Origin of the sequence: Rufibacter ruber (assembly GCF_001647275.1) — a bacterium.
Classification (GTDB): Bacteria; Bacteroidota; Bacteroidia; order Cytophagales; family Hymenobacteraceae; genus Nibribacter; species Nibribacter ruber_C.
In genome coordinates this window covers 1-49967 of sequence record NZ_LRMM01000034.1, presented here as the reverse complement: position 1 = coordinate 49967, position 49967 = coordinate 1, and the positions used below count along the sequence as shown (strand labels likewise).

At 52.9% G+C, this 49967-nt stretch carries 44 protein-coding genes; 25 read left to right on the top strand and 19 right to left on the bottom strand.

Features of this window, described 5'->3' with window-relative positions:
- Positions 1-375: 375 nt before the first annotated feature.
- The 7 genes from A8O25_RS13690 to A8O25_RS13655 form a co-directional block, all read right to left on the bottom strand.
- Entirely contained in the window at positions 376-1014 is a 639-nt protein-coding gene (locus A8O25_RS13690) for a hypothetical protein (RefSeq protein WP_153042749.1), read from the bottom strand.
- A gap of 401 nt (positions 1015-1415) precedes the next feature.
- Complete coding sequence (locus A8O25_RS13680) at positions 1416-2381, bottom strand: YihY/virulence factor BrkB family protein (protein ID WP_066835803.1); 966 nt, start codon at positions 2379-2381, stop codon at positions 1416-1418.
- A 113-nt stretch (positions 2382-2494) separates the two neighbouring features.
- Positions 2495-3937, bottom strand: coding sequence for a DUF4403 family protein (locus A8O25_RS13675; RefSeq protein ID WP_066835801.1), 1443 nt, complete (start codon positions 3935-3937; stop codon positions 2495-2497).
- 188 nt (positions 3938-4125) lie between these two features.
- The gene (locus tag A8O25_RS13670; protein ID WP_066835799.1) at positions 4126-4455 is read right to left on the bottom strand and encodes a thioredoxin family protein; all 330 of its coding nucleotides are present in this window, start codon (positions 4453-4455) and stop codon (positions 4126-4128) included.
- 574 nt (positions 4456-5029) lie between these two features.
- Complete coding sequence (locus A8O25_RS13665) at positions 5030-5374, bottom strand: hypothetical protein (protein ID WP_066835797.1); 345 nt, start codon at positions 5372-5374, stop codon at positions 5030-5032.
- Positions 5375-5452: 78 nt separating this feature from the next.
- Positions 5453-6181: a DUF3891 family protein gene (locus tag A8O25_RS13660; protein ID WP_066835796.1), complete on the bottom strand. Its 729-nt coding sequence runs from the start codon at positions 6179-6181 to the stop codon at positions 5453-5455.
- Positions 6182-6489: 308 nt separating this feature from the next.
- Entirely contained in the window at positions 6490-7452 is a 963-nt protein-coding gene (locus A8O25_RS13655; RefSeq protein WP_066835794.1) for an NAD-dependent epimerase/dehydratase family protein, read from the bottom strand.
- A gap of 270 nt (positions 7453-7722) precedes the next feature.
- On the opposite strand from A8O25_RS13655, the gene kbl reads away from it, so the two are divergent.
- From kbl to A8O25_RS13640, 3 genes are all read left to right on the top strand, one after another.
- On the top strand, positions 7723-8916 hold the full coding sequence (kbl, locus tag A8O25_RS13650; RefSeq protein ID WP_066835792.1) for a glycine C-acetyltransferase: 1194 nt from the start codon (positions 7723-7725) through the stop codon (positions 8914-8916).
- A gap of 288 nt (positions 8917-9204) precedes the next feature.
- Positions 9205-9522: a hypothetical protein gene (locus A8O25_RS13645; RefSeq protein ID WP_153042748.1), complete on the top strand. Its 318-nt coding sequence runs from the start codon at positions 9205-9207 to the stop codon at positions 9520-9522.
- Positions 9523-10016: 494 nt separating this feature from the next.
- Positions 10017-10940 carry an NYN domain-containing protein gene (locus A8O25_RS13640; RefSeq protein ID WP_066835788.1) on the top strand — a complete coding sequence of 308 codons (924 nt, stop codon included), beginning with the start codon at positions 10017-10019 and terminating at the stop codon, positions 10938-10940.
- Between the two features lie 428 nt (positions 10941-11368).
- On the opposite strand, the gene A8O25_RS13630 is transcribed toward A8O25_RS13640, so the two are convergent.
- The 4 genes from A8O25_RS13630 to A8O25_RS13615 all read right to left on the bottom strand — a co-directional run bounded on the left by A8O25_RS13630 (position 11369) and on the right by A8O25_RS13615 (position 15526).
- The gene (locus A8O25_RS13630; RefSeq protein ID WP_082893637.1) at positions 11369-12697 is read right to left on the bottom strand and encodes an erythromycin esterase family protein; all 1329 of its coding nucleotides are present in this window, start codon (positions 12695-12697) and stop codon (positions 11369-11371) included.
- Between the two features lie 267 nt (positions 12698-12964).
- Positions 12965-13639 carry a 3'-5' exonuclease gene (locus tag A8O25_RS13625; RefSeq protein WP_082893636.1) on the bottom strand — a complete coding sequence of 225 codons (675 nt, stop codon included), beginning with the start codon at positions 13637-13639 and terminating at the stop codon, positions 12965-12967.
- A 109-nt stretch (positions 13640-13748) separates the two neighbouring features.
- A complete protein-coding gene (locus tag A8O25_RS13620) occupies positions 13749-14459 on the bottom strand; it encodes a LytR/AlgR family response regulator transcription factor (protein WP_066835784.1) in 711 nt (236 codons plus the stop codon).
- A 2-nt stretch (positions 14460-14461) separates the two neighbouring features.
- A complete protein-coding gene (locus A8O25_RS13615; RefSeq protein ID WP_153042747.1) occupies positions 14462-15526 on the bottom strand; it encodes a sensor histidine kinase in 1065 nt (354 codons plus the stop codon).
- Between the two features lie 211 nt (positions 15527-15737).
- Between A8O25_RS13615 and A8O25_RS13610 the strand changes: the two genes are divergently transcribed.
- On the top strand, positions 15738-17195 hold the full coding sequence (locus A8O25_RS13610) for a serine hydrolase domain-containing protein (protein WP_161947749.1): 1458 nt from the start codon (positions 15738-15740) through the stop codon (positions 17193-17195).
- A gap of 157 nt (positions 17196-17352) precedes the next feature.
- Here A8O25_RS13610 and A8O25_RS13605 read toward each other — a convergent pair whose 3' ends face one another.
- The 3 genes from A8O25_RS13605 to folP all read right to left on the bottom strand — a co-directional run bounded on the left by A8O25_RS13605 (position 17353) and on the right by folP (position 21224).
- Complete coding sequence (locus A8O25_RS13605; protein ID WP_066835778.1) at positions 17353-18276, bottom strand: serine hydrolase; 924 nt, start codon at positions 18274-18276, stop codon at positions 17353-17355.
- A gap of 1281 nt (positions 18277-19557) precedes the next feature.
- The gene (gene cdaA, locus A8O25_RS13600; protein WP_066835776.1) at positions 19558-20388 is read right to left on the bottom strand and encodes a diadenylate cyclase CdaA; all 831 of its coding nucleotides are present in this window, start codon (positions 20386-20388) and stop codon (positions 19558-19560) included.
- Positions 20385-21224, bottom strand: coding sequence for a dihydropteroate synthase (gene folP / locus A8O25_RS13595; RefSeq protein WP_241499027.1), 840 nt, complete (start codon positions 21222-21224; stop codon positions 20385-20387). Before folP ends, cdaA begins: the two co-directional genes overlap by 4 nt.
- A gap of 101 nt (positions 21225-21325) precedes the next feature.
- On the opposite strand from folP, the gene A8O25_RS13590 reads away from it, so the two are divergent.
- From A8O25_RS13590 to A8O25_RS13575, 4 genes are all read left to right on the top strand, one after another.
- Positions 21326-21862 (top strand): DUF1599 domain-containing protein, encoded by a 537-nt coding sequence (locus A8O25_RS13590; protein ID WP_420911790.1) that lies wholly within the window; start codon positions 21326-21328, stop codon positions 21860-21862.
- Entirely contained in the window at positions 21840-22952 is a 1113-nt protein-coding gene (locus tag A8O25_RS13585) for a BT_3928 family protein (RefSeq protein WP_066835772.1), read from the top strand. Before A8O25_RS13590 ends, A8O25_RS13585 begins: the two co-directional genes overlap by 23 nt.
- Before the next feature lie 158 nt (positions 22953-23110).
- Positions 23111-23641, top strand: coding sequence for a shikimate kinase (locus A8O25_RS13580; protein WP_066835770.1), 531 nt, complete (start codon positions 23111-23113; stop codon positions 23639-23641).
- Between the two features lie 81 nt (positions 23642-23722).
- Positions 23723-24331, top strand: a complete 609-nt coding sequence (locus A8O25_RS13575) for a sterol desaturase family protein (protein WP_066835768.1) — start codon at positions 23723-23725, stop codon at positions 24329-24331.
- 1259 nt (positions 24332-25590) lie between these two features.
- Here A8O25_RS13575 and A8O25_RS13565 read toward each other — a convergent pair.
- Both A8O25_RS13565 and A8O25_RS13560 read right to left on the bottom strand, forming a co-directional pair.
- Positions 25591-25809, bottom strand: a complete 219-nt coding sequence (locus tag A8O25_RS13565; protein ID WP_066835764.1) for a hypothetical protein — start codon at positions 25807-25809, stop codon at positions 25591-25593.
- Positions 25810-26155: 346 nt separating this feature from the next.
- Positions 26156-27088: an isoaspartyl peptidase/L-asparaginase family protein gene (locus A8O25_RS13560; protein WP_066835763.1), complete on the bottom strand. Its 933-nt coding sequence runs from the start codon at positions 27086-27088 to the stop codon at positions 26156-26158.
- 488 nt (positions 27089-27576) lie between these two features.
- Between A8O25_RS13560 and A8O25_RS13555 the strand changes: the two genes are divergently transcribed.
- Both A8O25_RS13555 and A8O25_RS13550 read left to right on the top strand, forming a co-directional pair.
- Positions 27577-27921, top strand: a complete 345-nt coding sequence (locus A8O25_RS13555) for a hypothetical protein (protein ID WP_066835761.1) — start codon at positions 27577-27579, stop codon at positions 27919-27921.
- 28 nt (positions 27922-27949) lie between these two features.
- The gene (locus A8O25_RS13550) at positions 27950-28279 is read left to right on the top strand and encodes a hypothetical protein (protein WP_066835759.1); all 330 of its coding nucleotides are present in this window, start codon (positions 27950-27952) and stop codon (positions 28277-28279) included.
- 316 nt (positions 28280-28595) lie between these two features.
- On the opposite strand, the gene A8O25_RS13545 is transcribed toward A8O25_RS13550, so the two are convergent.
- Both A8O25_RS13545 and A8O25_RS13540 read right to left on the bottom strand, forming a co-directional pair.
- The gene (locus tag A8O25_RS13545) at positions 28596-29075 is read right to left on the bottom strand and encodes a phospholipase D-like domain-containing protein (RefSeq protein WP_066835757.1); all 480 of its coding nucleotides are present in this window, start codon (positions 29073-29075) and stop codon (positions 28596-28598) included.
- A 329-nt stretch (positions 29076-29404) separates the two neighbouring features.
- On the bottom strand, positions 29405-30181 hold the full coding sequence (locus A8O25_RS13540) for a LexA family transcriptional regulator (protein ID WP_066835755.1): 777 nt from the start codon (positions 30179-30181) through the stop codon (positions 29405-29407).
- A gap of 292 nt (positions 30182-30473) precedes the next feature.
- On the opposite strand from A8O25_RS13540, the gene A8O25_RS13530 reads away from it, so the two are divergent.
- From A8O25_RS13530 to A8O25_RS13480, 12 genes are all read left to right on the top strand, one after another.
- The gene (locus A8O25_RS13530; protein WP_066835751.1) at positions 30474-30839 is read left to right on the top strand and encodes a hypothetical protein; all 366 of its coding nucleotides are present in this window, start codon (positions 30474-30476) and stop codon (positions 30837-30839) included.
- 63 nt (positions 30840-30902) lie between these two features.
- Positions 30903-31133: a hypothetical protein gene (locus tag A8O25_RS13525; protein WP_066835749.1), complete on the top strand. Its 231-nt coding sequence runs from the start codon at positions 30903-30905 to the stop codon at positions 31131-31133.
- Between the two features lie 34 nt (positions 31134-31167).
- Entirely contained in the window at positions 31168-31566 is a 399-nt protein-coding gene (locus A8O25_RS13520) for a YbjN domain-containing protein (protein WP_066835747.1), read from the top strand.
- 12 nt (positions 31567-31578) lie between these two features.
- Positions 31579-32343, top strand: a complete 765-nt coding sequence (locus tag A8O25_RS13515; RefSeq protein ID WP_066835745.1) for a PspA/IM30 family protein — start codon at positions 31579-31581, stop codon at positions 32341-32343.
- 427 nt (positions 32344-32770) lie between these two features.
- Positions 32771-32962 carry a hypothetical protein gene (locus tag A8O25_RS22985; RefSeq protein WP_153042746.1) on the top strand — a complete coding sequence of 64 codons (192 nt, stop codon included), beginning with the start codon at positions 32771-32773 and terminating at the stop codon, positions 32960-32962.
- A 102-nt stretch (positions 32963-33064) separates the two neighbouring features.
- Entirely contained in the window at positions 33065-33691 is a 627-nt protein-coding gene (locus A8O25_RS13510) for a DUF1449 family protein (RefSeq protein WP_066835743.1), read from the top strand.
- A 12-nt stretch (positions 33692-33703) separates the two neighbouring features.
- Positions 33704-35875: a flotillin family protein gene (locus A8O25_RS13505; protein ID WP_066835737.1), complete on the top strand. Its 2172-nt coding sequence runs from the start codon at positions 33704-33706 to the stop codon at positions 35873-35875.
- Positions 35876-36702: 827 nt separating this feature from the next.
- On the top strand, positions 36703-37389 hold the full coding sequence (locus tag A8O25_RS13500) for a hypothetical protein (protein WP_153042745.1): 687 nt from the start codon (positions 36703-36705) through the stop codon (positions 37387-37389).
- A 146-nt stretch (positions 37390-37535) separates the two neighbouring features.
- Positions 37536-37925: a hypothetical protein gene (locus A8O25_RS13495; protein WP_066835732.1), complete on the top strand. Its 390-nt coding sequence runs from the start codon at positions 37536-37538 to the stop codon at positions 37923-37925.
- 245 nt (positions 37926-38170) lie between these two features.
- Positions 38171-43156 (top strand): DNA repair ATPase, encoded by a 4986-nt coding sequence (locus A8O25_RS13490; protein ID WP_066835730.1) that lies wholly within the window; start codon positions 38171-38173, stop codon positions 43154-43156.
- A gap of 148 nt (positions 43157-43304) precedes the next feature.
- Entirely contained in the window at positions 43305-44231 is a 927-nt protein-coding gene (locus A8O25_RS13485) for a PD-(D/E)XK nuclease family protein (protein ID WP_066835728.1), read from the top strand.
- Between the two features lie 337 nt (positions 44232-44568).
- Positions 44569-45129 (top strand): hypothetical protein, encoded by a 561-nt coding sequence (locus A8O25_RS13480; protein ID WP_153042744.1) that lies wholly within the window; start codon positions 44569-44571, stop codon positions 45127-45129.
- 118 nt (positions 45130-45247) lie between these two features.
- On the opposite strand, the gene A8O25_RS13475 is transcribed toward A8O25_RS13480, so the two are convergent.
- A complete protein-coding gene (locus A8O25_RS13475) occupies positions 45248-46345 on the bottom strand; it encodes an FUSC family protein (protein WP_066835724.1) in 1098 nt (365 codons plus the stop codon).
- A gap of 406 nt (positions 46346-46751) precedes the next feature.
- On the opposite strand from A8O25_RS13475, the gene A8O25_RS13470 reads away from it, so the two are divergent.
- The 3 genes from A8O25_RS13470 to A8O25_RS13460 all read left to right on the top strand — a co-directional run bounded on the left by A8O25_RS13470 (position 46752) and on the right by A8O25_RS13460 (position 49895).
- Complete coding sequence (locus A8O25_RS13470) at positions 46752-48245, top strand: peptide MFS transporter (RefSeq protein ID WP_066835722.1); 1494 nt, start codon at positions 46752-46754, stop codon at positions 48243-48245.
- 212 nt (positions 48246-48457) lie between these two features.
- A complete protein-coding gene (locus tag A8O25_RS13465) occupies positions 48458-48850 on the top strand; it encodes a DinB family protein (RefSeq protein WP_082893634.1) in 393 nt (130 codons plus the stop codon).
- Between the two features lie 97 nt (positions 48851-48947).
- On the top strand, positions 48948-49895 hold the full coding sequence (locus A8O25_RS13460; RefSeq protein ID WP_066835720.1) for an alpha/beta hydrolase: 948 nt from the start codon (positions 48948-48950) through the stop codon (positions 49893-49895).
- Positions 49896-49967: the final 72 nt, after the last annotated feature.

Here is a 49967-nt window from a genome sequence, read left to right as displayed (position 1 = left end):
TGTTTTTTCGTCTTTTGAAATCGAGGAATACCGTAGTAGCATACAAGGAGAAAGCCTCGACCAAACTTATAGTTCCTTATTCTATATAACCCCTAATACACCTAAAACAAAGCGTAAACCTGCAGGCGTAAATACCTGACTAACGGAGAAGCGCTGATTTTACGTAAGAGCGTGTTCTCATTTGTCTTTTACGCTATAAGCGGGCCGCCAAAGAACCTGAGATCGCTTTTGCCTTGGCCGTAGCGCTGGTATGCTGCTCAGAAAATGCTAGTGAAGAACCTGCGGCCTCCGTTTTCGCCTGCAAAATCAAAAGGGAAACCAGCGCTTATGGGCAATCGCGCCTTCCATTCTTAATTCGGAATTACCAATTCTTAATTAATCAATGTACCCCTCATACTGGATGCTGCTCACCCGGCCTTTGGTCATGTGAAACCGGAGCCAGGAGTTGCGTTCCCAGTCGCAGACCTCAATCAGGTTTTTCTGCTCTTTGATGAACAGCTTGTAGCCCTGTAGTTTCTGCAGCAGCTCTTCGCGGGGGGTGCCTACTTTTAGCCCGTTCCGGAGGGCCAGATTGGGGCTTTTGATGTCTGCGTAAGACAGCAGGAACCGTTTGGTGTACATGGGGTAATACAGCTCAACGGTGCTGGAGTCAAAGTTCAGCTGAAAAAGCGTGTCTGTGTAGCGCGGGTTGTGCACGTTGGAAATGGTGTCTTTCACCACCTGGTAGCGGGTCTTGAGTTGGGCCACATAGTGCTTCAAGGCCGGGTCTACCGCGGGCAGAAACGGGTTGGCAATGAAATCAGACGCTTTCCTTACCTCAGGGTTCTCCTCCATGGCCAGTTCTGTGCGCTCATAGAAGGCGGTCATGGTGGCAGTGTTGTTGTAGTTGCGCTGGAAGGCACTTTTAGGGGCTGTGCGGTTTGTCGGCCTGTAAGAGGCGGCCGTAACCCGCGGGGTATCTGGTTCCTGCCGGCTTTGGCAGCCACCGTAAGCCCAAACGGGTAGAAGAAACATAAGCACGATCAGCCGCCGCATACCAGTTACAGAGAAGATGAACAGAGGTTTTTAGTCAGATTGGTAATACGTATACGGAAAAAAGCGAAAAAAGCTGCGGAAGCTGCTGGAAATTTGCCTTTTACCTATGACAGATAACCTGCGCAAAACCCCTATGGCCGCTGCCTTTTTATAGTAACCTTTGTCACTTCTAAGCGGGCGCAATGTTAGTGAATCACGGTCATATTTCAAGTGCAGGCCCTGTATTCTGGTGAACTGGCCGGTATCCCGCAAGTTACCATCCTTTTGAGCATGCTTTTCCCCTGATCTTGGCCCGGTATGCTGGCGCTGCGAAAACAGAAAAGCCAGGGAGCGCCCAGTGTAAGGCGGGTTCCCTGGCTTCTGCCTATGAGGGGAGGTGGTTATTTCCGGAAACGGCCCTCTGCGGGCGGCCTGCCGGCTTTGTTGGCTTCCTCTGTTTCTTCATGCGGCAGCTCCCGCACCTCAATGCGCACTGAATTGTGGTTGGGCTTGACGGGGTGCCCGTACGTGTCTGCGTACTCCTGCGTGAGCTCAGCGCCGTAGAAGATGATGAGAGACGAGTAATATACCCAGGAGAGCAGAATGACCACAGAGCCGGCGGCCCCGTAGGTGCTGCTCATGTCACTCTGGCCCAGATACCAGCCAATCAGGTACTTGCCCAGAATGAAAAGCAGAGCCGTGACAAAGGCACCCACCCACACATCGCGCCAGCGAATAATGGCGTCTGGCAGGTACCGGTAAATGAGGGCGAACAGCAGCGTGATAAAACCCAGTGACACCACAATGTCCAGCAGGAAGATGAAAATGACTGCCACGCCCGGTAGTTGCTGCTTTAAAAAGTCAGTGAGTACCCCCAGCACCGCACTGATCACAAAGCTGACCAGCAGCAAGAAAGAGATGCTGAGAATGATCCCAAAGGAGAGCAGGCGGTCTATGACCAGTTTCATCACCCCGTTTTTAGCCTTGGTCTGCAGGTTCCAGACCTGGTTCAAGGACTCCTGCAACGTGACAAAGATGGTGGTGCTGGCAAAGATCAGGGTGCCAATTCCAATCCAGGTGGCCAGGGGGTTGGAGCCCTCCAGGTGCACGTTCTGGAGAATCTTCTGCACTTCTGAGGCGGCCTCAGTGCCTATAATGCCTTTGATCTGCGTGAACAGCTGGCCACTCACTGCGTCTTCCCCAAAGATGGCGCCCGCAGATTTCACCACTATGAAGAGAAGCGGCGGGAGCGAGAAAATGGTGTTATAAGACAATGCCGCCGCCAACCGGAGGGAGTTGTTCTTCATGAACTCCTTGCCGGAGTTGGCAATCAGCTGGAAAATACTTTTGGTAGAATAATTCGCCATAGGCCCGTGTGGTCGTTTTGTAAAATATCTGGAAATTCAGATACGCACAGCAGGGCCGAATAGTTGATTTAACCGGAAACAGGAATACCCTGGGGCAAGGGGAAGCCGGTTGCCTACTGCACAAAGAGCGCCATCTTGCCAGAGGCGACAAAGAGGGTGCGCACGCCAGAGGGCGTCAGAAAGAGCGTGTCTGGCTCAAAGGAGAGAACGGTGCCGCGCAGAAGCACCCGCTCGTGCAGCCGGTTTTCGGCCAGGCCGGTTTTCAGGGACTGCCGCATGGCGGAGAGCTGGTCTTTTACGGGTACGGCCATCTGCTGTTCCAGCTGGGTTTTCAACTTGTTCTGCAGAAGCCAGTTGGCGGTATTCACCAGCTGGTCCCGGGTCTTGACCTCATACTCCAGGTCTTTCACCTTCAGGCTTTGGGTGGCGGCGTCATAGTAGGGCGTACCCTGCAGGTAAACCTTGCCCTGAAATTTCTTGGTCAGGAAGCCGGTCTTGGCCATGCCGCTGGCATCTAGCGCCAGCAGCAACTGTCGGCCTGAGCCGCTCACCACCAGGTCATGCACGGTAAACTGGTGCTTGCCGCCCTCAAACGAGAAGGTCTGGTTGCGCAGCTCTTTCTGCAGCATGTCTGTGAGGTAAGGGTAAGAGAGGTCTGTGGCTACCTGAATCTGGGCCTCCTGCGGCAAGGTGCGTGCGGGCGTGAACGCCGGAAGCGGAACCAAGGCAGCCAATGCCGGTTTCTGCCCCATAGACACCGCCAGGAGTGCGTCAATGCCAATCTGTAGGCTCAGCTGGTTGTTCTGCAGGGCCAGCGGCGTAATGCGCACGGCTTTGGGTTCAACTGTGAGCCACGCTTTGTAGCCGTCATGCACAGAGAAAGGCTGTTGCACCTGCTGCCACGCCTCTGCCAGATACGCCTTCAGGTTCACCCGCTGCTGCAGCTCCTTGTCCAGCTGTTGCAGCATGGGGTTGAGCTGGGCTTTGAGCTGCGGTTCAATGAATTTTGCCAGGTTGATGGTCAGCGGCCCCAGTGACAGGGTGGGTTTGCGTTCGCCCCAGGCAAAGTCGCCGCTGGTGTAGCTCTTGAGCTGGTAGTTGGGGAGCACCTGCAGCCGGCTCTCGGTCTTGACCACCAGGTCAAACTCGGTCTCTTCGGTTTTCTGCAGCTTTTTGCAGAGTTCGCAGGCGTTCCACTGCCACCGGCCTTTGGCCTTGACACGCAGGGGCACCTCTACGTACAGTTTACTGAACTCGGCTTTCAGCCGAATGGGTGCCGCTTTGGTGACCTTTACGGCCAGGTCATCGTCTTCCAGGTTGTCATCCTGGTACAGAACGCCGGTTAACTGCTCATTCAGCACCTGCTCCAGTAATGTGACCGGGATGGTGATGGGTACGTTAATGGTAGAAAGGCGCCGCTCTGGCAACGGGTGCTGGGCTACCGCCGCACTGGGGGCGGTGGTAGAAAGCGAAGTGGATTTCTGGCAGGCAGCAGGCAGGAGCAAACTGACCAGCCCCACCCAAAAAACAACAGAGGAGAGTAACCGGTGACGCATACGGCAAAGGTACGGTTTCCCTGGGTAAGCCTAAAGAGCCGCTTATGCGTTTTTAGCCTGATTTTCAGAAAGTAGCCCTAAAACAGAGCCCCTTTTGGGGAGGTGGGACCAGCTTTGGGTGCTAACAAACATCTTGGGCGGGGCCGCCCGTTTCTGGCCTGTTTTTCTGAAAATAGCCTGAAAACAGGTTAGTCGCAGCAGTCTACCAACGTGTCTAGCAGCGCCTGTACCTCCCGCTCAGAAGAAAGCAGGCCGCAGTCTTTGAGGGTGCCTTTGAAATAGGTGGCAAAAAACGGAGTGCCTGAAAGCTTGACCTCTTTGCTGGACACGGGGTTTTCAGAGGCGTCCATTTTCAGGAAAGTGATGTCTTGGTATTTGGGGTCATCAGAGAATTTCTCTACAGACGGGGCCAGCTTCTTGCAGATGGTGCAGTTCTCATCAATGAATTTCACAATCACGCGCTCTTTGGCAAAGATGATAGAGCGTAGCTCTGCGTCTGAAGATGTCTGGATAGCCATGGTAGTTCTGGTTGTTCTAGCCCTGTATTAACGGGGATGAACGCCTGAGGTTGAGAAAAACACCTGCCAGTGAAGAAGCACACTGGCAGGTGCAGGAATTAAAACGCGTATCCTAGCCGAATGCCCGCAATGGTAGTAAGACCAAGAGAGAAGGAGCTATACCCGGTTGAGGTGCTTTTGAAGTTGCTGCTTTTAACAGTAACGCCTTTATACTTAGTGCTTGCCAGGCCTAAGCCAAACTCTATGCCTAAGTATAAATGGCGCGCCACATAGTAATCAGTTCCAGCCAACAGGTTTACCCCATAACTTGAGTAAGCTCTAGGGCCTGTGCTGTTGTTGTTAGAGCATGTTTAAATTTGCCTTTTGCGCTGCAAACGGGTATCAAAAGAACCTGACTTCGCGGTTGACTCGCACCATAGCGGGGCGTATGCTGCTCAAAAAACGCTTCGCCAGAACCTTTTGCTCCCCGTTTTCGCTTGCAAAATCAAAATTTAAACAAGCTCTTAGTACCCCAACCATTGGTTACCTCATAATCAGGTGCTTTCTCATCATAAGAAAAATTTGCAAAGAATGCTTAGGAGCCAATGTATGGCGACAGCCTCTCTGTACCGGTGAAGTGGTTTTCAATACCAGGCGGTATTCTGAAAGTGGAGGAGGTGCGCTCTACATCGTTTGCCAGGTCACTGTTGTTGATAGAGCCGCTGATCCCTAATCTAAAAGCTTTGGTAGGGCTGAGAAAGTAACGCCCTCTGATGCCGTTAAGGGTAATTGTGCTTCCGCTGGAATTGGTAAGGTTCAGCTGTACTTCTGCGGTTATCTCCCCGGCTTGAGGTTTGAACTCAGAGCCACTTTCTTGGGCAAAGACAGGTGCTGCCATGGCAAGCGCCACCCAGGAGACAAGAAGAAACTTCTTGAACATAAAAAAGGATCAAATTGAAAATAGATTTGTGCTGTAAATCTATCAACTGTTCCCTTGTCATGTGTTGTAGTCCTTCTCCTAACTCTTTTTAAGGACCCAGGATTTCTGTTGCACGGGTGCCTGCCAGATGGCCTGCGCCAACTCCTGGTCTGAGGTGAAGTGGAGCTGTTGCAGGTAGCGTACTTCCACACCCAGTGCCAAGGAGGGTTGTTCAAAGGGCCACGGCTGTACCACAATGGTAGCGTCACTCAGCTGCCTGACCTCATACTTCTGCCGGTCTGGGCCATCACTTATTTCCAGGGCGCGCTCCATTTCAGGCAGTTCATTGCGGCAGAGAATGAGGGAGAGGCGGTCACACCACTGCATGAAATCATAGGCATATTGCGCTTCGGCTTTTTTGACCTTTAGCTGCTGGCGCCATAGTTTCTGGCTGGCCAATTGCTCCTCTAAAAAATGGTCCCACTCGGTTTTCTGCCCCCGCAGGGTCTCATAGAGAAAGGAAAGGTGCATACTGGTGAGCAGGCTTCGCCACCGGCCTTGAAAACGGGCTTCTTTCATGACCTGCTGCGCCTGCGCCAGACTGAACGGAAGCTGGGTGAAATTGGCGGGAGCGCCCGCGGGCGTGAGGGTGTACTGGTTCCGGAGTTCTTTCTGCCCGTCATCATGCTGGGCAATGGCCGCCAAGGTCTGGACAAAGTGGAGAGGGCGCTTCTCAAGAAGCCAGGCAAACCCTATTTCAGCCGCCAACAGGGCATGTGCCTGCTGAAAAATTAGCTCCCATCCTTTCTCGTGGGGGTTTACAATCATGCCCGTAACGCTTAAATAACACCTGCTGAACTAATAACTGGCGAAAAACCGGAAAGGTTACTTTATTGATAGTCCTGAGTCTGTAGTTCTGAGTCTTGAGTTCGGTTCCTGTTTTCGGCCTGTTTTCAGGAAATCAGGCCAAAAACAGGCAATATTTCTGAGATGACTGGAAGCTGGCTAAAGAAAAACCCTCACTCGTTCCAAACGGGTGAGGGTTTTATCTATGCCTGCTTTGATCTAAGCGGGAAGAAAAGCTTTGTTTTGCATCCTAAACTCAGGACTCAGAACTCAAGACTCAGAACTCAACGTTAGTTGTTTATCCTTTTCAGGTGCAGCAGCATGTCATCAGTCATGGTGTCCAGGTCGTATTTCGGGCGCCAGCCCCAGTCCTGGCGGGCGGCGCGGTCATCAATGGTCTGCGGCCAGGAGTCAGCAATCTGCTGGCGGGCGTCTGGCTCATAGGTGATGCTGAAGTCTGGGTAGTGGCGCTGTATGCTGGTGGCTATCTCCTGTGGGGTAAAGCTCATGGCCGCCAGGTTGTAAGAAGACCGCACCTTCACTTTTTCCGCCGGAACGTGCATTAGGTCCAGGGTGGCCTTGATGGCGTCTGGCATGTACATCATGGGCAGGCGGGTGTGTTCGCTCAGGAAGCATTTGTAGGTGCCTTTGGCCAGCGCCTGGTGGTAAATATCAACAGCGTAGTCTGTGGTGCCGCCGCCAGGCAGGGCCTTGTAGCCAATGAGGCCCGGGTACCTCAGGCTGCGCACGTCCAGCCCGTATTTGTTGAAGTAGTAGTCACACCAGCGTTCACCGGCCTGTTTGCTGATGCCGTACACGGTGTTGGGGTCCATGATGGTGTCCTGCGGCGTGTTCTGGCGCGGCGTGCTGGGGCCAAAGACAGCGATAGAAGACGGCCAGTACACTTTCTGCACCTTCTGCTCCAGCGCAAAGTCCAGCACGTTGAACAGGCCGTCCATGTTCAGGCGCCAGGCAAACTTGGGGTTCTTCTCGCCGGTGGCGGAAAGGATGGCGGCCAAATGGTAAATCTGCGTGAACTGGTAGCGGGACGCCAGGTCAGAGAGGTGCTGCGGGGTGAGCACATCTACAATCTCAAACGGCCCGGACTCGCGCAGGTCGGCCTGTTTAGGGTACTGGATATCAGCGGCCACCACGTGGGCGCCGCCGTACATTTCCCTCAGTTCCAGGGTAAGTTCAGAGCCCAGCTGGCCGCAGGCGCCTATTACCAGAATTGTATCTTTTGCTTGTGTCATGCAGGTTTTGAATAGGAAAACAAATGTACGTTATTCTCTCGGGTCCTAAAAGTAGGGAAGGGTGGCCGCCTTTTGTATCTTTGGCAAAAGAAGGAGCCGCCCCGCCCTGACCTTCTGTTTATTTTTATTAATACGAAGGAAGCTGCCCCTGTTGCCTGTTTCGCAGTTCCTGCGGAAGTAAGGAGAAAGGAAAGGGCGTTTATGGGCTGTTTTTCGTAAAACAGGCCAAAACTGAGAATTATAACCAGAAACAAGCTAACAGACCATACCATGTACGAGACCTTAAAGCCAGATTTAGAGCAGCAGCTAGCTGAGATTCAAGCCAACGGCTTATACAAACGCGAGCGCATCATCACCACCCCGCAACACGCCGCCATTAAAACGCAGCAGACCGGTGAGGTGCTGAACTTCTGCGCGAACAACTACCTGGGCCTCTCTTCGCACCCGGCGGTGATTGAGGCGGCCAAACGCACCATTGACACCCACGGCTACGGCATGAGCTCAGTGCGCTTCATCTGCGGCACCCAGGACATTCACAAGCAACTGGAGCAGAAACTGGCCCAATTTCTGGGCACCGAAGACACCATTCTCTACGCGGCCGCCTTTGACGCCAACGGCGGGGTGTTTGAGCCTCTGTTTGACGAGCAGAGCGCCATCATCTCAGACGCCCTGAACCACGCCTCCATCATTGACGGCATCAGGCTGTGCAAGGCCCAGCGGTACCGCTACCTGCACAATGACATGGCAGACCTGGAGGCCAAACTGCAGGAAAGCCAGAACGCCAAGCACCGCATCATTGTCACAGACGGCTCCTTCTCTATGGACGGCACCATTGCCCAGCTAGACAAAATCTGTGACCTGGCAGATAAATACAGAGCTCTGGTCATGGTAGATGAGTCACACTCTACCGGGTTCATTGGCAAGACCGGCCGCGGCACCCACGAGTACCACAACGTGATGGACCGCGTGGACATCATCACCGGCACGCTAGGCAAAGCCCTGGGCGGCGCCATGGGCGGATTCACCACCGGGAAGAAAGAGATCATTGACATGCTGCGCCAGCGCTCACGGCCGTACCTGTTCTCCAACTCGCTGGCCCCGGCCATTGTGGGCGGTTCCCTGGCCGTGTTGGATCTGCTGAGTTCCACCACTGAGCTGCGCGATAAATTAGAGTGGAATACCAATTATTTCAGGGAGAACATGACCGCCGCAGGCTTTGATATACGGGCCGGGGTACACCCCATTGTGCCGGTAATGCTGTATGAGGCCACGCTGGCGCAGGAGTTTGCCGCTAAGATGCTGGAGAAAGGCATCTACGTGATTGGGTTCTACTACCCGGTAGTGGCCAAAGGCGCAGCCCGTATCAGAGTGCAGCTGTCAGCCGAACACACCAAAGAGCAGATTGACCGCGCCATTCAGGCGTTTACCGAGGTGGGGCGCGAGTTGGGAGTGCTGAAAGGGTAACGTAACTTCTAGGGAATCCATCTGGCGGCAAGTCTATCAGATAAATACTTGCCGCCAGATTAAAATATAACTAATCTTTTAGTTGTAAAGTTGAGTATAATCAGGTACGTTTAGTAAACTTCTATGGTGTTGCTGGCCAAGTGCCTGGCTGGCAGCGGGTAAGTTGCTTTATGTATTCATTATTTTATCAACGTAACTATGGTGTTCCCTATGAAAAAACAAAGTATCACTCATCTTATTCTGTGTCTGCTGCTTTTTGGGCAGACAGCTTTTACAGGCCCTGGCGCTGTGCAACCCATTGAAGGAGCAACTGCAAAGCTGCTGATCAACGGCAAAGTGATACCTATCACCAACTGCTACCCAATCAAAGAGTTAGCCGGTAAGGTTTCTTTTGAAACTAGTTTCCAGTTAGAGGAGGTACGGTTCTACATAGTCAGGAAAAACAGGCCGGTGAAAGCTGTCACGCTGGAAGGGGGCTCCAGCCTGGAAACTTTTGATCTGTCAAAATGGGCAGAAGGTACAGCAGAAGCTGGTGATAGAATAGCGATGCAGATCATGGGGGGGAACCAGGAGGCAAGCGCAAGTCTGAACCTCTGCGACAAATAGATGCAGCCATATTAAACATCAGGCGCGGGCTTTAACTAAACAAAAGCTAAAAAAAACTCTTTAACGGCACCTGGGGCAGGAAATAAACCTGCCCCAGGTGCCGTTATTTTTGTGGTTGCTAGACAAATATCCATTGCCTACTTTTGCAACGCTTTTCTGGGGACAGAAAAGGTTCTTTGACATGACGGGGAAATCATTTGGTCCGGTTTATTCTGGGCAGATGATACCATGGGCAGTTCCTGTAACGGGTGCTGCTTTCTGAATAATAAATGAATAATAAAAAGATTTGTGGCCCAGTAAAAAGGAACAGCCACAGGTGTTTACAAGACCAGCAGAAACAAACATAGATTAAAAAGTATATTGTAAAATAGATCACCGCTCCTGCTACTCCTCCAAAACTTGTCGGTGCCTTGCCACCTCTCTTTTTATTTTCCCCGCAAATCACTTTTAGGAGAGACAGACAATTGATTTATAGACAGACAAACGGAAGACAGATGCAAGACAAACTCGTTAGAATTGGCGTTTTCTATGACGGCAATTACTTCTTGCAGGTCAGTAACTATTATGCGTATGGGCACTCGCGCAAACGCAGAATTAGTATCTCTGGGCTGCATGAATTCATCAGAGACCAAGTGGCGGAAGAAGAGGGCCTGGACCCGCGCCTCTGCAAAATTGTTGATGCCCACTACTTCAGGGGCAGGCTGAACGCGTATGACGCCAGCCAGCGCGGTGACACCCTGTACTGGGACCGCGTGTTTGATGACATCCTCATGTCTGAGGGCGTGACTACCCATTACCTGCCGGTGCGGACTACACCAGACGGGTACAAGCAGGAGCGCGGCATAGACGTGTGGTTGGCCTTAGAGGCGTTTGAGCAGGCGTTCTACAAGCGGTTTGACGTGCTGGTGCTGATCTCTTCAGACGGAGATTATGTGCCGCTGGTGCGCAAGGTGAATACCCTGGGTACCCGCGTGATGGCCCTGACCTGGGAATTTGAATATACCACAGACAACGGGCAGCGCATGACTACGCGCCCGTCACAAGACCTGCTCGCGGAAGTGACGTACCCGCTGGCTATGCACGGGATCATTGACCAGCGCCTGGCCCGCCATGACGCCGCCATTCAACGCCTATTTGTACAGCCTGACCAGAAACGGACAACTACTTCTCAACCGGTTGAATATGATGATGACCAGGAAGACAACGTGGGCAACAGCAGCAGCCACGGCGAAGGCGAAATCATGAGCCTGAAAAACGGCTATGGCTTCATCAAGTTCCCGCCCAACAACCTGTTCTTCCACTTCACCAACGTAATTGACACAGACTTTAACGAGCTGCGCGTTGGGGACCGGGTAGAATTTGACATTGACCGTGATGACGAAGGCAATGACATTGCCAAGGCCGTAAAAGTGTTGTAGGGTAACTACCTTGCCTGCGGCAAAGGAGGTGACTGGCCTTTGCCCCGGGAATAAAAAAGAAGAAAAGGGAGTTGCGGCCATGCCGCGGCTCCCTTTTTTATGGACTTCTTCCGGCTTGCCGGCATGGGCGGGTACTCAAACCGCTTATGCTACTGCCTCACCCACTTCTGAAAACAGCCAATGAACGCCCGCTAGAAAGCTTTTTACCCAGTGGCAATGAAATGACCTGTGCCGAAAACAAAGTGGGTTTCTGTTTTAGGGCTGTTTTTCTGAAAACAGCCCTAAAACAGAAGGAACGGCCTTTGGGAAACCGCTCCTTTCTCCAAAACTAAACTTAAATGCTATGGGCTGTTGCTGTAACCGCATTGTGCCATTCCCTTTCGGGCGGGCACGCCAAGGGTAACCCTAACCGGGTGGGGCCTACCAGGTCAGAGGGAGCCAAGCGGGTGCAACGCGGTTGTCCGGTCCAGGAACAGAAACGCGTCATAGCGGTTGGGCAGAACGGTGGGCACATAGTTTCCCCGCTCAGCAGTGGGGCTGTAGGTCACGCCAATGGCACGGTGCCCCCGGCTGCGCAGGGCCTCCGGAGTATCCTGCAGTTCCCGCATCAGCAGAAGCTTGTAGTGTTGGCCCTGCCGGTGCAGAATGTCTTCCCAACTGTTGGTGATGGCGGCGGGTACGTTCATGTCCTGGGTAGGGCCGCCCCAGCGGTTAGAGGCAACCACCCGCCCCTGATACGTCCCGAAGCCCACCAGATACACCCCCGCGCCCGCGTGCTGCTCCCGCAGCAGCTGGCCAATGTTCACCATGCCGGCCTGTGCCATGTCAGTGAAGCGGGCGTCGCCCACGTGGGTGTTATGCGCCCAAATGATGATTTTGGCATGGCTGCCGCGTTGGGTGACCAGCCGGTTCACCGTCTCATGCATGTGGCGGTCACGCACGTTCCAGGACCCTGCATCGCTCCTGACCATCTGGTAGTAGTAGCGCTCAGCGTTCAGGGCGACCAATGCGTTCTGCTCGGCGTTGAAGGCAGCCTCGTCACCCGCGGGGCTGCTTGCCCTGTGCGCTTTCACGGCCTCGTACAGCTGTTGCAGCTGATCTGAGCACGTACTGCCCTGGGCGGTGGCCTGTGCGTACAACTGCTCATCACGGTGATAAGGGGCCAGACACGCCTGCGCATTTCTAGCCAGCTGGGCCGCCGGCAGATTATTGCTCTCCAGGTAATGCTGCAGGGCATCCAGTGATTCCCAGAGGCTGTACACGTCTAGTCCGTAGAAGCCCACCCGGTTGTTCTGCCCCGCGCCCGCGTTGTATTGGCGCAGCCATTCGCCCAGCGAAGCAATCTGCTGGTTTGCCCACATCCAGGTGGGCCAGCGCTGAAACGAAGACTGCAAAACCTGGCGCGCGCTGCCAGAACGCTGTCCCTGAATGTACTCGTTGAAGGCGTACGCCGCCGGCCAGTCGCCTTCAACGGCAATTAGATTAAAGCCTTTCTCCTGAAGGAGGCGTTTGGTAAGGGTGGCGCGCCATTCATAGAATTGGGCGGTGCCGTGACTGGCTTCCCCCAGTAGAACATAGGTGCTGTTGCCTATGTCCTGGATGACCACATCCAGATCAGAGGCGTTTTCTAAAGGGTAAACCCCTTTGGAGAGGAAATTCACCTCCTGCTCCACCTCTTGCAGGTTGTCATCTGTGTCAGAGCACGAGAGAAGCCCCCAGCACAGGCATACTGACCAAATCAACTGTATCTTTCTCATTCCTATCCTTTCCCGTTGTGTTGAACTGTTGATCCCTCCGGGATAATCACAATGTGCCTGGGGCTGACTGGTTCCGGTAATGGTTTTAACGGGAGGCTCTGCCAGAGGTGTATTGATTAAATACGGAATTTGAGTAGGGTAAAATACAAAAATGAGGGCCTGGCCGGAAGCGTGCGTAGGCAGGGGCTCCCTTGGAAATGTAGAAAGAAAGGGTGTGGGTGGCAGTTTCTGTTTTGGGGCTGGTTTCTGAAAAACAGGGCAGAAACGCTACGCAACGGGTGCTTGACCCCGCTCAGAAGCAGACGTGTCTGGCGGCAGCAGGATCTCTGCCAGGGGCGGGAGCCACTTGGGCCAGCCGTATTGAGGGTTGACTACAATCTTGTTCAGCAACGGGTCTACCGGGCTCTCTTCATGCAGCCGGTGCAGAAGTTTCCAGGTGGCGGTGGTGTCTGGTAGCGCCCGGTGCCAGCGGGTGTGCTCAATCCCGTACGCACGGCACATGTCTGGCAGGCTTCTGGGCGAAGGCTGCCGCAGGCGGCAAACCGAGAGCGTGTCCAGAAACGGATGCTGCACCGGGGGGAGGCTTAGCCGTTGGTACGCGCTGTAGAGAAAGGCCAGGTCATACGGGGCATTGTGCATCACTACCACGCTGTCACCAATCAACTCTTGCAAGATCAGGAAGGCGGTGCGCTCCTCCATGCCCTGCCGTACATCTTCTTGCCTGATGCCTGTGAGCTGCGTGGTCTTGGCCGGAATCTTCCCCTTCAGCTTTACCATGGTCTGAAACTGGGTGACCACTTTCCCGCCAGAACTTTTCAAGGCGGCCATCTCAATCACCCGCCCTTTGCTGGCACTCAACCCCGTGGTCTCAAAATCAAGTGCCGTCACATTGTCCAGCACCGGGGTGAGTTCAGGAAAAAGCGGAATGGTAGCAGCGGGCATGGTGATAATAAAGGGGTATGGGCAGCTTATACGCAGAATCAGCGTCTGGGCTGAGAACCTTGCTTGCTGTTTTTGCTGTTTTCATGAAAACAGGCCAAAAACAGCAACGTCAGACTCCCTGGTTGAGTAGCCGGAAGAAGGCCTCACCGTAGACTTTGCCAACTGGCAATGAGTAGCCGTGCACCATTACCTGGTGCCGTTCAATGACTTGCAGGTGCTGTAGCCCCACAATGTAAGACTTGTGTATTCTGAAGAATTGGCCGGCGGGGAGCAGCGCCTGTACATCTGTCAAGGGCATGAGCGAAAGAATCTTCTGGTGCGGCAACACAAAGGTGCTGTAGTTCTTGTCACTCTCAATGTAGAGGATATCACCCAGCATCACCTTCACCATCTGGTGTCCGCTTTTCAGGAAGAGGAACTCTTTGGCGGGGGCAGGCGCTGCCGGCAAAGAGACCGGGCCTTTGGCCTGCACCAGTTCTATGGCTTTGTTCACCGCTTTCAGGAAACGGTCAAACTCAATGGGCTTGAGCAGGTAGTCTACCGCGTCCAGCTCGTAGCTTTTCACGGCGTATTCTGAGTAGGCGGTGGTGAAAATGACCATGGGTGGGTGGCGCAGCGCCTTCAGTATCTGAATTCCAGACAAGTCTGGCATGTTGATGTCCAGAAAAAGTAAGTCAACCTTGTTGGTCTGCAGGTAGGCCAGGGCTTTCAGCCCGTCATCAAACGTATTGATCAGTTGCAGGTGCGGGGTCATGCGGGCGTAGTCACGCAGCACGTCCAGAGCCATGGGCTCATCATCAATGGCAAGGCAGGTGAGCATGGTTACGGGAGTAGCAGGGTGAGACGGGTTTCAAACTTGGTTTCGGTGGAAATAATCTCCAGGTCATGCTTGTGCGGGTACAGCAGCGCCAGCCGCCGGCGCACATTCTCCAGCCCCACGCCAGAGGCCGGCTCCTGGTATTCCTCTGTCTGGGCGTGAGGGTTCAGGCTGTTCTTGACAATGAAGGTGAGCAGGTCTGGCTGGGCCTGCAGCTGAAGGTGAATATAAGACGCCTGCCTGAAACTGATGCCATGCTTGAAGGCATTCTCCACAAACGGGATCAACAGAAGGGAAGGAACCTGCACCGCCTGCACATTGCCCAGCACTTCAAACTTAATGGAGATGTCATGGCTTTCAGAGAACCGGAGTTTCTGGAGGGTGATGAAATCCTGTATGTACCCCACCTCCTTTTCCAGCGGAACGGCAGGCGCGTTGCTGTCATAGAGCATGTAGCGCATGAGGTGCGCCAGCTTGGCCATGCCGGTGGAGGTGCCTTCCGCCTTCTCCCGCCGGGCTAATGAAAACAGGTTGTTCAGGGTGTTGAACAGGAAGTGGGGGTTTACCTGCGCCCTGAGAAACTGCAGCTCAGCAGACAGTTTTTCTTCAGTTAACTGCCGCTGCCTCTGGGTGTACTGAATAGAGTCTTTGATGTAGCTGTAGGTGTAAGAGAGCAGCAGCACACAGGCATTGTACAGGCCGTTCTGGAAGAACACGCCGCGGTCAAACCAGAACTCGCGGTCTTTGATGTACAGGTTCCAGAAAAACCGGTCTGAGTAGGCTTCAATGCTGCTGATGGCCGCTAGCAAAACCATTAGCAGGGCCACGTACAGAAGGGGTTTGCCTTTGCGCAGGAAGCCGGGCATGAGCCACAGGGCATTGGCATAGAAAAGAAGCATGTTGCAGACCGTCCAGAAGATGGAGGGCAGCCAGAGCGTGCCCAGTTTGGTTTTCAGGCTGTACACCCGCGCATCTAACAGCGGGCTGTTAAAAACCAGCCAGGCCAGGAGCCAGAAGGCCACGTGCAGCCATGCCTCGTGCGGCCACTTAAAAGCATTCGCCCTTTTCATGCCGCCAAGGTAAGCGCTTCCGGCCACATTGCACACACCGCTGGATAAAGTGTGTCTCTCTCAGGATGAACGGCTTGCCGCAATGGACCAACGGCTTCTGGCGCCGCAGAAGCCGTTGGTCTACAGAAACCTGCCGTTGGAGTATCTCTTTTGAAGCGCATGTGCAGGCGCCATAGGTTTGGAGCAAATTAGATGCAAACCTATGAATGCTATGAAAAAGTTATGTAACCTGTTGTTGCTGGCCTGGATGTCATTGTCTGCGGTTTCAGCGCAAACCACCGCTGCCCCTACCACTGCCCAAATTGAAGCTCTGCTGGAAGAGTACAACCGGCAGAACCTGCTGTCTGGCGTCTTCTTTGTGGCCAAAGACGGCAAACCTATCTTCCAAAAGGCTTTCGGCTACGCCGATGTGGAGAAAAACCAGAAAAACCTGCTGAACACCCGCTTTAACGTAGCCGGCATGGGCAAGCATTTTACGGCGCTGCTGGTACTGCAGCTTGTAGAGAAGCGCCAGTTGGAGCTGCATGCGCCCATTTCCCGCTATCTTCCCGCCTCCGGCATTCCCAACGCAGACCGCATTACCATTCACCACCTGCTGTCGCACACCTCGGGCCTGGGCAATTACATGGACCATCCAGCGTATGCCCAGCTGAGGCCCACCTTGACTACCCTGGCAGCGGTAATGAAACTGGTAGCAAGCCAGCCCCTGGTGTTTTCTGACCCTGGGCAGAACTTCTCATACTCTAACAGCGGGTACCTTGTGCTGGGCAGGGTCTTAGAGAAGGTGACGGGTATCTCCTACGCCAGCTATGTGAAGCAAACCCTGTTCAGGCGCTTAGGCATGGGGTACAGTACTGTGGGGGAGCAGGTTGCCCAAGCGGTGAGCGCCTCTGCGGTCCCCTACTTTGCAATGACCCCTAAAGACGTGTATTCTGCCGCCAGTTGGCAGTCTCCGGCGTTCTCAGACGGTGGCGTGTATACCACGGTTCTAGATCTATTCAAGTACAGCTTGGCACTCAACAGCAACAAACTGCTGTCAAAGAAAAGCAAGGCGCTCATGTTTGGCGTGTATCATCACTATGAGGGGAAATCTGCGGGGTACGGCTACGGTGCCGAAGTGGCTACTTTGAAAAACGGCAGTACAATGGTGGGGCATTCTGGCGGGGGGCACGGCTGGGGCGCTGATTTCAGGATACTGCCCAAAGAGGGCTACATCATCATTGGGCTGGGCAATCAGGAAGCCATGGCCAAACAGGTCACACACAACCTGGCCACCTTTGTGACTACAGGTACTTGGCATGCCCCTAAACCTTTGCTGACCCATTTGTTCATGCAGACGGTACAGGAGAAGGGGTGGGCGTATGCGCTTGACCATCTGGAGGAGCTGTATGTCAGCGCAGAAGTGCCTTTTACCGGCCCCGGTATTCTCACCCGCCACGCAAGTAAGCTGGTGAAGCTCCACCGTCAAACCGACGCCATACACCTGCTGCAGGCCCTAAGCAGTCGCTTCCCGACAGATGCCGCCACCGCCGCCCAACTGGCCGAGGCGTATTTGGCTAAAGGGGATCAGCTGACCGCCAGGCAATGGTATGAGAAGACCCTGAGTTTAGACAGACAACACCAACTGGCAAAGTTCCGGTTACAAGAGATGGCAGTGGCGGTGAATTGATGTATTCTGTTTTCATAAAGGGAAAGTCCACCGGAAGCACCCTGTGCGGAAGGTGGGCTTTTATGCATTTTCTGTTTTGGGGCTGTTTTTCAGAAAACAGCCCCAAAACAGAAATTTTTACGTTTATTTATTTCTGTAAAGCGGGAGTAAGATTTATTTAATATTTCTCCACCCCCGCCGCCGGTTCCCAGTAATATTTTGGCTCAAAGTGGTTCCAGATGGTGTTGGAGACCTTTCTGATCAGTACATAGCCCGCATTGTCATCTTGCCAGCGTTCGTCTTGCTGGTTTTTGGTGATGATGCAGAACACGTAGTCGCCGTGCGGGGCGTTGACCAGTACCACCTCTGATTTAGACTGGTTCACCGCGCCTGATTTAGAAGCCGTATGCACGTACGGCGGAATCTGGGAGAGTGCCTCACGGTCATAGTAAATGCGGCCCAGGTTGCGGTACATGCGCTCGCTGGCCGCCGGACTCACCACTTTTCCGTCCCGTATCATGGTCACCAAGGTAGCCATTTCGCGCGGAGTGGTCTGGCCCCAACCGTAATTGACCCAATTAGGCCGCCTGCCGGGCGTGCGGGAGTTCATGCGGGTATGTTGGAAGCCGTTCTTCTCCAGCCAGGCATTGATGGCCTCGCCGCCGCCCGCCAACTGTTGCAGCCAAAGACTACCCGTATTGTCTGAGGTGGTGATGCTCAACATCTGAACTTTGCTCAACGCCACCAGCGAACTGTCTTTGAAGTTGCCCACTATGTCTTCCCCGGCATAGTAAAGAGAGTCACGGTAGCGCAGAACGGTTTTAGGATCTATCTCCCCACGCTCCATTTTGTCAAACATGCCCACCATAATGGGGATTTTGATCATGCTGGCCGTGGGAAAGAGGGTGTCAGCGTTGATGGCCACCGTTTTGCCCGTCTTCAGGTGCCGCACATAGATACCCACATCCCCCTGGAAGCCATTGGCCAGTGCCTCCAGTTTTTGGGTCAGCTTTTTGTCTATGTCCTCTTTCCTGGTCTGCTGGGCCGAAGTAGTCAAGTGCAGCAGGAAACAAACGAGGAACGTTAGTAGGGGCAGGCGCATGTATCTTGGGTTTAGAGACCAAAAGATACAGATTAATTTGAGTTTTCTTACAGGTGATGGGGCATGTGCCTGGGGTAACGGCGTTCCGTTTTCGGTCTGTTTTTGAAAAAACAGGCCAGAAACGGCTTTTGGCGCAGACGCCCGCAGGTTCTCCGGGCGCTACGAGGCCTGGTGGTAGTTCTGAGTCTTGAGTTCTGAATTCTGAGTCAAGCATGTGATTGGGCTTCGGATGGGAAAACAACATGCCACGCGTGAGTCCCACCCCAACCCCTCCCGGGAGGGGAGTATCAGGAATGCGTGGGGCATAGGCCGTAGATATGGAACTCGTTGACCGGCAGGTGACGTGTGACCGAACATCTGGCATGCGTGCCCTCCTGTGTAAACATCCCCCTTCGCCCCCTTCAAAGGGGGAGTAACGAAGTGAGTTCTGAGTCCTGAGTCTTGAGTCCTGAGTCCTTTCTTTTCATCTTAGGGAATTCAGCCGGAATGAAGCAGCAATGCATGGTCTCGCAGCCGCACCGCGGGGGCAGCCAGAGACCGCCCGTCATCAGTAGGCACGAGTCTGGAGACTCGCGCCAGCGCTTGATGTGGGAAACCATTCGCAACAGGCAAGCAACAATGAACAATCAACGATTCCCCCGACTGATGTGCGCAGCACGGGCTCGCCTCAGGCTAGCTGATCAGAAACGGTTACCTGCAGAGGCAGACATAGCCAGACAAGCTGATCAGTGAAGGAACCTGAACCAGTCCTGGGGGTGAGCGCCTCTGTTACTACGGTGCCGAAGGCAACGCCAAAGGCGTAGTTTTAACAGCAGTGCTCACCGCCAGGACGGGGCCCCGCGGCCGTGAGCGCATAGCGGAAAAGATGAAACAACTCAGTGAGTGAGGCACTGGGTCAAGCGGTCCAGCCAAGGGAACAACAGAATTGGCATTCAGTCGCCAACCGCCACCGCCAAGGGATCAGCAGACTATGCATTTGCAATACAGCAGAGAACAGCGTACTGCGCATTGCCACTGTAGCCATTGGCAGTCACCCAGCTCAGCAGCCTCAGCCAAGGGAACAGCGAACTGTGTTTAGTTAAGGGAAACAGCAGACTTCCCATTCTACAAAACGTCATAGCCAAGGAGGCGTGTGAACCAAGTAGGGCTGCATCTGACAGCACCAAAGCCATGAAAACAGCAGACCTTGCATTCCCGCAGGGCATAAACAGCAAACAATAGGTCAGCGGGCTTACCCCTTGAAAACGCAGGATGGGAAACTTCTTAGGTAAAAGGAAAGAACTACGCCGCCGCTACCTTCTCCACTACCTTCGGTTCAATGTCAAACAGGAAGTGGTTGAGCTTAGAGCGCAGATCAGCCGCAGATAAGTTTCGGTAAACTTCGCCGTTGCGCACCAGGGCAATCTGCCCGGTTTCCTCAGACACCACCAGCACCACGCTGTCAGTGACTTCGGTGAGACCGATGGCGGCGCGGTGACGCAGACCCATAGAGGCGGGCACGTCATTGCTTTCGGTGACGGGCAAAATACAGCGGGCGGCTTTGATGCGGTTGCCCTGAATGATGACCGCGCCGTCATGCAAAGGGCTGTTCTTGTTGAAGATGGAAATGAGCAGGCGTTTGCTCACAATGGCATCTATGGCGTCACCTGACTCGGCAAAATAGCGTAACTCAGAGCTTCGGGCGAAGACAATCAGGGCGCCGGTATTCTTGCCCGCCAGCGATTTAGCGGCTTCTATGAATGGGGTGATGGACAGCTTATCCGGGTTTTCAGTGCGGCGCCAGGGGAAGCCTTTGAACAGGCGCTCATTGTTGAAGGCGGTAGTCTTGCCAATCATCAATAAAAAACGCCGTATCTCCGGTTGGAACACAATGATGGCGGCCAAAACCCCCACGCCCATGAACTGCCCCAAAATGACCGTGAGCAGCTCCATGCCTGCTGCCCGTACAATCAGGTAGAGCAGGTAGATAGAGAGCAGCCCGAAGAAGATTTTCAGCGCCACACTTCCCGTCAGGAGCTTGTAGAGTTGGTACAGCAGTACCGTCACCAGCAGCACATCAATGATGTCTAGCCAGTTTACCTCTAAGAACCCTATGGAAAACAAATATGTCACGCTGTTACTGTCTTTTTTACAATTTCTATAGTATGGACCGCCTCCTTTACGTCATGCACCCGCAAAATGTCGGCTCCGTTGAGTAACGCTAGGGTATTGGCTACAATTGTGCCGGTGAGCGCTTCCTCGGGGCCTACCTGTAGCGGTTTGTAGGTCATTGATTTCCGGGAAAGGCCTATTAACAGCGGTAACTCAAACAGTTGCAACTCCCGCAGGCGCCGCAATAATTCATAATTTTGTTCCACATTTTTGGCGAACCCAAACCCCGGATCCAGAAGGATATCCTTCACACCCGCCCCCCGTAGCTGCGTTATCCGCTCCGCGAAGAAGGAAACCAATTCTTCTACCAGTCCATTTCCGTACTCGGTGAGAGAGGTCATGGTCTGGGGGGTACCCCGCATATGCATGAGAATGTACGGCACGCCCAGCCTTCCCGCTGTCTCAAACATGGCTTCGTCCAGCGTTCCGCCAGAGACATCATTGATGAGATGTGCCCCGTGCTGAACCGCGGCCTCGGCCACCTTCGCCCTGAACGTATCAACAGAGAGTAGCGCCTCCGGAAACTCCTTCGCCAGCGCCTGTATAATAGGTAATACGCGATCCAGCTCTTCCTGTTCTGTAACCTCTGGGGCGTTGGGGCGCGTAGAATAACCGCCAACGTCTAAGAACGTAGCCCCATCAGCCAGCATTTTCCCGGCCTTTTGCAACGCCTCTTCTGTAGAGGAAAGCCTGCTGCCGGCGTAGAACGAATCTGGGGTGAGGTTCAGGATGCCCATGACCGCGGGCAGCTGCAGCAAGACCAACCGGCCACCGCAGTTGAGGGTGGTTTTTTGCAAAAAAGTGTATCTTTCGCGTTCAATTGGCCTATATTCTCATTTTCTATAAAAGTAAAACGAAAAACTTGATTCACCAAACCGCCCAAGAGTACCAGCGAGTGATGGAGGCGTGCCAGCGGCTGTTTCTGCAGAAGACCCAAGACTACGGCACCGCCTGGCGCATCCTGAGGCTGCCCAGCATCACTGACCAGATTTTCATCAAAGCCCAGCGTATACGGTCCATCCAGGAAAAAGGCACGCAGAAAATTCAGGATGACATCACCTCTGAGTTTGTGGCCATTGTGAACTATTGCGTGATTGCCCTGATCCAGGAACAGCTCATTGCGCAGGGCGAAGAGGAGCAGGCGCTGCCGGTGGAGCGGGTGCGGGAACTGTACCAGGAGGAGATCAGGAAGACGCAGGCCCTGCAGGAAGACAAGAACCATGACTACGGCGAGGCCTGGCGCAGCATGCGGGTAGAGTCTATGACCGACCTGATTCTGATGAAGATCTACCGAACCAAGCAGATTGAAGACAATGCCGGCAAGACGCTGGTGTCTGAAGGGGTAGAGGCCAATTACCGGGACATGCTCAACTACGCTGTCTTTTGTTTAATCAAACTTAATTACCCAGACCATGTTGCCGCGCCTGCTGAATAAGATTGCCTGGATAGTGGTGGGGGCGCTGTTCATCTTCTCAGGCCTCATCAAGCTGAACGACCCGGTGGGCACCGCCATTAAGCTGGAAGAGTATTTTGAAGTTTTCTCCAAGGACTTCTCTAATGTATTTCTGTCCCTGAAGCCGTTTGCGCTATACTTTTCTATTTTTCTGAGTTCGTTGGAGGTAGTGCTGGGCGTGGCGCTGCTGGTGCGGTGGCGTACCAAACTGGTGCTGTGGCTGCTGTTTGGGCTCACGCTGTTCTTCACGTTCCTGACCTTTTACTCAGCGTATTACAACAAAGTAACCGACTGCGGCTGCTTCGGTGACTTTATCAAGCTCACGCCGTGGCAGTCATTCAGCAAAGATGTGGTGCTGCTGGTGCTGATTGTGATCCTGCTGGTAACGCAGCCGTTTTTGCCCTCATTTGCCAGAAACGGCTCCAAAACGGCAGGCCTCTGGGTGGCGTTGGCCGTGGCGCTGTCGGTGGTCATTGGGGTGTACGCGTACCAGCACGAACCGTTTTTTGATTTCAGGGCCTATAAGGTAGGGGCGAATATTCCGCAGCTCATGAAACCCTCTGCGCCGCTCCGGTACCAGTACATCATGGCGAAGAACGGGCAGGAGTTCACGTTCAATGAGTACCCCGCAGACACCACCTACAAGTTCAAGCAGATGGTGCCGCAGAATCCGGAAGACGGTCCCAAAATCACCGACTTCAACGTGTGGAACGACCAAGGCGATTTTACCAAGGAGATGTTCCTGGGGAACCGGTTGCTGGTGGTGGTGCACAACGTAAGCAAGACAGATGCCGAAAGCTTTGCCGAGATCAATCGCCTGCTGGCCAGCCTGGAGCAGAACCAGAACCCTAAAGTGGTGCCGGTGGTGCTTACCTCCAGCAGCAGCCAGGAGTTTGATGTCTTCCGGCATGAGGTGAACCTGGCCGCCCCCTATTTCTTTGCAGATGCCACGGTGCTGAAGACGATCATCCGGTCAAACCCAGGCCTGCTGCTCTGGAAAAACGGGGTGGTGGTAGGCAAGTGGCACCATAATGATGTGCCCACGCTGCAAGAGGTGCAGGAGCTTTTATAAAAAGCGCCAGCCTGAAAAAGCCAGCTAAATCAGTAAAAGGCGTTTTGGCCTGTTTTCACGAAAACAGGCCAAAAACGCACCAGGTTCTGGTGCTGCGCCCCTCCAGCGTCTGTAGTCTTCCACTTTCGGGGTAACTAACGTCTCAATCAATTTATTCCATGACAACAAAGGTTTTTCTGGTGGGCATGCCCGGGTGTGGGAAATCAACGGTGGGGAAAGTGCTGGCTGGGCTGCTGGGATACGTTTTCTTAGATTTAGATACGCTGGTGGAGGAGCAGGAGGGGCTTACGGTGGCGCAGGTCTTTGAGCAGAAGGGGCAGGAGTATTTCAGGGAGGCGGAGGCGCGGGCCCTACAAACAGTTTCTGCGCGTTCTGGCGGAGTGGTGCTGGCAACCGGAGGCGGGGCTCCCTGCTTTCACGGGAACATGCAGGTGATGGGGCAGCAGGGGGCAGCGGTCTACCTGAGGGTGTCGCCGCAGGAGCTGGTGAACCGTTTAACGGCCTTAGACCTGCAGGTGCGGCCTCTGCTCAGAGACAAAACCCCGGCAGAACTTTTGCACTATCTTACCCAAACATTGCGCCAGCGGGAAGTGTTTTATAGCCAGGCGTCTGTTGTGCTAGACGTAGACCGTCTTTCGGCGGCAGAGGCCGCCGAGGCATTGGGGCAACAGTTTAGTGGTAATATCTAAGGTTCTTGGACGGTAGCCACGTATTTTTCGTTATTTTTGCATGTCACATGGAGCAAGCTGTTTCATTTTAATTTAAAACCTATGAAACCGAGTCATAAAGGATCTGCGACACTTTTCAAAAATCCGGTACTGGAGCGTATGACGCATACGCACATTGCCTTGCCTATTTCCATCTTCCTGGTGATTGCCACCGCCGCGTTGGTGTACGGCTTTTACTATGGCTTTTTAGGGCTGCTGTCGGCGGTGGGGCTGTTTCTGGCGGGTTGGCTCATGTTCTCGCTGGTGGAGTACATGGCACACCGGTTTATCTTTCACATGGCGCCCACCAATGAGTTCAAGCGCAAGGTGCAGTACACGTTCCATGGCAACCACCATGATTTCCCCAAAGACAAGACCCGCCTGGCCATGCCGCCCATTGTGAGTCTGTTTCTGGCCTCGTTTTTCTTTTTTGTGTTCAAACTGATCTTCGGGAGCATGGTGTTTGGCATAGTGGCGGGCTTTCTGTTTGGCTACGCCTTGTACCTGTTTGTGCACTACGCGGTTCATGCCTATGCGCCGCCTAAGAACTTCTTGAAAACCCTCTGGATCCACCACAGCATTCACCACTACAAAGACCCTGAGCGGGCGTACGGGGTTTCTACCCCGTTGTGGGACTGGGTGTTGGGAACTATGCCGGAGCGGAAGAGATAAGCACCAGAGCATGATTGAGTGAAGGGGCCTAGTGCCCCTTTTTTCTTTTGCTTCGGCCAAGGGCCGAAGGGGAGGCCGTTGGTCTCTTACCAGCTGTTTTTTGGCCTGTTTTTCTGAAAACAGGTCAAAAACGTGCTTATCGCCTTTCAACTAATTCAGTTAAAAGCTTGTGGGCAAGAACCAGAGAAGGCCACCTGTGCGGGTGGCCTTCTCTGGTTTGGGGCTGTTTTCAGAAAAACAGGTCAGAAACGCTTAACGTCTTATTTTTCTGAACAGCCACATGACCAGTACAATGATCAAGACAATGATGATGACGGCCGTCCACATGCCGGCTGCTTTAGCGGGGATGTAAAAAGGGTACGTACCGTAATCGGCCCTGGAGGGAACCCGCCTTGCGGTTGCCCTGACCTTCTATCTCTATTTAAGGCCCAAATGCCGGTCTGCCAGCGCCATGCTCGCAGGGTTTTTCGCCTACACAAACGTGAACCACGCTTTCAAAGGAGCATTCCCGGATAGTGCCGGGGCCTCTACCGGGAATGACCAGGCTGTGCTCCATTCTCTCCGTTTCTACTCCTTTCTATAAAGAATATACTAGCAGCTGCTTCTCAGCCAGGCCAGTGACGGCACCAAACCTCCCTCAGGAAAGCATACGTCCTGCCTAACATAGAGCCTGCCCTGTCAGCCTTGGGTGAAAGGGTGAAAATACATTCATCTCTAGTAAACCCCTTCTTTGGGGCCTGTGAATCTTTGCCGGCTCAGGGTGTATCTGTTTACTTGAATAAATACGGAGAAAACAAGGAAGTAAATACAACCAAATGCCGTAATGGTCGTTAAAAATGAGGTTGTTATAAAAAAGGAGGATAAAAATGAGGGCAGAAGAAAAGGTGCTGAGGGTTATTTATGGGCTGGTAAAGGGAGACGGTTCACCCGTGCATTTGCCGGTATCACCAGAAGGCATTTGCCAAATGGCAAATTTATCTCTGGAGCGGATACTGGCATGTTGTAAAGTGCTTGAGAACCATGGGTACGTTACCAGCAGCAGAGGCATCAACGGGCCCGTATATTATTATATTACCAAAGCCGGAATGGCAGAGGCGCAGAAGTCAAATCTCTCCCTGTACTTCTTTTCTCAGGCCAACCCTTCCAGGCGAAGGGCCTGAGAAAGCTTGTTCTGCGGGTAATGATCCTTGGGCGAGACGTCCGTTTTTGACCTGGTTTCTCAGAAACTGCTCAAAAAGGACGTCTCTTTTATTTAGGCTCTACCTGCGCGGGTGCTCTTTGCGCCAACCTACCACCAGTAGAATAACCCAAACTGGGAAGAAGGAGTTAAAGATAGCCGCAAAATATGGGTCTACCACAAAGGGCAGCACCAGCACCAGTAACAGGTTAAGTACCAGCCCTGTCACGCCAATACGGTAATAGTTGTTCCACTTCTTCATCATCTGGTAAACGTTCTGCGCCTTCCTTTCCTTCGGCATTAACGGGGAAGAGGTTGTGGTTTGGTGCGGAGGGCGGTAAAAAAAAGCTGCCCCTTCCCTGGCCGTTGAAGCAGGTTTAGCCTTGAGGATGCAGCATAGAAGACCCCTCTACCCAGTAAACCTGCTTCTAGATTTTATTGGGTAATTTCTCTGGCACCAGCGTCTGCCTGGGCCTCTGTTTCTGGGCTGTTTTTAGAAAAACAGCCCAGAAACAGAGGCTGCCTTACCGGTAAAGCACATCAAGACGTGCCGGCTACTGGGAGAAATAGAGCACTCCAGACAGCTTTCTGCCCTAGAGGCACATGGGTTTTGCTATCTCCTGCTGGTGGGCGGTTCAGCAGAACAATTATTCCTTCTCCCAAATAACCTGCTCATCTGGCCAGATAGCCACATAAACGGGTTCAGTGGCCCGTTTGCAGGCCCTGAACATGAGGCTGGTTTCAAAGGTGAACTCCACGTTGCCTTGGCTGTCCAGGGCAATGAAGTTGCGGTCTCCCTCAATGCGGTCTTTGTAGAGATGCAGGGCCTCCTGGCTGGCCTCTTTGAGAGACAGCCCTCTGTACTTCATGAGGGCATAGACCTCATGGGCGGTATTGGCGCGCATAATGCCTTCGCCGTCACCGGTGCAGGATACGGCGCAGACGTCATTGTTGGCGTACGTGCCAGCCCCAATGATAGGAGTGTCGCCCACGCGCCCCTGGTACTGGTTCACCAGCCCGCCGGTAGAGGTGGCGGCGGCTAAATTGCCCTGTTGGTCTAGCGCCACGGCGCCCACGGTGTCTTTGCCGTAGGTCGCTTCTTCCTTTTTGGCCTCTTTCAGTGCTTTTTCTTTTTCTGGGGTTTTAAAGTAAGCATCTGCTTTGAACTCCAGTTCCTGCTCATGCGCAAAATCCTCAGCACCGCTGCCGCAGAGCAGCACGTGCTTTGACTGTTGCATGATGGTCTTTGCCAGGCTGATGGGGTTCTTCACGCGCTTTACCCCGGCCACTGCCCCGGCCTGCATGGTCTTGCCGTCCATGATGCAGGCGTCAAACTCGTTGCTTTCGTCTTTGGAGAGGCTGCCCCCTTTGCCCGCGTTGAAGAGCGGGTTGTTTTCCATGCTTTTAACGGCGGCCTCTACCGCGTCTACCGCGCTTCCGCCTTCGTTCAGAATGTGCCAGCCCGCCATCAGCGCGTTCTCCAGCCCCTGCTCATAGGCCGCCTGCCTGGATTCACTGAGATCGTCTGGGCTTTGGTTTTCGGCGCCGCCGTGAATGGCAATCACCCATTTATTTTCCATAGTTGTAAGGTTAGGTCGGTTTAGCTGCCCTGCCAGCAGGAGAGCGCTCCTGTGTACGGCTGGGAGCGCCTGCTGTTGACCGGGTTTCTACGGGAAAGGGAGGGGGTTTTTACGGATGCTTTCTTTTTTTTGCCTTCCCAAAAATTCCAAAACAAGGACATATAGTCTGCCTTTATATGGATGTGAGGGCCGGTTGAACACCTGAAAAACCCGGGCAGCTGCTTAAAATCAGTGTTTCCCCTATGACATTTGCCGTGTTTGTTCCGGCACTTTCTATATAGGCAAAAGCGTATGAAGGTAAATGCTTTTATAACCCTATGGTAGCCTTTGTTCCCCCACTGAAAGAAAAAGAGATGATCCTGCACCCTAAATATTTGAAAAACTGGAAACCACAAAAGCCAAAAGCTCTGCTGGGGTGGCGTACCGGCAAGTGTAAGACTAAATAGATTCTATTTCAAAGTCCTTATTAGTTGTCAGAGAAAAGATATATGCAGAAGATCATCACAGAAAAAATTGGAGATAAGTTAATTGTACTGTTGCAGGGAGATGTAAACGCGGCCGATGTGCGCCTGAGCCGCCGTCTGCAGCCACCCCGCACCGCCCCGCTGGAGTGCCACCTCTGGATTGACTGCGCCAGCATACAGTGTGTCAAAACCCATGGCTTCTGCCATTTTATAAACCAGTTGCTGCTCCTGAAAAGCCCCCAGGTCAAGATCACCTTGCTGAACATGAGCCCTCTTCACCAAAAGCTGCTGCAGGCCATGCACCTGACTTCTTTTTTTTCGGTACTGCCAGATTTTGAAGAGGCGTACCATATGGTGCAGGCTTGTTGAGGAGGCGTTAACGGTAGATGTACCTGGTATGGAGAAGGTGATGGATAGAAAACTGGGCGGTTTCCAGGACCTGGAGGAGGCCCTGGATTATTTGCGGGCGCAACGGTACCGCCACACGTTTCAATGCGGGGGCCAGGGCTGGTACTGCCCTGAAACCGGGCACAGTTACCTGCCTGAAGAGCTGGTCATGCATGCCTGCCACCGCTTCAGCCAACGCGGCGGCACCAATACTGTCACGGTTCTGTACGCCGTAAGCACCCAAGACGGGCAGAAGGGGTTAATTCTGGACAATTGCAGCACCTACGGAAATCTGTTGTTTGGGGAGTATCTGGTCAGGATGAAACTGCAGCAGCTGTAGCCCACGCCAAGCCAGCCGGAAAACAAAAAACGAGCGTAAGGCAGCGGGGCCGGTTTCCTATAACTTCCTGACCCTGGCCAATTATTTGGGAAGGCCTACTGCCACTGCGTAGGAAAACCTGGGCAGGAAAAGGTGGGGCATCTCTGTGAAAGCCTACTACCTTTCTGTTTTGGGCCTGTTTTCTGAAAAACAGGCTCAAAACAGAAAGCGCTATGTACGTAACCTGAGCAACCAGTGGATAGGAGCGGTTTGCCTGCCCCGTGCCCACTGGGGAGGCACGGGGCAGACGAGCAGAAAAGACCGCAACAGGAGTTGGTTACCCAAACGGCACCATCTCGGCCCACAGCTGCTCAAACTGTTCACTATATGCCGCGGCCACATGTCTGTCTGCGGTGACCAGCACATTCTCATGGTTATACAGGGCGGCGCTCCTTGTCCAGTTGTAGGAGCCGGTAAGCACGTGGCTGTGATCAGCAATGGCAAACTTATGGTGCATGTGGTTAGAGGTGTTGTCTACCCTGATCTCTAAGCCTTGGTTTGCCAGTTCCCTAATGTCTGAGCCTTTGTCAAACAGCTTCTCATTGTCTGTGAGCAGCAGAATTTCCACACCATTTTGGTAGGCGTCTACAATGGCCCGGGTAATGCGGTCATCTGAGATGGTGAAGACACAGATATGCAATGACTGTTTGGCGGAGCGTATGAACTGCAGAATAGCGTTCAGGCAATCATCGCCGGGGCTGAAATACACGCCGCTCCTGATTGCGGAGGAACCGGAAAAAGAGGAAAAGAAGCTCATATTGGGCAGAGGAAATGGTTGTTTACGTTTTTCTATAAGCGCAGAAACTGCGCCGAAGTACCAGGGCGCACCTTCTTCATTTATTCATGGGCTCAGAAGCATGCTCTACTCCTATAAAGGGGTGCTTTTTCTGTTTTTCGCCTGTTTTCCAGAAAACAGGCCGAAAACAGAAAACTTCTTACCCTAAGCTACCCTGTAGAAGTTGGTGCATCTGTATTCCTGAAGGCCCCACCTTCCTAAGACGGAACCTTCGCCTGCCACCTTCGCAGGTACTTCCCTGTTGGGGAAGGGCAGAGTTCAAAGGGGGTGGTCAATTGCTTTCTGATTTCTTACTCCCCCATCAGTTTTTTCACCAGGCTCTCTAACTTGGTAAGCCGCTCCTCCAGGGAAGAGGGTGATTTGAGATACGTGCTGTAGAACCCGTCTACGTGCCAGAATTCCGTCACTTCCTCCAGCGGCTGAAGGAGGTGGTCATAGTCGGGGTTGTCGGCCTTGAGCAGGAGGGCGCCTTCATCAGTGAGGCCCTGAAAGCGGCGGGTGATGAGTTTGTTGGCGGTTACCACCACGTACACCTCATTGGGTTTGAGCTGAAGGGCGTCAACGGGCAGGGCGGTGCAATACAGGAGATCCCCGTGCCTGAGGCCGTGCTGCTGGTACTGCATCTCAGAGCCGGTGTGCTCAAACGCGCGGTGCAGCACCTGCTGCTGCCCTGGTAGCAGCAAAGTGGGCAGATTGTCTAAAAACTCCCGTTCCTGCCGCCGTACAAAGTAATTGTCCTGCTCACTGGCCATCACCAGCGCCGCCCGCAGAACGGGGGCTTCTTCTGCGTCTGCTACTTTTATGAGCAGCTGGTTCTGGTGAAGGTCCCGCTTGAAGATGTCGAACCCATACAAGTCATTGACGGTGAGTTCTTTGGTGATAAGCAGGTCAAGGCTTACCCCAAAATGCCTGGCAATCTGAATCAAGGTATCAATCTTAGGTTCAGACCTTCCTTCTTCATACGCCCCCACGCTAGGACGCGCCAGATCAAAGAGTTGCGCAAAGGCGGCTTGGCTCAAATTCTTAACCGTCCTGATCTTCTTGATGTTTTTCCCGATGCACGACATGTAAAAATATTTTTAAAAATAAACCTGCTACAATTTTGAGCGTATCTATTTTTTGTAGTATACTTGTGACGAATTCAGGGCAAGATAAGGAGAGATTCTTAAAGTTGTGCTACAAGCATGAGCAGCAGGAGCCAAATTCTTCTTATCTCGGCGCACTTGACAGAAATAAAAGAAGCAGGAGCAGTGGTCAGGATTATGAGCAGCGGTTATTTGTAAATGCTTTTAAAAAGAATACCCTTGCCCCGGCCGAAGGGACGGACAGGAAAAGTTTTAGAAACAACTCCATAGCACCATGAAAAATAAGAACCTTTACTACGCTTTGGCAGCCTTTGCCCTGATAGTGGCCGTTGTGTTGAACCTTTTGCATGTGGCCTCTTCATCTGTTCTGCTGGGAGGAGCTTATGTAACAGGCAGGCTGCTGATGCTGTGGCACGCCAGACAACTGGAAAAGCAGCTGCCGCAGACGGTAGTGGCGAGCAACAAAATGGGGGTTCAGCGTATGGCCGCCCTTTTAATACTGGGTGTAGCCGTGCTGCATTTAATGCATTGGCCATTTGCGAACCATCTGCTGTTGATCGCCTTAGGGTTTGATCTTTGGGCGCAAAGCCGTTATCTTAAGAAGCTGGAGCAGCAGCAACCTTTAGAAGACACACATTAAGTACACGCTGTTCAGAAACAACAAGACACACTTGGCTTGCCAGGCCGCTTATATAAAAAAAACATGAAAAGTAACACCGCACACCGTTTTATAGCACTCGCTGTCACCTATGTGGTGGTGAAGCTGCTCCAATACCTGGCCGGGTTTGAGTACAGCCCTTTTGAAGAAGGTGTGTTCACGTACAAATTTCTGGCAGATGTGGGGGCATGGGCCCTGGTGTATGTGCTGGTGTATTCGCTGTTGAAAAAAATCTATGCCCAAAAGAAAGAGGCCGCCCATAAAACAGAGATCTGAAATTCATAGCTTGTAGCTGCTTATTCAATAAACTATGGGAAACCACTACTTCCACAAAGTGAAAGAGTTTTTGCTGGAACTGGATTTCACCATCACCTTAGAAGACCCGCGCGACCGCGTGTTGGTGGTGGAGAAGGAAAGCCTGGGCATTAAGAATCTGGTGATTGGCTGCACAGACCCGCTCCTGATCATGGAGCAGTACCTGCTGGAACTGCCCAAGGTCACGGTGGAGATCTGCCAGAGCCTGCTCCAGAAAAACCGCGATATCATTCACGGCGCCTTTGTGCTGGATGAATCTGGCCGCCGGCTCATCTTTAGAGATACGCTGCAGATGGCCAAACTGGACCTCCATGAGCTTGAGGCGAGCCTCAACTCCCTCGCGCTTTTGCTGAGCGAATACTCAGACCAACTCATCACCTTCTCAAAAAACTAAAGCTTCAGAACTATGAATATCTTAAAACGCATTTTTAAAATCGGCCAGGCCGAAGCCCACTCGGCGGTAGACCAGCTGGAGAGCCCCATCAAGATGACCGAGCAGGGCATCAGGGACATGAAAGAAGACCTGGACAAGAGCCTGCGCGCGCTGGCCGAGGTTAAAGCCATGGCCATCAGGTCCCGCAACGATGTGGAGAACTACAAAGCCAAGTCGCAGGACTATGAGAACAAGGCGGTGCAGCTCCTGCAGCGCGCCCACCGCGGTGAACTGGCTTCAACGGAGGCCGATAGACTGGCCGGCGAGGCGCTGGTGAAGAAAGAGGAGAACATGGCCCTTTCTGCCAGTGCGCAGGAAGACCAGCTCAAGTTTGAGAAATCTGTGGCGCAGATGGAAGGCAACATCAAGACGCTCAAGTCCACCATCAGCAAATGGGAGAACGAGCTGCGGGTGCTCAAATCACGGGTCACGGTGAGCAACGCCACCAAAACCATCAACAAGCAGCTGGCGCAGATTGACTCCTCGGGCACGGTGGCCCTGCTGGAGCGCATGAAAGAAAAAGTGGCCGTTGAGGAAGCTCTGGCCGAATCTTACGGCGAGATAGCCAACGAAAGCCGCACCCTAGACCAGGAGATTGACAAGGCCCTTGAAACCAGCACGGCCCAAAAATCAGCCAAAGAAGTAGAGGCGCTCAAGGCAAAGCTGGGCATCAACGCGGGAGCCGCAGACGCAGCTGCCGCTCCAGGAACTCCCGCTTCGCCTGAGCAGGCAGGCTAATGCGTTTTTCGCTGTTTTCTGAAAAACAGGCCGAAAACGGAAACGTCCGCCGGAGGCGAGCAGAGGGGGCAGGCGAATTTGTCTTCTACGGTTTGCTCTCCGGGAATTATAGTCCCGAACCCTTCTGTCGGGGAGTTGTAATCCCCGTTGCTAGCCAGTAGCAAAAGCGCAGGCCTGGAGATTGATAAATCCTCGACAGAGGACTTTCAATACTGCTGTTCGGGATTTCTAATCCCCGACTGAAGAGCGATGGCCCCCTGCCCTTCCGGATTGCAAATCCGGAAGGGCTTACTTTCCTCTTGAAAGCGAACGGACAAACCACAGAACCACCACCTGTTTTAGGGCTACTTTTTCAAAAACAGCCCCAAAACACACGCTTGCATTGACTCAGAACTCAGGACTCAAGACTCAGAACTCCTTTAACAAGATGGGAAAGATTGGATTTATGTTTTTCGCGGCGGTTGGTATTTGGGTAGTGACAGCGGGGAGTGGGGGATACCAGCAGCCGGTGGCGGTGTGGCCAGATTTTACGGAAGCCAAGGCAACGGTGGCCGCCGCCAGTGCAGAGGTGTGGCAGACGGTACTGCTGGAGCTGCTTCCGGCCAAGCTGCTTCCATAACAGGAACACCGCCGGCCGAGCCTGAAATTGTCCAAAAAAATCAGGAAAGCCCTAGGAAGTGCCTGGGAATTTGTAGATTTAGAAAGTGAAATACAACGGTGTATGGTAGAACTTGTACAAGCCTCTTTTGCGCCCGCCAACGTGCTGGCCACCGGTTTGCTCATTTTTGTGATGCTTTACTGGGTCATTGTGATTGTGGGGCTGCTGGACATGAGTTCCCTGGACGTGGAGGTTGAAACAGACATTGACGGAGAAGGCATTGGCGCAGTGGCGTGGCTCAACTCGGCACTGGCGTTTTTCAACCTGGGCCGCATCCCGCTCATGTTCTTCCTGTCGTTCTTCGCGCTGCCGTTCTGGTTTCTGAGTCTGGGCGTGAATGAGCTGCTGGGCACCCATGACAGCTGGCTGGGCTACACGTTTCTGCTGCCTATTGCCCTTGTCTGCCTTTTTGTAGCCAAGCTGCTCACCTGGCCGTTTGTGAAACTGTTTGCCGCCATGGAAAAAGAGCAGGCGCCAAAAACCACCGTCATTGGCCAGGTGTGCACCATCATGCTGCCCGCCAACGCCACCCAGATTGGGCAGGCCGCCGTGCAGACCAACGGCTCGCCGCTTTTGCTCAACGTGAAAACCACGCAAGGCCACCTTGTGAAAAAAGGCGAAACCGCGCTGGTGATTGATTACCTCCCAGAAAACCAATTGTATTTAATAGAACCATACGAATCTCTTTAACCCTCCAGTTTTATGTTTGAATCTCTTACTCTAGCCACAACCGTGATGTTGGCGGTGGTGGTGTTCGGTATCTTCATTGTCATCATCAAGATGTACCGCAAGGCCATTCAGGGCGAAGCCATGGTGCGCACCGGCATGGGCGATACCAAAGTCTCGTTCTCCGGCATCTTTGTGGTGCCCATTATCCACAAGCTGGAAATGATGGACATCACCCTCAAAACCATTGTCATCTCCCGCACCGGCACCGAAGGCCTGATTTGCAAAGACAACCTGCGCGCCGATATCAAGGTGAACTTCTTTGTGCGCGTAAACAAGACCGCTGAAGATGTGGTGCAGGTGGCCCAGAGCATTGGCTGTAAGCGCGCCTCTGACCCTATGGCCCTGGAAAGCCTCTTTGACGCCAAGTTCTCTGAGGCCCTCAAAACCGTGGGCAAGCACTTTGACTTTGTGGAGCTCTACCAGAGCCGCGACGAGTTCAAACGCCAGATTCTACAGACCATTGGTACGGATTTGAACGGCTACGTGCTGGACGACTGCGCTATTGACTACCTGGAGCAAACCCCACTCAGCAGCCTGAACGAGAACAACATCCTGGACGCCGAGGGTATCAAGAAAATCATAGACCTTACCGCCAAACAGAAGGTACAGGCCAACCTCATTGAGCGCGAGCGTGAGAAAACCATCAAGAAACAGAACGTAGAGGCGCAGGAGACTATTCTGGAGCTGGAGAAACAATTAGCTGAGAATGAGGAAAAGCAACGCCGCGAAATTGCCACCATCAAGTCCAGAGAAGCCGCTGAGATTGAGAAAGTACGCCAGGAGCAACGCATGATTGCCGAACGCGCTCGCCTGGCCACCGATGAAGAGGTACAAATTGCCGAGCAGAACCTGGCCCGCCAGGTGTTGGTAGCTGAACGCAGCAAACAGCGCACCGATGCCGTGGAGACCGAGCGTGTAGAGCAGGCCCGCCTGTTGGAAGCCAACGAGAAAGAGCGCATTGTGGCATTGGCGCAGATTGAGAAAGAGAAGGCCATTGAAGAAGAGCGCAAGAACATTCAGGCCATCATCAAAGAGCGCGTGGTGGTGGAGAAAGCCGTGGTGGAAGAGGAAGAGAAAATCAAAGACACCAAAGCCTTCGCCGAGGCCGAGCGTCTGAAATCTGTGGCCATCACCACCGCCGAAATGGAGGCGCAGGAAGCATTGGTGAAAGAAATTAAAGGCGCTGAGGCCGCCCGTCAGGCCGCCGAGTTCAGAGCCGAGCAGTTACTGATTGACGCCGAGGCCGAGAAAACCTCCGCCGCGAACCGTGCCCAAGCCATCAAAGTAATGGCTGAAGCCGAAGCCACCCAGGCTGCCGCTGTCGGTTTGTCTGAAGCACAGGTGATGGAAGCCAAAGCCGCCGCCCGCCAGAAAGAAGGCGAAGCTGAAGCAGTGGTAACCGAGCGCCAAGCCCTGGCCACCGCCAAAGCCATCCGCGCCCAAGCAGAAGCCCAGGCCGAAGCCGACGAGAAAATTGGTTTAGTCGCCGCCAAAGTGACCCAGGAGAAAGGCTTGGCAGATGCGTCTATCATTGCCAACCTGGCTGCCGCCGAAGAGAAACGCGGTTTAGCCGAAGCCCGCGTGAGCGGGGAGAAGTTTGCCGTGGAAGCCAAAGGCATTGAAGAGAAAGCCGATGCCATGAAGAAACTGGACGGCGTGGGCAAAGAGCACGAAGAGTTCAAGCTTCGTCTGGAGAAAGACAAAGCCATTGAACTGGCCCACATTGACATCCAGAAAGAGATTGCCGCGTCACAGGCCAGCGTGATTGCCGAGGCCCTGAAAGCGGCCAAGATTGACATTGTGGGCGGCGAGACCATGTTCTTTGACCAGATTGTAGGCTCCATCACCAAAGGCAAACAGGTAGACCGTCTGGTCACTAACAGCGAAGTACTGGGCACCGTAAAGGAGGCTTTCTTCCAGAAAGACAGCAACGGTCACATTGACTTCAAAGCCAACCTGCAGCGCTTCATCACCCAATTCGGCATGGACACCGAGGACGTACGAAACTTGAGCGTTTCAGCGCTGCTCCTGAAAATGATGCAGCAGAAAACCCTGGATGACGCCACCGCCAACACCTTAAAAGAACTGACCTCCACGGCTACCGCCCTGGGGCTGGGAGATAAGCCAGTGTATACGCTGAATTAATTTCCATAAAGTTTCCTCTCTTCCGTTTAGGGGAGAGGAAGCAGGAAAGCGTTTTGGAGCTGTTTGGGGGAAAAGAGGCCAGAAACAGGAGTTCCTATTAATCCCGCGTCATCCCTCTCTTTGTCATCCTGAAAGGATCTTGTGGGCGAACGGTAATAGCATTTACTAGAACGCTTTTCCAGTTCGCCCAAGGTTCTTTCAGAATGACAATATAAAATGAGATAACAGGAAATAAGCAGAAGCGCAGTTTAGAAGTTACCCGCTGTACATGCTGACGAATTGACAAACTGTTCGGGAGCTTTCCACAAGCTGACACAAACAATCTGACAAGCTGTTCGGGAGTTCTACTCCCGAACCTACCTGCTGCGGAGTTCTACTCCGCCGGGAACCACGGGCAAAAGAAGGGGAGTAGAACTCCCCGGCAGATTGCTTCCGGAGTAGAACTCCGGAAGAGCGGGAAGAGAGCGGGAAGAGCGAAGGGGCAGAGAGGACGGGCAGAATTCCAGTGAGGCGAAGGAACAGAACGGATGGAAGTAGGGAAAGTAGTAAAGCTTGCCGAAACAAAAATTAACTGCCATGCAGAGGAAGTCTCCTCCTAGGAGGGGTAGGGATGGGTTTCTACAAGCTGAACATAATCTTCAGATATCTGGTGTTTTTGGCCTGTTTTCAGGAAAACAGCAAAAACAGCAGGGAAACAAGTTGAAATGGTACTGCCGCTGAAAAATGAGGGAATTCCCTCAAAAGAGAAGGTTTTGTCTTTCGCCCTTCGGCGGAAATCAGTAATTTTATTTTCACAGGTAACATTATTGACTCTTACTTATTCGCGAATGAAAGCCTTATCCCTCTCTTTGATTTTCAGTGCTGTTGTCATGTCTTCAGGCATGGCCCAAACGCAAACCGCCGCCGCACCCAAACCAAAAACAGCCTATACCATTGCCCAGCAGTTCAACTCCTTGAAGTACAGGTCCTCGCCGTACAAAGAGTTTGGGCATGACTATAGAGTGGTTCGGGAAAGCGGACTGGAGGCTTTGCTCAAAAGCGTGCAGGATACCCTGAAGGCCCGGGAGGTCAGCATTAAAAACGCCGGCAAGGAAACCGCCATCAAGCTGGAGAAAACACAGCAGGAATTGGCCGCCCAAAAAGCCCGAGCGCAGGCCCTACAGCAGGACAACGCCCGCAAAGAGCAGCAGCTCCGGCAGATTGACCATGACATTTCCCACCTTTCGGTGCTGGGGCTGGACATGGACAAGCAGCTGTATGTGGTGGTAAGCATTGCCATTATCTTGGGTTTGGGGGCATTGGCCGCCGTGTTCGCGTTCATGTACAAAAACAGCAACAGCGTGACCCAGGAGAAGATTAGGGCTTATGAAGAGATTGACCAGGAACTGAAAGACCACAAAGCCGCTGCCCGCGAGCGCGAAGTGAAACTGAAACGCGAAATGCAGTCTGAAGCCAACAAAGTAGAGGAACTGAAACAGGAGTTGGCAGAGCTGCGCAAGCGGATAACGGTGTAGGGGCAAGCCGTGGTCACTTGAAGAATTGTCCAGATCGAAAGCCGACTAAAAGCTGATGAAAAAGTACGCCTTCCCGATACTCCCCCTTTGAAGGGGGTAGGGGGATGTTTACACAGGAGTGTCCACGCATTTAGAAACAGAAGGAAATGCATGAGAGGCTAAGAGTACTCGCCAATTACGGAATAAAAGGATACGGGATTACCTTTCTGTTGATGCTGTTTTTATCTCCTTTGCCAATGTTTTTTGCCCCAGTTGTCTTCAATTTTTTCCTCTGGAGGAAGTTGCAGTCACTACAGCCTTGCATAGGGCATAAGTTGCTTTTCATCATAATTGCACTCTTTACCACCTTGCTCTTTTTTGTGCAATTAGGGTATAGGGAGTATTATGGCAGCCAAAGTTGTATACTTCGTATTTCTGATTGGGATGCGAATATCAGTTATGTATCTACCATGATTTTATTTTCTCTTTTAAGCTGGGGCTTCGGAACGGCTTATATGGATAAAAGAGAAGCAGCAATGCGTAACCTACAGATGTAACATCCCCCTACCCCCTTCAAAGGGGGAGTACCGGGTAGTGTTGCAAAAAGTGAATTTTAAATCGCTACAGGTAAATAAACAGAAGAAGTCCCTGACCTCGTAGCGTCCGGAGGACCTGCGAGCGTCTCCACCAAACCCGTTTTGAGCCTGTTTTCCCAAAAACAAGCCAAAAACACCCACTATACCACATCACCGCTTACACCCGCCAAAGCGCAAAAGCCCCTCTAGGCCCAACCAGTACTAACATGAATACAACCACCCCAACTCCCAATCCCCCAGAAACCACCGCCCCCGTGCAACTGGAAGGCGGTACTTACGAAATCCTGCGCAACCGCCTGAGCAAAAGCGGCGGAGAACTGCGCGGTTTGCTGGACCAGCTAAATAACGAGCGGAAAGAAGTCTTTGGGGCGATTGAGACGAAGTTGCTGGCCACGGAGCGGGTGACCACAGAGCACAACTGCGTGCCCTATGACATGGTGCCTGTTGGGGAGCAGCTGTTGTTTGGGTACAACGTGCATTTGGGGCTTAAGACCGAGGTAGAGCTGAGCGATGTGTTCAGTGTGTACACCTATGAGAACCACCAGTTCCACCACCAGTCGCTGGAACTCATCAATCACGCCACCTTTCAGGATGAGTTTCAGAAGCTGTACAAGTACTACAAGAACACGCAGTTTGTGAAGTTCGCGGTGCAGGGCGTGCACCTGTTCATGGTGTTCCGCATTGGCAAGGGTGTGAATGACATTAAAACCTTTAAGTGGGCGCTGCAGGCAGGCAAACTGACCTACCTGGACAACCGCTCCGACCACGAGTACACCTTCCCGAACCAGCACGATTTCGCCTGGAAGCGCGTCACCCGCGAGGCGCACCGCAAAGGCAAGCACCCGCACATCTCCATTGAGGACAAGGTGTTTGTGGAGACCATTGGTGGGGATTTGACCATCAAGGTAGAGGACAACACCGAGACAGGGCAGGGCATTTACGCGGAGCCCGTAGAGGACAAAGACCAGACGCTGGACGACTCGGAGCTGTACTACGCCTTTATCGGCAATCTGATTTTGCTCAAAATCAGGCCGTACCGCGAGAACAACTACCGCTATATTGTTTATAATGCTAAACTGAAGGAGGCGCGCCGAATAGACGCCATTCAGGATTGCTGCGTGTTCCTGCCCGAAGACCAGGGCATCATCTACGCCTACGGTTACTACCTGCAGACCGGCGAGTTCAAGAGTTTTGACAACGGCTTGCAAGACATGCTGTTTGAGAAGCGCATTGCCTCGCCCAACGGCGAAGATTTTCTGTACGTCTTCTATAACAAACTGAGTGGCGTGTATCTGTTGCTCAGTTACAACCTGATTACCCAGAAGATTGAGAGCCCCATCATCTGCCACGGCTATGCCATTTATGAGAACGGCGAGCTTTGTTATTTTAGAGGCGATGAGGAACCCAAAAAACACCACGCCCTTCAGATTTGGCAGACGCCGTACATTGGCTCCAACTACACCATTCCCGTCACCAAAGAGAGTTTCCTGTACAAAATAGGTAACAAGGAAATTGTGCGGGCCATGGCCGAGTGTACCGAGATTCTCACCTTGGTCAACAAGGAGGATTCCTATGACAACCTGTACCTGGACCTCATCAAACTTACCACCGATTTGCTCGATAGCTATCACTGGCTGGACAAAAAGGAGACGTTTGAGCTGGCGCAGCCCCTCTCGGCCATCCGCCAGACGGCCACCGCGGCGGTAGAGGAATTTGAGAAGGTCATCAGCATCAGGAAAAGTACGCAGGCGCAGGTAGACCAGGTGCTCGGCACCGCCGATGCCTTGCTTTCGCGCCTAAAATTGCAGAGCAACGGCCACATCAACGACTTCGTGAAAGCGCTGGCCGATTTGCGGTCGGTGCGGGGTGAGGTGATTTCGTTGAAGGAACTCCGCTATGCGGATGTGGCTCGCATTGAACAGTACGAGACGCAACTGCAGAGCTTCAGCCAGGACTTGGCGAACCAAACGGTAGACTTCTTGCTGAAGCCCGATGCACTGGTTCCCTACGAACAGCGCGTGGCGCATATCACGGCGGGCATAGACCAGATTGCCAAAGTAGTGGAGGCCGATGCCACCGAGAAGGAAATTTCGGGCGTGAGCGCCGAGCTGGAGATGCTGATTGAGATTGTAAGCAACCTCAAGATTGAAGACGCCACCCAAACTACGCGCATCGTAGACGCCATTTCCACCATTTACGCATCGTTCAACAAAACCAAGGCTACCCTCAAGCGCAAGCGGCAGGACTTGTTAAGCTCGGAAGGTCAGGCCGAATTCAACGCCCAAATCAAGCTCATCAGCCAGAGCGTCATCAACTTCCTGGACGTGTGCGATACGCCCCAGAAATGCGACGAATACCTCACCAAGCTCATGGTGCAGCTAGAGGAGTTGGAAGGCCGCTTCTCAGAGTTTGACGCGTTTTTAGAAATAATAGCCGATAAACGCGAAGAGATTTACTCTGCCTTTGAGAGCAAGAAAGTCGCGCTGCAGGAAGCCCGCAACAAACGCGCCACCACCCTACAACAGGCCGCCGACCGCATTCTTAAAGCCGTACAAAGTCGACTGAGCAAGCTGGACACCGTGGCCGAAATCAACGGCTACTTCGCCTCAGATTTGATGCTGGAAAAAGTGCGCACCACTGTGGACGAACTCCTGGCCATGGGCGACACCGTGAAAGCCGATGCCATCCAGAGTCGCCTGAAAACGCTGCGCGAAGATGCCGTGCGCCAACTTAAAGACAAAAGCGAACTGTTCGTGGACGGGCAGAACGTGCTCAAGTTCGGCACGCACCATTTCACCGTGAACACCCAGCCGCTGGAGCTCAGCATTGTGCACCGTGACGACGCCATGTACTACCACCTCACGGGCACCAGCTTCTTCGAGAAAATCACCGATGAGCGTTTTGTGAGTTACCGCCCCGTGTGGGAGCAATCGCTCATCTCAGAAAATAATCAAGTGTACCGCGCCGAGTACCTGGCCTTCCAGATTCTGCAAGCCGCGCAACAGGCGAAGACCACGCCTTCTACAGCCGAAGCCTCAGAAGGAAGCCTGCACCTGTTGACCCTGGATGAACTGCACAAGCTCCGCACCGAGGAACTGACCGCGTACGTGCAGAAGTTCATGGCTACCCGCTTCAGCGAAGGCTACCTCAAAGGTGTGCACGACCATGACGCGGCCCTGATTGTGAGCGCCCTGGTGCGCCTCTTCAAGACTGCCGATTTACTCAGATATAAGGCCGAGGACCGCGCCGCGGCCCGCCTTTTTTGGGCTGTTTTCGCGAAAGAAGGTCAAAAACAGCTGTTCCATCACCAACTCAAAGGCGTGGGCGCCATCTTGCAGGTCTTCCCCGAAACGCACCAGTTTGATGCCATTAAAACAGACTTGCAGCGCGAGCTCCAGGCCTTCCAGCAGCAGACTGGTTTGCTACCCGAGGCCAATGCCGAAGCCGCCGGGGAATACCTGTTCTATGAACTGACCCGCGGCGACCATTTCATTTCCAGCGCGCAGGCGGCGGAACTGGTGCAGAACTTCCACCAGTACCTCACCGAAAAGAAGGCCTGGAGCTTGTTTGAATCTTCGGCCAAGGCGTTAGAAGAAAGCCAGATAGAGCGGTTTGAGTTGATGCAGCATTGGCTCAAAGCATTCCTGACGCAGGCCAGCCGCTCGGAGGATTTAGAATACGTGCCCGAAGCCGCGGTGCTGTTGCTGTTAAAAGAACTGAAACCAGCCCACCTGGTGCACGCCAACCTGCGCGAAACGCTGGCAGGCATGCAGGGCAGCCACCCGCTGTTGCAGGAGCAGCAGTATCCCTTGCATTTTCACCAGTTCCAGCAGAAACTTAGTCATTATGAAACCCACGTGGTGAGCCAGTACAAAGCCTTCCACGCACTCAAGCACCAAATGACGGTGGAGTTTGAAGAGGAGCTGCGCCTACAGGAATTCAAACCGCGGGTCATGTCCTCTTTTGTGCGGAACAAGCTGATTGACCAGGTGTACCTGCCGCTCATCGGCGCGAACCTGGCTAAACAGATGGGCACGGCAGGGGAGACCAAACGTACCGATTTAATGGGCATGTTGCTCTTGCTGTCGCCGCCGGGCTACGGAAAGACCACGCTCATGGAGTACATCGCTAATCGCTTGGGCATCATCTTCATGAAAATCAACGGTCCCGCCATCGGGCACCAGGTCACGGCGCTGGACCCCACCGAGGCGCCCAACGCTGCCGCCCGTGAGGAACTGGAGAAGCTGAACCTGTCCTTCGAGATGGGCGACAATGTGATGATTTACCTGGACGACATCCAACACTGCAACCCTGAGTTCCTGCAGAAGTTTATCTCCCTTTGCGATGCCCAACGCAAGATTGAGGGCGTGTACAAAGGCCGCAGCCGCACCTATGATTTCCGAGGTAAAAAAGTGTGCGTGGTCATGGCCGGGAACCCCTACACCGAAACGGGCGACAAATTCCGCATCCCAGACATGCTCGCCAACCGCGCTGACATCTACAACTTGGGCGACATCATAGGTGACACCGAAGACGTCTTCAAACTGAGCTACCTGGAGAACTCCCTCACCTCCAACGCGGTGCTTGCCAAGCTTGCGGCCAAAAGCCAGAAAGACGTGTATGCCTTGGTAAAACTGGCCGAAACGGGCGGCAAAGAGGGCATGGAGCTGGAAGCCAACCACACCGCCGCTGAGATCAGCGAGTACGTGGCCGTGCTCAAAAAGCTCCTGGCCATCCGCGACGTGATTCTGAAAGTGAACCTGGAATATATCCGCTCCGCCGCCCAAGCCGACGAGTACCGCACCGAGCCACCGTTCAAACTGCAGGGCTCGTACCGCAACATGAACAAGCTGGCCGAGAAGGTGATGCCCATCATGAACGACCAGGAACTGCACACGCTCATTCTCTCGCACTACCAGTCAGAGTCCCAAACCTTAACCACGGGGGCTGAGGCCAACATGCTCAAGTTCAAACAGCTCATCGGCGCAGCCACCCCAGAAGAAAACCAGCGCTGGGAAGACATCAAAGCTGCCTTTGTGCGGAACAACAAGCTCAAAGGTTTTGGTGACGGCAACCAGGTAGGGCAGGTGCTGGCACAGATGGAGAATATTTCTGAGGGTTTGGCGGGGATTAAGCAGGTGTTGGGGGAGAAGAAGGCAGAGCAAGTTCTGCCTAGCCCGCTCTCTAACTAAAGCCCCACCCCAACCTTTCCGTGGAGAGGGGCTTCACCGGTAATGCGTTTCGCTGTTTTGCTGAAAACAGCCCGAAAACGCTGGAAACAGGTTTAGGGGGCAATGGTATAATCACCAAACATAAGATTGTTCAGTAACAAAGACTTTCGTGCATAGCTTAGATATTATTCCGGTTGAGGCAATTCTGGAACGGGATATAGACTTACTATTATTGGTGGAACTGTCCTGTAACTCAGATTTCCTGCATTGGTTCCTTTCTACAACAGAACTGCCTGCCCTGCAGAAGTTGGAAGGCGTTTGGAGAAGTGTCTCAGCTTTTGGATTGGGAGAAACAGATATTCTGGTTTCTTACCTGTCTGAGAATGAAAAAATATACCTGTTGATTGAAAATAAGATTGACGCGGGATTTCAGGAAGAGCAGCCACAGCGATATCAGCAACGGGGGATAAAATATGTGGAGGAGGGGTGTTGCCATAACTATTATCCCTTGCTAATTGCGCCTGAAAAATACCTTAACACGCAGCTGGACTTCGGTAAAGCCCTATCTTATGAGCAAATCAGAAATTGGTTTAACGGGCGGGAAGAACCAAGATTTATGTTCAAGGCTACTTTGCTGGAGATAGCCATTGAAAAGTTGAGGCGTGGTTACAAAGCGGTGAATCATGTAGCAGTGCAAAAATTTATGGTGAGCTACTGGGAGAGGGCCTTGCAGCAATTGCCTGCACTACTGATGAATAAGCCAGAAGTGGTGCCCGCCGGAAGCGATTGGATACAACTTTCCAGTAAACTCTTGAAGCGCTTGAATATTATTCTATACCACAAGCTGGCAAGAGGACACATAGATGCCAGGCTGGGCAACTTTCAAGAAAGCCAGGTAAATGCCTTAAGGGCTATTCTACCACCTATGCTAGTGCTGGAGCAAACCGGGAAATCATGGTCCATCAGAAAAGAAACCGTAACCCTGGACAGAATGCAGGATTTTGCGGCGCAGTATGAAAAAGCGCAGCAGGCATTTGATGATATCAATCTGGTAAACCAATGGCTTGAGGCGAATAGCAACTATCTGGCTCCCTGATTTTTTAGGGCTAATTTATTCCTGTTTCATAATCAGGAACATGAGTTGTGTACTTAGCCTGGTACTTATGTATGCTGCTACTGTTGTCTCTCCAACACAACCGCAGAATACAATTTGAGTAAAAGTATACATGCGAGGTAAGATTCTTTTATTCATCATTGTTACTGTGCTGGCTTCATGCAAGACAAAGCAGGAACCTCAGTCTGACAAAGCCACTCCGGCCACTGTAGAAGACAGCCTGCCCAAAGATTCGGTTGCTACAAATGATAGTACTGAAAATCAGGTAGCTGAAACTGAAAAGGCGCAAGCACAAGCCTTTCTTTCCTTATTCAAACCTATGAACCCAAAAGGCTACCATGCCTACTCTCCAGAGTTCACTGGCGACATGAAGGTGAAAACCACTCAATTCAGAGGAGTGGCCATAGATGCGGAGAAATACCACGGTCTGCTCAATGAAAAGGCGGTTCCTTATCTGGAGAGTATTTTGAAAGGGTACGGCGGATTCTTCGCAATTGGCAAGTTTGACATCAACCCCCGGTACACGGGCCTTGTGGTTAGACAGCACAGCCAGTACAGTGATACCCAGGTTGCTTTGTTGCTCTGGGACAAGCAGAGAAATCAACTAATTAAAGGGCTGGAACTGGCAGATACTTTTGGAGACGCTGGCTGGTTTTTTGATACCGAGAGCTGGATTACAGAGTATGCTCCAAATGGAAAACTGGTGATTGTTTCCAGAACGAAGAATTTTGATCCTAATGAAGATTTTACCTCTGGTACGGTCACAGATTCTACCAAAGTGAGTAGGTTTAACGGTGGCAAATTTATCTCTACCACAACTGCTACTTCTGACACTACCAAGTATAAACTGAAGCGTTGGAAACAGTACAAGGCAGATTAATTAGTTGGAGTAAGCAAGGCGTTTACGCCAGCGTTTAAAGTGCAACAACTAAAACTCGGGCAATTTCAATCTGCTGCTTAACTAATTTGCTTTTCTCATTCTTACCGTCCTTACATTCTCAGGTAATAGGTGAATGGGGATCTGCTTGGAGCAGTTCCGGGTTTTGCTGTTGTGTTTCCAGAACAATGCGGCCTAAGTCGGTGAGAATGCTGCCCATGTCACGCAGAGTGAAGAGGGAGGTGATGCTGGAAAGGGTATGCAGGCAGAGATCCTGCTCTTTCTGGGCTTTCAGGATGGCCTCCGCCAGGTGTTTTTCATTTTCGGGGGAAGGCTGCATGCGGGCCTGGCCGTAGGCGGCAATGCAGCGGGCGGTGGCTTCAAGTGCAAGGTGCAGCTGCTGAGCGTAGGGTTGGTCCCGCCGGAAAACCTGATCTGCCCGCAAATCTACCAGGCTTCTACGAATGCCCCTGATCTGGATGGTGATGCGCTCCAGTTGCACAATGGTCTCGGTCAGATGGCTGAGCCGGACGCGCTGGTGGGTCAGCAGAGGGTTGTACTTGAGGCTCTGCTCTCCCAGCTTCAGGGTTTTACGGCAGTCTTCCGCCTCCTTTATGAGGGCATCAACTTCTGAACGGCCGGTTTTCCAGCGGGGGCCTGTAGTGTCTAGCAGAGCAGTAAGGGTAGTGAGGGTGGTGGCCGACAGCTCCGTAAAGCGTAAGATGCTCTTCTCTACGTCTGGTACCGCATTCTGCGGAACAATTAAAGCGTTTATGAGCACAGCCATGCCTGAACCCAACACCGTTTCAATAATTCTCTCAAAGGCGTAGGCCTGGTTGGTCTGCCCAAACGCCAGAACCAGCAATGAGCTGATGGCTACCTGTGAAATGATCTGCTGGTTCATCTTTAAGGCTTTGGCAATGGCCATACCAATGAAAATGACCAGGAAGATAGAGGCCGCGCCCACCTGAAACCAATGCCCCAGCAACATGCTGAGCAGTACCCCGCCAATAATGCCCACTATGCGCTGGGTGGCCTTGTCTACAGAGTCTGCCACCGTTACCTGCACCGTGATGATGGCCGCCACCGCTGCAAAGTACGGGTACTGCGAGTGCAACAGACCCGTAGCCACCCACCAGGACAGTGATGCCGCCAAGGCAGTTTTTACTATCTGCAGGGTTAACCCCCATCTACCCAGTATGTCTATGTACCTGTTCACGGGTTCTTTTACTTCTGGCGTGGCAATAAGTTAAGAAACCGGGGTGGCGGTGAATCAATGACAGATTTACTCCATTCCCACTCCAGGGTGTAAAACTATCACAATTTCTATCCTTACGCATTTGTCAACCCAAGTAAGAGCTAGACACATTGAACCCACCCCGCCCAGAAGAGGAATTCTCTGCAAAGACGGAAGAAATAAACTCTTATGAGGGGTAGGGGTGGGTTAGTACAGACAGACCAGAACTCCCTTGATGATTATTTTTTTCAGCCACCTTCTTCCGTTTCTAGCCTCTTTTTCACAAAACAGCTCCAAAACAGAAATCCTGTCGCCACTCTAAAATCCCGTCACAAACGTGTAACTTGTCAGGTCAATAACTGAATCAAAACTCCGTTTACCACCTGATATGGATTTAACTGAACCCCAGATCCCGGAGGCGCCTGCCTCTACAGGCCACCCCAGGCAGCTCTACATGCTTTTCTTCACTGAGATGTGGGAGCGTTTCTCTTTCTATGGCATGAAGGCCCTGCTACTGGCCTACATGATTTCTGAACTCAAGTTTGATGAACCCAAAGGCTACGCCATCTTAGGTTCTTACGCGGCGCTGGTGTATACCATGCCCATGTTTGGCGGCATGATGAGTGACCGGTTCCTGGGCGGCCGCAAAGCCGTGATGTACGGCGGTATTCTCATGGCCATAGGGCACTTGGTCCTGGCCTTGCCGCAGGACTGGAGTTTCTTCTACGGCATGGCCTTCATCATCTGCGGAAACGGATTTTTTAAACCCAATATCTCCAGCCTGGTGGGTACGCTGTACGCTGACAATGATCCGCGCAAAGACAGTGCGTTCTCCATTTTCTACATGGGCATTAACATTGGGGCCGCCATGGGCGGGTTACTCTGCGGCTATGTGGGGCAGCAGATTGACTGGCACTACGGTTTCGGGCTGGCAGGCATTTTTATGATTCTGGGGCTGGTGGTCTTTGCCATTGGCAAAAAGTCTTTGAAAGACAAGGGGCTGCCGCCTAACCCTGCTGATCTGAAGAAGCCTGTGTTTGCCGGTATCAGCAAGGAGGTGGTGATCTATGCCGCCACGCTGCTGGTCATTCCTGTGATTGTTGCCTTGTTCAACCGCTATGAGATCATGGACTTTATCATGTTCGGGCTGGGGGCGCTGAGTGTGCTGTACATTCTGTTCATTGCGTTTCAGATGGATGCCAGCGCCCGGTACAAGCTGTTTGCGGCGTTGGTGATGATTGTCTTCTCTACGCTGTTCTGGGCATTCTATGAGCAGAATGCGGGTTCTCTGAACCTGTTTGCCATGCGCAATGTAGACATGCACGTAGGCGGGGTGGAGCTTCCGGCGCTGGCCGTGAACAATTTTCTGCCGCCGGCCTGGGTGGTAATCCTGAGCTTTTTCTTTGCGTGGCTGTGGCCTGCCCTGAACCGGAAAAACATGGAACCCAACACACCTGTCAAATTTGGGTTGTCGTTTGTGCTGATGGGGCTGGGGTTTTACGTGTTCTACCTCAGCTCAAAAATGCACGCAGAGACCGGCATAATTCCGCTTTTCTCCTTTATTGCCGGCTACTTCTTCATTATCTGCGGCGAGATGTGCATTTCGCCCATTGGGCTGTCTATGATTACCAAACTGTCCCCGGCCAGGATTGTGGCCATGATGATGGGCATCTGGTTTTTTGCCAGTGCGGTAGGGGAGTTCCTGGCCAGTAAGATTGGCGCCATGATGAGTGTGCCAGAAGGGGTGGTTGATAATCCGGTGCTGTCCCTGCCGTACTATGCCCAGGTTCTGAACCAGATTGGTCTCTGGTCGTTGGGCATTGGGGTGGTGCTGATTCTGTTCAGCCGCGTGATCAGAAGCTGGATGGGCCAGGTGCGCTAGTTTTTTGTCAAAAGCCTGAGAAACGGGAGCGGGAAGTTGTCCTGCTCCCGTTCTTTTTTTTATCTTACCGCTACAAACTAACAGGAAACCAGAAGAAATATGGAATTGAACCACAAGCTACTGAGGCAGTTTGAGCAGGAGGCCGCCAATACCAGAAAGATGATGGAGCGGGTACCGGCAGAGCACTTTGACTGGAGGCCTCACCCCAAAGCATGACCTTGCGGCAGCTGGCCGCCCACGTGGCGGAGCTGCCCCGCATTTTTATTGCCCTGGCCTTACAGACCGAGGAGGTGGACTTTGCCAAACAGAAGCCAGCCCCTTTTACCGGTTCCACCCAGCAGGAACTCATGCAGTTGTTTGAAGACTCTTACCAAAGTGCCGTCAAGGCCTTGAATGACACCAATATTGTGGAGATAGCCAAGACCTGGACCATGCGTGCCGGAGACAAAGTGCTGATTTCCCTGCCCCGGCAGGTAGTGATCAGAACCATGGCCATGAACCACCTCATTCACCACCGCGGCCAGTTGAGTGTGTACCTGCGCCTGCTAGACGTACCGGTGCCGGGCATGTACGGGCCTTCGGCCGATGAAGGATTTGGTGGTTAAGCAGCGTTACAATTTTACATACACCTGCGGGAGCTGTTTTGGGGCTGTTTTTACAAAAACAGCCCCAAAACAGCTCCTGTACTTGATAAGCCTACTTATGAAACTGATTCTTGCAGGGCTGTTGCTGGGAGTTCTGTTTGCCTTCTCCTCTGCTTCTGTGTACAGCCAGACCAGACCCATGGAGCTTCCTTTGTATGAGGGTCCGGTCCCCAATGAAGTAGCCGGTAAAAATGAAGAGCATCTGGAGGTGCGGCCCAACAAAAGCCAGAGCATTACCAAGGTGAGAACCCCCACGTTGACGGTATTTCTGCCCGCCCAAGGCAAAGCCAATGGCACGGCGGTGGTGATCTGCCCGGGCGGCGGGTACGCCAAACTGGCTTTCAGCCATGAGGGCACAGACGTGGCCCGGAAGTTTGCGGAGCAGGGGGTGGCGGCCTTTGTGCTGAAGTACCGCCTGCCAGATGCCACGGTTTCCTCTAAACCAGAGGTGGCACCCCTGCAAGATGCCCAGCGGGCCCTACTGGTGGTACGGCAGCGGGCGAAGGAGTGGGGCGTAAACCCGGAGCGGGTGGGGATTATGGGCTTTTCGGCGGGGGGGCACCTGGCGTCTACCGCCGGTACCCATTTCACGCAGGCACAGGTGGCAAACCCGCAGAACCTGTCTGTGAAGCCAGATTTCATGCTGCTGCTCTACCCCGTGATTAGCGGTGACTCTGCCATGAGCCACAAAGGGTCTTTCTCCAACCTGCTGGGGAAAAAGCCTACCGCAGAGAAGTTAAGAGAATATTCAAATGAGCGGCAGGTCACCGCCCAGACCCCGCCTGCTTTTTTAGTGCACGCCTCTGATGATAAAACGGTTCCTGTTCACAACAGCCTTGTATTCTACCAGGCGCTGCTTCAGCACAACATTCCGGCAGAACTGCACCTCTACCAGAGAGGGGGCCACGGATTCGGGCTGAACAACAAGACGACCAAAGATGATTGGTTTGCCAGCTGCCTCCACTGGCTGGACAGTAACAGCCTTCTGGGCGGCACCAGGAAATAAGGGCACCTTTGTACTTCCTGTTTCTGGGCTGTTTTTCTGAAAACAGCCAGAAAACAGGAAGTACAAAATGGG

Coding starts and splice junctions, on each gene's coding strand:
- A8O25_RS13625 (WP_082893636.1), bottom strand. CDS start 13,639: ATGCCCGCTGCTACCATTCCGCTTTTTCCTGAACTCACCCCGGTGCTG.
- A8O25_RS13680 (WP_066835803.1), bottom strand. CDS start 2,381: ATGGCGAATTATTCTACCAAAAGTATTTTCCAGCTGATTGCCAACTCC.
- A8O25_RS13640 (WP_066835788.1), top strand. CDS start 10,017: ATGCAAGACAAACTCGTTAGAATTGGCGTTTTCTATGACGGCAATTAC.
- A8O25_RS13565 (WP_066835764.1), bottom strand. CDS start 25,809: ATGCCGAAGGAAAGGAAGGCGCAGAACGTTTACCAGATGATGAAGAAG.
- A8O25_RS13620 (WP_066835784.1), bottom strand. CDS start 14,459: ATGCTCACCTGCCTTGCCATTGATGATGAGCCCATGGCTCTGGACGTG.
- A8O25_RS13545 (WP_066835757.1), bottom strand. CDS start 29,075: ATGAGCTTCTTTTCCTCTTTTTCCGGTTCCTCCGCAATCAGGAGCGGC.
- A8O25_RS13460 (WP_066835720.1), top strand. CDS start 48,948: ATGAAACTGATTCTTGCAGGGCTGTTGCTGGGAGTTCTGTTTGCCTTC.
- A8O25_RS13580 (WP_066835770.1), top strand. CDS start 23,111: ATGACAACAAAGGTTTTTCTGGTGGGCATGCCCGGGTGTGGGAAATCA.
- A8O25_RS13495 (WP_066835732.1), top strand. CDS start 37,536: ATGCATGAGAGGCTAAGAGTACTCGCCAATTACGGAATAAAAGGATAC.
- A8O25_RS13670 (WP_066835799.1), bottom strand. CDS start 4,455: ATGGCTATCCAGACATCTTCAGACGCAGAGCTACGCTCTATCATCTTT.
- A8O25_RS13655 (WP_066835794.1), bottom strand. CDS start 7,452: ATGACACAAGCAAAAGATACAATTCTGGTAATAGGCGCCTGCGGCCAG.
- A8O25_RS13610 (WP_161947749.1), top strand. CDS start 15,738: ATGAAAAAGTTATGTAACCTGTTGTTGCTGGCCTGGATGTCATTGTCT.
- A8O25_RS13590 (WP_420911790.1), top strand. CDS start 21,326: ATGGAGGCGTGCCAGCGGCTGTTTCTGCAGAAGACCCAAGACTACGGC.
- A8O25_RS13665 (WP_066835797.1), bottom strand. CDS start 5,374: ATGTTCAAGAAGTTTCTTCTTGTCTCCTGGGTGGCGCTTGCCATGGCA.
- A8O25_RS13515 (WP_066835745.1), top strand. CDS start 31,579: ATGAATATCTTAAAACGCATTTTTAAAATCGGCCAGGCCGAAGCCCAC.
- A8O25_RS13630 (WP_082893637.1), bottom strand. CDS start 12,697: ATGAGAAAGATACAGTTGATTTGGTCAGTATGCCTGTGCTGGGGGCTT.
- A8O25_RS13690 (WP_153042749.1), bottom strand. CDS start 1,014: ATGTTTCTTCTACCCGTTTGGGCTTACGGTGGCTGCCAAAGCCGGCAG.
- A8O25_RS13555 (WP_066835761.1), top strand. CDS start 27,577: ATGCAGAAGATCATCACAGAAAAAATTGGAGATAAGTTAATTGTACTG.
- A8O25_RS13490 (WP_066835730.1), top strand. CDS start 38,171: ATGAATACAACCACCCCAACTCCCAATCCCCCAGAAACCACCGCCCCC.
- A8O25_RS13530 (WP_066835751.1), top strand. CDS start 30,474: ATGAAAAATAAGAACCTTTACTACGCTTTGGCAGCCTTTGCCCTGATA.
- A8O25_RS13540 (WP_066835755.1), bottom strand. CDS start 30,181: ATGTCGTGCATCGGGAAAAACATCAAGAAGATCAGGACGGTTAAGAAT.
- A8O25_RS13605 (WP_066835778.1), bottom strand. CDS start 18,276: ATGCGCCTGCCCCTACTAACGTTCCTCGTTTGTTTCCTGCTGCACTTG.
- kbl (WP_066835792.1), top strand. CDS start 7,723: ATGTACGAGACCTTAAAGCCAGATTTAGAGCAGCAGCTAGCTGAGATT.
- A8O25_RS13505 (WP_066835737.1), top strand. CDS start 33,704: ATGTTTGAATCTCTTACTCTAGCCACAACCGTGATGTTGGCGGTGGTG.
- A8O25_RS13525 (WP_066835749.1), top strand. CDS start 30,903: ATGAAAAGTAACACCGCACACCGTTTTATAGCACTCGCTGTCACCTAT.
- A8O25_RS13675 (WP_066835801.1), bottom strand. CDS start 3,937: ATGCGTCACCGGTTACTCTCCTCTGTTGTTTTTTGGGTGGGGCTGGTC.
- A8O25_RS13465 (WP_082893634.1), top strand. CDS start 48,458: ATGACCTTGCGGCAGCTGGCCGCCCACGTGGCGGAGCTGCCCCGCATT.
- A8O25_RS13660 (WP_066835796.1), bottom strand. CDS start 6,181: ATGATTGTAAACCCCCACGAGAAAGGATGGGAGCTAATTTTTCAGCAG.
- A8O25_RS13560 (WP_066835763.1), bottom strand. CDS start 27,088: ATGGAAAATAAATGGGTGATTGCCATTCACGGCGGCGCCGAAAACCAA.
- A8O25_RS13510 (WP_066835743.1), top strand. CDS start 33,065: ATGGTAGAACTTGTACAAGCCTCTTTTGCGCCCGCCAACGTGCTGGCC.
- A8O25_RS22985 (WP_153042746.1), top strand. CDS start 32,771: ATGGGAAAGATTGGATTTATGTTTTTCGCGGCGGTTGGTATTTGGGTA.
- A8O25_RS13585 (WP_066835772.1), top strand. CDS start 21,840: ATGTTGCCGCGCCTGCTGAATAAGATTGCCTGGATAGTGGTGGGGGCG.
- A8O25_RS13550 (WP_066835759.1), top strand. CDS start 27,950: ATGGAGAAGGTGATGGATAGAAAACTGGGCGGTTTCCAGGACCTGGAG.
- A8O25_RS13470 (WP_066835722.1), top strand. CDS start 46,752: ATGGATTTAACTGAACCCCAGATCCCGGAGGCGCCTGCCTCTACAGGC.
- A8O25_RS13575 (WP_066835768.1), top strand. CDS start 23,723: ATGAAACCGAGTCATAAAGGATCTGCGACACTTTTCAAAAATCCGGTA.
- A8O25_RS13500 (WP_153042745.1), top strand. CDS start 36,703: ATGAAAGCCTTATCCCTCTCTTTGATTTTCAGTGCTGTTGTCATGTCT.
- A8O25_RS13480 (WP_153042744.1), top strand. CDS start 44,569: ATGAACCCAAAAGGCTACCATGCCTACTCTCCAGAGTTCACTGGCGAC.
- A8O25_RS13520 (WP_066835747.1), top strand. CDS start 31,168: ATGGGAAACCACTACTTCCACAAAGTGAAAGAGTTTTTGCTGGAACTG.
- A8O25_RS13615 (WP_153042747.1), bottom strand. CDS start 15,526: ATGAAAAGGGCGAATGCTTTTAAGTGGCCGCACGAGGCATGGCTGCAC.